Origin of the sequence: Furfurilactobacillus milii (genome assembly GCF_009864005.1) — a bacterium.
GTDB lineage: Bacteria > Bacillota > Bacilli > Lactobacillales > Lactobacillaceae > Furfurilactobacillus > Furfurilactobacillus rossiae_B.
The window spans coordinates 1-57,671 of record NZ_WEZQ01000009.1 but is presented as its reverse complement, the minus strand read 5'-3'; the positions used below and the strand labels follow the sequence as shown (position 1 = coordinate 57,671).

The following is a 57,671-nucleotide window of genomic DNA, read 5'->3' as shown; positions in this document are numbered from 1 at the left end:
GCAACCCCGTAAGGCTCCCTGGTGAATGTCCCGCCAACAACTTTAAAGCCAGGGTTTTGAACGGCCATCCCATAAAGGATCCCGTTATCAGTAGTTAAGGCAACCCCTTGACCAGCTTTCAGAGACGTCAATGCTTGGGCATAATCTTGAAGTTCCAAGACACGAGCCTTAGGCGCAAACTTCTTAATGTTTTGAACTGAGTTCGCACCGACAACCCCCAGAACGGTTGTCCCAGATTTGTTTAAATCACTGACGTTTTTGATTTTACTGCCGTTTGGAACTAGTAGCGACTGACCGGCATCAAAGTACGAATTCGAAAAGCTAACAACTTTTTCACGTTGTGGCGTAATCGTCATCGTGGCGATAATGGCATCAATATTCCCATTTTTCAACAATGGAATACGTGACTGTGACGTCACTTGAATAAACTTAGCTTTCCCCTTTTTGCCGAGGATGTGCCGGGTAATGTGCTTAGCCATGTCCACATCAAACCCTTTGATTTGATTATCACGAACATCCATCAAACCAAACAGTTTGGTATCGGCCTTAACACCCCATGTAATTGTGTTTGCCTTGCGATCATTTTGCAGAACGTCTTGTTGCGACAGTGATTTTCCACAACCACTCAATGTCAGCATCAACGCGCCCAACGCCACTAATAAGGTCGCAAGTCTGAATTGTTTCTTCATGACAGTGCCTCCATAATTGTGTGCCGAAAACTCGGAATCTGGGCTTCGGCAACACTTTCTAAACGTGCACCCAACTCCTGAATCCTGTGCACAACCCGAAAGCTGAAACTGCCCTAGCAAAGACCGCTAGTTCAATTTCACCATTCACGTTGTTGCTCGGATTCACCCGGAGTTAGGCAACACTCTTTCCAAATTAGTGGTTAATGATCTTGCTCAGGAACTGACGGGCACGTTCCTCTTTTGGATGATCGAAGAATTCCTTCGTTGCATCATCTTCAAGAATTTGGCCGTCCGCCATAAAGATAACCCGGTTAGCAACTTCACGGGCAAAGCCCATTTCGTGAGTCACAACCAGCATTGTCATACTTGAGTCGTTAGCAATTGTCTTCATAACACCCAGCACATCGTCAATCATTTCTGGGTCCAACGCAGATGTTGGCTCGTCAAAAATCAATGCCTTTGGCTGCATAGCTAGTGAACGCGCAATGGCCACACGCTGTGCCTGCCCACCAGAAATTTCGGATGGCATGTTGTTAGCTTTGTCTGCCAAACCAACTTGGTCTAACAGTTGCATGGCTAACTTCTTGTTTTCATCTTCTTTTCTATGTAGCACGATTCGAGGTGCCAACATGATGTTTTCCAACACAGACTTGTTTTCATACAAGTTGAAGTGCTGGAACACCATTCCAACATTCTTCCGAATCCGGTTCATATCCGTCTTCGGATTAGCCAGATCCTGCCCATTGACAATTAACTGGCCACTCTGGATCCGCTCCAAACCATTAATTGTTCGGGATAATGTACTCTTCCCTGAACCTGACGGCCCGATGAGCACAACCGTTTCTCCTGCTTCCATCGTTAAATTAATGTCTTTTAACGCATGAAAGTCACCGTAATACTTCTGTACGTCGTGAAATTCAATCATTGACATAATCGGTTCCTCACCCTCAAATAATCTCAACCTAAACTGTTGAATTACAAGTTGTGTAATTCTCAAGGTCATTAACTAAGTTTAGACCCTAATAAGAGGGCGTGTCAAAGCTACTGTGCTCCGACACGCCCGTTTTCACGATATTTTCTTATTGATAATCTAATCTCTCAAAATTATCGATTTTCTCGACGATTTTGAGGCGTTTTATTTGACAAACTGTTGTTAACTGAATCTACATTTTCAGCAGATTTTGCAAAAGAACGCTTTGGTTCCTCAGTAAACGTCTGACTTTCAGAAAAGGCAGACGAATTCTGACTAGTCGCATTGGAGGCCGCATTCTTTTCACTGAAAGCAACCTCAACTTTAACCGTGTATGGCAAACGTCGCTCAATGACACCGGAGCGTCCGGCTGATTTAGCCACCCCGCCTTGCAAAACAGCGGTGGCTAAAAATAGTTTGAACTGCTCATGTGCTTGCTTAATGTCCGACAAGCCGACCCGTGTTACCCGACCGACCGGCAATGCCGTCATCTGATTCATCCCCGCATAGACTACAAAATGACCATCCTGTTGTCGCAGATCAAAATAAGGTAACGGTGTTCCCTCACCGATTGCAAACACTGGCTTATTGGTCTCCTTAGCCTGGTTCAAAACTTCTTGGTCACTATGGCCTTCATAATCTTGAGGTAACAGGTTGGCCGCCTGTAACTGTGCGGCAATCTGAGCCAAGTTCTTGTGGTTGGTACCATTCAACTCAACCTTAGCCGGAATGACCTGCTTTTCATCATATAACCCCGTGGCCGGAGCAAAATGATCGTATCGATCGTGATCATTGAAACGACTTTCCTGTTCTTTTAAACGTTCATCGCCCAGTAAGGCCGCAATCCTTTCAGACGGGTCGAGTACAAACCGACGTTTGAGAAAATAAAAGAAGAAGTTGACCAGTGTAAAGTACATCAGGGCAAAGAAGACCAAGATGAGCAATGCGCCACGCAAGTATCCCTGGTTTTGAATAAACCGAATCCCAATGTAGAGCAAATACCAATCGCCAAAAAAGCCCAAGATGGTGTAAATGCGTCCCTTTAACGTTGTGTTGACATTAAAATAACCAAGAAAATGGTTTGCCATGTCGAGCAAACTAAGCATGTTGTCACCTACTTACTTTTTCATGAGAGTTGCTAAATCAAAAATAACCGTCTATTGACTGCTTGATGTAGTGGTTGCGGTAGACGAGCCTGTATTAGCACCCGTATTGCCTGTTGTAGCACTATTATTGTTCGTAGAATTGGCAGTTGTAGAAGAACTGGCTGCACTTGATTCAGTGACCGATGAGCTACTTTGACGGGTCGTGGTTCCACCATCACTGTTGTCAGTCGTACTATTGCTCTTCGTCGTTGTGCTTGGCGTCGACTCATCAGTGGTTTGACTGCTAGATTTTTCGTCAGCAGTGCTGTCAGTCTTAGAACTTTCACTATTTGAACTTGAATTACTATCTTTTTTAGAATCATCCGACGATTGGATTGAACTGCCGGATGAATTGGTTACCGTTCTTGTGACCGGCGCCCCTTCAGACGTGTTCGTCACTTTGTTAACCACAATATTAGTTGCGGACAGCGCCAAAATAATCGACACAACAGCAACGGGGGTCACAAACGGCGGAATTCGATGATCCATAGCTAACTCCTTATTTATAAAACTTACTCATTGAAACGAAATCTTTTTGTTCATTGGCTGCTAGACCAATTCAACCATATAGTATAGACAAAACCCGTCAGCGTTAAACGTCGGCGGGTTCGATTTACATGGAACTTAAGATTTTCGTTTTGTTTGCTTCGGACCAATATCACTCTACACCAGCAGCAACACAGTCCGCACACAAGCCATACATTTCAAAACGATGGCCCTCAATTTGTGCCCCCGGCAACTGGTTGGCAAAAAAGTCCATTGGACACATGGTCAATTCCGTCACTTTTCCGCAATTACGACAGATGAAGTGATGATGGTGCATATTAGCGAAGTCGCACTGAAATTTGATACGCGCTTGGTCACCGTTCACCTGTTGTTCAACCAAGCCGAGGTCTTCAAATTCCTTGACGTTCCGGTAAATGGTCGCATGGCTCATCCCTGGATAAAAGTCCCGCATGTACGCATCCAAACTCGTCACATCTGTATAATGATCTGGACGTTGACACAAAAACGACAACATCGTTCGCCGTTGTTTAGTGATTTTTAGATGATGTTTCTGCAAAACTTCAACCGCAGTATTTACATCTTCTGCCATGGTAAGACCTCCAGTACATTGATGACATTTTCAATCTGTATTGTTTTTAAAAAGTAACGATTACCATTAAGTAGTGTAACAGAAAATCAGTCAAAACAATAGTTTCTAGTTCAAGGTTTCAGTAACCAAGGTATCGATTTTTTTCTTTGTTGAATCTAGGTCATCATTTACAATGACATGCGCTACATCCTTCAATTCCGCCGGTAAGGTCAGGTCGCGCCGATACTCAGGACTATCCAGCCGTTCCTGTAGCATCACCGTGTCATCCCCACGTTTGGTCATTCGATCAATCAAATCTTCATTCTGACTAACAGTCAAGAAAATAATGATCGCCTCATCACCGAGCTCTTTTGCATAAGTAATGGCACCCTTCGTGTCTAAGACGATCGTGATGTAAGGATTTTTCTCAAACCCAGCATCGATCCCCTCATGGGAAGAGCCGTAGCGGTAACCTGAATAAGCAACTTGCTCTAAATAGTGGTTTTTATCAAACGATGCATCATCTTCAAAATAATAATCGACACCGTTCATTTCGCCCTTTCGGGGTGGTCGTGTTGTATGTGTGATTACCTTAGGCATATGATAATAATCACGCAAATAATCACTGACGGTGGTTTTGCCAGTGCCGGTTGCTCCGGTAATGACAAAGACACGTTTCTTCATGGTTTTCCTCCGTTCAATTTCTCACAGATGTTAAGTTTACACCATCAGCGCAGAGTTTAAAAATGCTCCGTAATCGAAACATTAGATTCATCCTTCGTTTTGCTTTAAAAATTAACGGTTGACGATGTCTAAAAAAATCGTTATAGTTATGGTCATCAAATGAGAAAATTTCTCATACTTCAAGGAGAACGTTTATGACACAATCACTAACTCACAACACATACGCATTCGCGTTTAGTCTGTTTGGCTAGTGCTTGCATCGACTGTTGGATGCAAGCACGGTAAACTTCCGGTTTGCATCCATTCGGCTAACGTTTATTTAAAATGAACTCATACCGTTTGGATGATTGTACAACCTTCGTCTAAACGGTTTTTTAGTGTCAATCTATTTGAGGTTGATTACTGATTTAACTGGTATTTTCGGCGAGGGGCTGAAAATACCAGTTTTTTTATTAAAAAGGAGAAACGCCATGTCCATATTAGACAAAATGTTGAAAAAAGAATCACTGGATAACTATATTGATGCCGACAGTCGGCTAATTAAATCCATGTCAGCGTGGGATCTTGTCGCACTTGGCATTGGTGCCGTGATTGGTACCGGGATCTTCATTCTGCCCGGAACGGTCGCCGCAACTAAATCTGGTCCAGCCATTATCTTATCTTTCGTGGTCGCCGCCATCGTTTGTGGCCTAGCCGCCATGTGTTACGCTGAATTTTCATCCGCCCTGCCAATCGCTGGCTCCGCCTATTCTTACGGTAATGTCGTCTATGGTCAGTTTATCGGCTGGATTCTCGGCTGGGCGCTAGTCTTAGAGTACATGCTGTCTGTGGCAGCCGTGTCTACTGGGTGGGCAGCTTACTTCAACTCGTTGATTTCAGGTTTTGGCATCCACATGCCCACTGCATTGTCTGGTGCGTTTGATCCGGCACACGGCACTTACATTAACCTGGTTGCCGTCCTCATTGTTCTGTTCGTTGCCTGGCTACTCAGCAATGGCATGAAAACCTCGACACGCGTTCAAAACATTATGGTAGCCGTTAAAATTGTCATCATCCTAATCTTCGTACTAGTTGGCCTATTTTATGTAAAACCAGCTAACTGGCACCCATTCTTTCCTTATAAAGGCGGTGTACTAGCGGGAGCCTCAGCAGTATTCTTCGCTTTCTTAGGTTTTGACGTGGTCGCTGCCTCTGCTGCCGAAGTTAAGAATCCCAAACGAAACATGCCAATTGGAATTATCGGAACTTTGATTGTCGCTTCTATCCTGTATATTGCTGTCTCCGTTGTCTTAACTGGCCTAGTTTCTTACAAACGTTTAAACGTTGCGGATCCAGTTGCGTTTGCTCTGCAACAGGTTGGTCAAAACTGGGGTGCTGCCCTCGTTTCAATCGGTGCACTTGCCGGTATGTTCACAATGATGCTGGCCATGATCTACTCTTCTTCACGGCTCGTTTACTCCATTGGCCGTGATGGCCTTCTGCCCAAATGGCTGGGCAACGTTAACAAAAAAAGTGGTAATCCAACTGCCAGTTTGACAACCGTCACCGTGCTTATCGCAATCATGGCTGGTTTAGTACCACTAGAACAGCTGACAAACTTGGTTAATATCGGAACGCTGATTGCTTTCACCTTTGTCTCATTCGGTGTCCTCCCACTTCGTCGCCGAAAAGATATTAATCACACAGACGGCTTCCGTGTTCCATGGTATCCTGTCCTACCAATTATTTCCGGCTTGGCCTGCATGTTGTTGCTATTCCGGTTGCCACTGGAAACCTGGGTTGCTTCCTTGATTTGGTTTGCATTCGGAATGCTCATTTACTTCGGATACGGGATTCGTCACAGCAAATTAGTGAACAACTAACATAGTCTCAACAGCTTAATGCCGTTACGCTGACCGGAAACGCCGTTCCATGAGGACCGGTCTCAACCCGCACAAGTCACGGTTTTCGTCCTTGATTATGAGCCGAAAACCACGTCTCATAAGTCATCCCGCAACACTAAGCGGCCAAATGCTCGCCGCCAAGTGTTGCCGACACGGAACTCTGTTTCCCGTCAGCTCCACTACTTTCACAAATCAGTAAACCATTGTAAAGACCATTTGCCATTGACTGATATCTACTTAAACTGGCTACTATGTGAGCTGGAGGGCGGCAACATTGATACCGAACCGTCCCACGGCGAGTGTGTCAATGTTGACAACCGTAAGCGCCAGCCATTCTCCAAATGTACTCGCCGTTGATGATCAAACCAGCGAATTACAAAATAAATAAACAGCAATTTATTTATTTATAAAGGCCGATGTAAAGCTATTTGTCAAACGTTTTTCACATGATTTTGTCATGAATTGAACGCAGACTTCACCATAGAAGCCTGTGTTTTTGTTTGTCAAAAAAACAAATGAAAGCGGATTTGATGATTATCCTCTCATTAATATCACCTTGTGCCCTCATTTGAAGCGTCTTAAGTTGCTAACTATACTGGTATTACAAAAAAGTTGATTATTTTGCACCTCAATTACGTAGCAACACTAATTAACGGCCAAAATAATGATTTCTAATGGTTAAAGAACCATCACAGCAAGCCAAACGGAGGATTTATCGATTATGCATAAGGTAACCTTATTCTTCTTTTCAACCCTCGCAGTACTGACACTTACCACTGCCACGGTAAGCGCGGATCGTGGAGCAGACAACAGCCATGGCCCAGGTACTGCCGCAAATAACATCACTAATGTCACAACAGTTGGTCAAGGATTTATTGCTGATGGCACTAGCAACGCCTCAGCTCACTCCACTGCACAATTTGAAGTGAAGCCTGGCGATTTAACACTTGACCACGTGCCCAACCTAAATTTGTCAACCGCCAAAGTCGCAGACATTATCAACGGTGATGTTACTGTTAACTACAGCGATAACACTGTGAACAGCGCCAACAATTTTGATGGTAACAACGATGGTAAACTCGATATCGCCGACTACACTGGCACGAACAATGGCTGGAAGCTGATGACCTCACTAGGCCAATTCAAAAACACTAAAAGTTCCGACACCATTGCAAATGCAAAACTGGCACTGAATGCAACCAGTTCAAAAAGCGATAGCGACGTTGCCAAGCCAAATGCGATCACGCTTACTGCTTCATCAACAAACGATAATGGCACTGGCACTCAAGAAACCGCCATTTGGACGGCTGACAAGGGCACCGGTCAAGGCTTCAACGAGGCCCTTTACGCAGACACTAAGAGTGCTAGCCTCACCATCAGCAAGCAAACCAATGTCGCAACGGGTGTTTATCAAGGCACTTTATACTGGAATTTGGTTAACGTTCCTACTGCTAACGCGCCAAAAGCCTAACCTTTTTATTTACACTACCTCTTAAACAACTCACCGTGCCCGTTTTGTCCTCAGACAAAACGGGTTTCAGTGCAATGCCAACTATATTAAAGGAGTGTTTGTATGTCCGGTTTATCCCCTAATCGAACACATTATTTCGAATTATTACTTGCCTCATTATTCGCCGTCCTCTTACTATCGCTGGCGTCAGTTAATGCAGCATCTACTGGCAATGGCGCTGGTTTTACCGTCCGTGCTGAAATTCCTGATAACCAAATCGATAAAAGTGTCAGCTACTTCGATCTAAAGGTTCACCCGACCTTAGAACAACGATTGACACTAATTGTCGCTAATACCTCATCGCAAGCACGCACGTTGAGCGTGACACCGACAAATGCATGGACCGGCGATAACGGTCAGATTAGCTACAGTCCTAACAAAAAGCGGCAGCCCGCAGGACATAATACATTTACGGATTTAGTCAGCGCTGGTGTCAATGTGGCTCTTAACCCCCATGAAGCTAAACCCGTTACGTTTGTCCTTAAAACACCAACCAAACAACTCAAGGGTCAAATTGTCGGCGCCTTTTACGTAACCGATAAGCATGCACAACACCCTTCCAATGGTAAAAACTTTCGCATTAATAACCGGTACGCAATGACGTTGGGAGTCAATTTACAGGAAACGGACTCATTGACGCTAGCACCAGATTTAAAGTTGAATCAAATTAAAACAAGTACCAACCATTATCAATCGCAGGTGACCGCCAGTGTGGCTAATACACAACCAGTGATGTTTGGTGAAATGACCATCACTGGACAAGTGTACCATCGCGGCGATTCGCATCTACTGTACGAAACTACCAAGAAGCATTACGAAATGGCGCCGTTAACAAGTTTTAATTTTGGTGTTCCGGTTACAAAGCACCGGTTAAAACCAGGTCACTACACGTTTAAGCTCACCGCTAAATCAGGCAAACACATTTGGCATTTAAACCGCCACTTCACAATCACCCGCCAAACAGCGCGTCAAGTCAATCGGCATGTGACCGTTCACCACAACTGGACTTGGCTATACATTTTGCTTAGCGTACTGGGCGCGCTTATTCTCATAATTGTTGGCTATCTTGCGGGCAGTCGTCGCCATTCAAAAAAGTAAGGATAAGGACTGTAAATCAACATGAAGTTTAAACGCGTGTGGTTGAGTATCATCATGTTCATATTAGTGTCACTATTGTTACCCATTACTGGTCATGCAGACGACAACATTGTCCCCAAGGGCACACCGAGTGCGGATCCATTTTCAGTTGGTAGATTGGTGTTTGTCGGTGGCTTCACGCAACAGCCGCTCAGTCTGAACACCGTATCAGACAAAGACTACCAACTTTCATTTACAGCCATTAAATCTCTTTTTGACCCTTGGACAGATAACATAACAGCATCTTGGTATATTAGTGAGGATGGTCAAAATTGGAAAAAAGCCCAGGACGATGGCAATGCATTGTCAGGCAGCTTTAAAACTCATCAACACGTTGATCACGTCTCTACATTTTATTATCAAATTTCAGTGTCAATTCATGGGTTTTTGACTTCTTCCGTTTACTGGTCCAAAGTTGCCAAAGTAACGATTTCCCCGCAAGACGTACACGCCACTGCCTTATCCATCGCAGGTGAAAGCGATACGCTCCCAAATGCTAATTCAGAAAACATTCTGGCAACGCTAACGCCAGCTAATGCAACGGATTCAATTAAGTGGTCTGTTGACAATTCACAGTTAGCCACTATCGACGCCACCTCTGGCAAGCTAACCGCAACCTCAGATTTGAATCAATATGGCAAGGTAACGGTTACAGCCACCACTTCAAACGGCATTACCGCTAGTACTGTTGTTTACGTCGGCGCATTACAGGACAAACTTGTTAATGAGGGAACTGACGCTTCTTTCATCATCAAGGGATTTCCTAAATCAGCCTATGTCGTCGGATGGCATCAAATACCGCCTCATGGCTCAGACAAGCCCGCCACTAACGGACCGAACGTAAGTATTTCTGCATCCCCAGACGGCATGCAAAATGGTATGTTAACGGTCAAAAACACTAGTGCTTCACAGACTCAAACACAGTATTACGCAGTTATCGGATTCAATGGGGCTGATCAGCAAACGAATACAAACAAAGCACGTCTGTTTGTGAATCCCGGTGGTCAATTAACGCTAGATGCCATCCCTAACTTCACATTTAGCAAAGCCGATGGTACGCCACTCACCGTTAATAACATTACCCATGGTGTGTCATTAGCATCAATTAGTAACACCCCAGGTAGTACATCGCTAACCTATGATGGCAATGATCAACAATTACTATCGATTTATGATCCTCGTGTACACAGCTCCGGTTGGTCACTCACAGCCGCGATGGCTGCCTTTACGAACACTGCGACTCATCAGCCAATAGGTGACAAAGGTGGCATTAGTTTGAATTTGATTAACGATCAAAACAAATCGTTGGCTACTTTAAAAGATGACGACCAACCAGTTTCAGTCATCAACGCAACAACTCCGAACACTAATGTTCACAGCCTTTTATCTGGCAGTACACTGACAATTGACCCCACCCACGCGGCTAACAGCGGTCACTACTCTGCCACCATTTCTTGGACACTAGCAGATGTCCCGACTGCTAATGCTGCTAAATAAATAGTGCCTCGCAAAAAAACAGGCTTGTGGAAAAATTCCACAAGCCTGTTTCACTTACTTTCTAAACATCTTAAATTGCAAGAATAAATCGTTATACGTACCCGTTTCCTTTACACCGAGGTCTTGGTATACCTGTGTATCTTTGATGACACTAGCACTTGGATAAAACTCCTTGTCCTGGCGAACATCTGCAGGCAATAACTGTTCCGCTGGTGCATTAGGCGTTGAGTAGCCCACGTACTCTGCATTCTGTTTGGCGTTTTCCGGACGGTTCATAAAATTAATGAAAGCGTAAGCGGCCTTCAAATGTTTGGCCGTCTTCGGGATAACCAGGTTATCGATCCACAGATTGGTACTTGGCTTCGGAATGACGTAATGAAGATGACTATTATTACTGATCATCTCAGCCGCATTACCAGAGTATGTTACGGCAACCGCTGACTCATTTTGCTCCATGTACATCATGATTTCATCATCGAGCACAGCCTTAACATTAGGCGTCAACTTTGTGAGCTTCTGCTCCGCTTCATCCAACTGAGTTTGGTCATGCGTATTCGCCGAGTGGCCTTGCGACATCAATGCCAATCCTAAAATATCACGCGAAGAATCGACTAACATGATGTTGTCCTTAAACTGTGGCTTCCACAAATCGTCCCAGGTCGTCAATTCACCTTTTTTAACAAACTTATCATTGTAAACAATCCCCAATGTACCCCAGAAATAAGGCACAGAATACTCATTGTGAGGGTCAAAAGCCAAGTTTTTAAATTGGGGCGAAATGTTGTTCATCCCCGTTAATCGGCTTTTATCCAATGGCCTGAGTAAATGGTCAGCCTTCATTCGCTGAACCATGTACTCACTGGGAACTGTCAGATCATATGACGTGCCACCCTGTTTGATTTTTGTGTACATGGATTCATTACTATCAAACGTTTGGTAGGAGACATGATAACCTGTTTCGTGTTCAAACTTCGTTATCAACGCTGGATCGATGTAGTCGCCCCAGTTGTACAGGTTTAGCACGTTGTTGCCAGAACCAACGACGCCTTCAACACGCTGTAAATGATGCGCAGTCAGACCAAGTCCCAAACTGACTGCTAAGATAACAACAACCAAACTAACTAATCGCTTCATTTGATCACCGCCTCAACTTGTTGACGGTTTTTGGTTTTGCGCCCCTGATTATACTGTTCCAGGAAATAGTACCCCGCAATCAGTAGCAGTGAAACTAGGAACCACAGCGTTGACAACGCGTTGATTTCCAAATCGACCCCTTGCCGAGCACGTGAGTAAATTTCCACAGACAACGTTGAGAAGCCATTTCCAGTGACAAAGAACGTAACCGCGAAGTCATCCAGCGAATACGTGACGGCCATAAAGAAACCGGAAAAGATACCCGGCATGATTGCCGGCAAAATCACCCGCGTCAACGTTTGCCACGGATTGGCACCCAGATCAGCGGCGGCGTCGATCATAGATGCATTCATTTCATTCAACCTGGGCAAAACCAGCAACACAACGATTGGAATCGAAAAAGCAATGTGACTCAGTAGCACTGAGATAAAACCCAGTCGCAACCCTAACATTGTGAAGAAAATCAGGAAACTGGCCCCGATAATAACGTCGGGAGAAACCATCAAAATGTTATTCAATGACAGCACGGTCTGTCGGATCGCACGATGGCGTGTTTCGTACACACCTAACGCCCCTGCCGTGCCGATGATTGTCGCAAACAGGGATGACAACAACGCCACAATGAGTGTGTCTAGCACAATCTGAATCAATCGTGGGTCATGAAATAATGTTTGATAATGGGCAAACGTGAAGCCATGAAAATTGCTCATCGTATTGCCCTTACTAAAGGAATACATGACTAAAAATAAAATTGGCGCATATAAAATGATAAACACAATAATGAGGTAGGCTTTGGACCAGCCGGACAGTTTACTTTGCATGACGTGTCCTCCCCTTTTCCTTGCGTTCCCCGGTTAATAGCATCGTAATCACCATTGCCACAATCAAGATGACACCGATTGTCGAACCCATCCCCCAGTTTTGTGTAACCAAGAAGTGTTGTTCAATGGCAGTCCCCAAGGTAATCACACGGTTACCACCGATTAGGCGCGTAATCATGAAGAGTGATAGTGATGGAATAAAAACGGACTGAACCCCGGATTTTACGCCATCCAGTGTTAATGGAAAGATTACCCGGCTAAACGTTTGCCAGCCACTAGCCCCTAAATCACGGCTAGCATTGACATAGGACGGGCTCAATTCCGCAATAGCATTATAAATGGGCAGAATCATAAACGGAATTTCGATGTAAGTTGCAACGAATAGAAAACTTGCATCGGTAAACAGCAGTTGTTTAGGTCCGATACCGATAAATGTCAAAAAGCTGTCCACTGAGCCGCTACGTGATAGTAATCCAATAAAGGCATACGTCTTTAACAATAAGTTAATCCATGTTGGCAAAATAATCAGCAGTAACCATAATTGCTTATGCTTTAATTGATTCAATAGATACGCCGTTGGATAACTGATCAGCAGCGTAATTGCTGTGATCAAAAACGCATACCAGACAGAATTAAACGTCATTTTCAGGTAAACGCCTGAATGAAAATACGTCGCGTAGTTGCTTAGGGTGAAGTGCCCTGCGATATTAAAGAATGATTGATAAACAATCAGTACGACTGGTGCAATGACAAACAGTGCAATCCACAAGCCGTACGGAATGTAGTAGAACAGTTTGCCTTGTTTCACCGATCAGATTCCTCCCCTTCATATGTTTCCAAACGGGCATCAAAATCTTCTTCAGATTCGTTAAACCGCATCACATGGATATCCTCAGGATCGAAGAACACACCAACCTGGGCGCCCACTTCCGTGCGGTGAATGGAGCGAATCCGCCAACTGTTACCGGTGTCATCGTGGCCCGTGATTTCAAAGAACACACCACGAAACAACTGCGTATCCACAGTCATTGTCAACGACCCCTTGTCCACCGTTGTGATATCCAAGTCTTCTGGTCGGATAACCACTTCAACCGGTTCGTTTGGCCGCATCCCAGCGTCCACACATTTAAATTCATGCCCAGCAAACGAAACTAGATAATCAGCAACCATATGACCGCGCACGATATTACTCTCACCGATGAAGTCAGCCACAAAATGGTTGATTGGTTCATCATAAATATCGACCGGTGAACCAGTTTGCAACACTTGTCCAGCGTTCATGACGAAAATTTCATCACTCATGGCCAGTGCTTCTTCCTGATCATGAGTCACAAAAATAAACGTAATCCCTAATCGTTGCTGCAATGCTCTCAATTCGTACTGCATTTCTTTACGCAGCTTCATATCCAGCGCAGACAGTGGTTCATCTAGTAATAGCACGTCAGGCTCATTCACGATGGCGCGTGCAATCGCAACCCGTTGTTGTTGACCGCCAGAAATTTCATTAATTTCGCGGTCTTCATAGCCAGACAATTGAACCATCTTTAACGCATCCAGAACACGGGTACGAATATCCTTTTTGCTGACCTTACGTAGTGTCAGTGGAAACGCAACGTTATCAAACACATTCATATGCGGAAACAACGCGTAATCCTGAAAGACAGTGTTTACCTTCCGTTTGTTAGCTGGCACGTTATTTATCCGTTTGCCATCAAACATCACGTCGCCCTCAGAGGCATCCGTGAATCCTGCAATAATACGTAAAATTGTGGTCTTCCCACATCCAGACGGGCCCAACAAAGTGTAGAACTTACCCTGTTCTATTTGAAAGTTGATACCCTTGAGTACCTCGGTCTCACCGTAACGCTTTACGATGTCCTTAAACTCAATAATGGTTTTCGTCAATCTAACGTCCCTCCATCACCATTAAATCTGCATTCTCATGCGGTTTACATTGGTTTCAATAGTAACCGAAATAGCACCAAATAACTAGCAAATTTACCTAGCTTGTGGAAGTGTCACTTGGTTGTAATAAACTACTTATTTTTTATTGTGTTTGTTCGGATTGCTTACGATTTGTTTCTTCGTTTGGTCTTCGTTAGGTGGATAAAAGTCCGCTAACGGTTGGCTGCTTTTGAAACCTCCTGCGGGGACCGGTTCGAGCCTGAAAACCACAGTCTTTCACCTCGCCTTAAAGCCGGCACACCCCGCCGTCTGTAAGATCGTCCCGTGTTGTAGACTCGGACAGTTCACCGAATCTACAACACTCTCACAGTCGTTTTCAACGCTGCCGCCCTCTCGCTCACATTCACGTTGCTAGCAGTCGAATCAAACGTTGAAACTCATTCCAACCAATCGATCCGTTTCTGATTGTTAAATGGTAGCTAACGCAAATTTTTTCCACTATCCTCAACGTCTTGACAGATAGTTAAACAGTTTGTTCCCTACTACTGCCAAATTACTGTCACTATGTCAGCTGAAGGGCGTCAACAGTGATACCGAGCCGTGAAAGTGGTGTAAATTCGGGCTGGTTTTGCCGAATTTACACCACGGACGGCCGCAAAGACTCGCGGTTCTCACGAGGCTTGGCGGCGAGGTGAAGGACTTCGAACTTCAGAAGGCCTGAACCGGTCCCATGGCGAGTGTGTCAGTGTTGACAACCGTAAGCGGCCATCGATACAAAACAAAAAGTGCAACAACGATTCGTAACCGTCATTGCACTTTATAAATCTGCGATTACTTGATTGTCACGTCACGGAAGAACAACCCTGTTCCGTTTGGATCAATGGCTAGTCCCTTAACGCTCGGACGTTGCATATAAACGTAGGCGCCTTGGAAAACCGGTGCAGTAAACGCGTCCTTCTTAACAATTTGATATTCAGCATCCTTCAAGGCCGCCCAACGCTTGGTTGGGTTTGTTGCATACGTCGAGTTGGCGTCTGCTACATCCTTCAAATACGTTGGATTCTTGTAGTCTGTGTTCAAGTGGTAAGCCCCACCATCCGTGATGAATTGGTAAGGATCTTGATAATCCGGACTCCAAATACCGTAGATAATATCAAACTGATAATTGTGACCAAAATTCAAGCGTTGTTTCAATGGTACTTCGCGGACTGAAATTTTCAATCCTGGCAGGTTCTTTTGATATGAGCTTTGCATGAATTCAGCGACAGCCTTCGCCTCTGGTGTATCCGCCGATAAGAATTCCAGCGTCAGGCTCTTTTTACCAAGCTCTTTCAGCCCTTCCTTGAATTCCTTTTGCGCGTATGCACGATCATACGGAACTAAATTGCCACTGTACTTCCGGAAATCTTCACCAGTGACCGAATTTTTAACAAAGTTTGCTGGCACAATCCCGTTTAGCGGCGTTGACCCATCCTGCAAAACATTCTTTGTTAACTGTGTCTTATTGAAGCCAGTGGCAAGGGCGCGGCGAATGTGAACATTGCCCGTCGCTTCCCGCTTAGTATTGAAGTTTAAGTAGCCAATTGCTGGAATCTTGCGAACGTGATAACCGCTCCGCCCCTTATACTGCTTGACATACTCATTATCCAAATCAATAAAGTCTAATTTACCGGACTGGTATAGGTTTGCCGCTGTACTTTCAGACTTAACGGTAGTCAGCGAAATTTTATTGATATGAACCGACTTAGCGTCCCAATATTTTGAATTCTTCACGAAGGCCCACTTATCGTTCGTTCCTGTCCACTCAGTTACCTTAAATGGACCATTGTAAATGGCATGAGCGGCGCTCGTACCGTAGGCCTGGCCCTGCTTCTTCACATAAGCTTCATCCTGTGGTGCATACGGTGCAGTGGCTAATAACTCGTTCAAATAAGTGATTGGATTGGCTAATGTAACTTGTAGCGTCGTCTTGTTTAAGGCTTTTACGCCTAAATCAGTGATTGGTTTCTTACCCAAACGGACGTCCTGACCATTCTGCAATGGGTCAATGTTTTGCGAATTTGGAGAGCCCGTCGTCGGATCAGCAAGCTTTCGCCATGCGTAAACGTAGTTTTGTGCCGTCACAGGATCGCCGTTTGTCCATTTGTTTGTCTGCAGTTTAAATGTATATACCTTTTGATCTTTGGACACGGTGACGGACTTTGCTCCAGCCAATACTGGCTTGCCCTTTTGATTGAGCCTGTAAAGCCCTTCAATTGCGTTTTGGATGGCTTCACCAGAACTAATGTCGGAGTAACGGCTACTGTTCAACGTCGCTAAGGCGTCAACGGTACCTACGCGAAAATTATTTTTATTAGCGGTGGTCTTTTTATTCCCACAGGCAGCTAACGTAATGGCCGTAACTGTTGCAACTGAAACTAACGCAACCGTTCGAAGATAATGTTTAAAGTATTTCACTTTTATCGCCCCGTTTAATTTAAATTTGACTCCCAATGTATGCTTACTTATTCCATAGCCCGCAAATCCAACATCGCACGTTTGCCACCAACCTTAGCTTATTGACAAAAAAGCGGACCTAACCAACATTGTGGTCAGGTCCGCTGTTATCATCAAAGATTATTGATAACTAGACTTGTTGACTAACCACACGTTGATCCACGACAAAACAAACACACTGTTCTTGTGTGCAACAAACGTGTTCGACTGTTTTTGTCGTGAATGACATGTGATAGCCTCCATCCGTTATTCCTTCTTGATAAACTTACTGAAAATAAGTAGCCTTGTCAACTAAACTTTCTCTTCTAAAGTTTCTCATGCCTTTGCCATTATCACGTGAAAGAAAGCGTTATAATTATTTTTAAATTGTGTTTGAATTTGCAAATCAAGTGACGCACTCTAAATCGGTTTGCAGACATAAAGGAGTTTATTATGAAAAATAATCAGTTTGCCCGTCTGGATACCGATTTAACAACGGCAATCAGTGAAATGCAGACAATCAACTTTTACGATGCCAGCGTTGCTAATGCAACAAACGGGGTCTTCACATACCGTTTGTTACTGCGCAAGGCCTTTTTGGACGCCACTACTGGCAGCAATTTTGACATCAAACTGGCCAACTACCTGGCGACCCCAGCGACTAACCTAGCCGACTGGTTGGATTTAGAACAACCTGTGACTGCGCCAATTTTCTATCGTGTGGCCTTGCAATTGTTAGACTTCCTGGAAACCGTCGACTACGACTTAACCGATCCATTGGCTGCCATGACTAAGATTCAACTGCCGGTTTACCGCACGGATCATGACGAATGGTCTAAGGATGATGTGTTGGCTGCGTGGTACCTTTTGTTAACTACGCACACTAAAAACGGGCAAACATATTTAGACAAACTAGCCGTTAATGGCTACTTCACTAATTTATACTCCCTCCCTGCCAGCAAAAAGCCGTTATTCTTTAACGGGAAAGCACAGCCTGTGTTTGATCAAAACAATCTGATTCGTGAAGTGGTCTATGTCGAAAGTGACGTTGATTCCGATCATGACGGCAAGCTCGATTTATTAAAGGCAGAGATTATCCGACCGCGTGAAACAAACGATGGTTTGAAAGTTCCAGCGCTCTACACGTCGAGCCCCTATAATCAAGGGATTAACGATGAAGCCGGCGAGGCACAAACGCACAATGTCAACGTGCCACTCACAACCAAAGAACCCAATCATACTAACTACGCTGACATTGAATACCACGAAACTGACCAAACTTTACCGGACAAACGCACCGTTGCCGGGGAAACTACAGCGACAGAAGAAACATTTGGTCGCGAAGCAAGTTACACATTAAACGACTACTTCCTGGCCCGGGGCTTTGCAGCCGTTTATGCTGCTGGCATTGGCACAGTGGATTCCGATGGCGTTCAAACGTGTGGTTCCGTCGAACAAACAAAATCGACCGTTGCCATCATTGAATGGCTTAATGGATCTCGGCGTGCCTTCACCAACCGTACCGATAATATTGCCATCAAAGCTTGGTGGTGCAATGGCAATATTGCCATGACAGGTCGCTCCTACCTGGGCACACTAGCTACTGCAGCTGCTACGACCGGTGTCGACGGTTTGAAGACCATTATCTCAGAAGCTGCCATCTCCTCTTGGTACGATTATTATCGTGACAACGGGTTAGTGATTGCACCTGGTGGCTTCCCTGGTGAGGACGCGGACGTTCTGGCCGTTGAAACATTCAGTCGAATGATGAAACCCGCTGATTACCATGGCATCAAACCATTCTTCGATGCACAAATGAAGTTAATGCAAGAACAAATGGACCGTGAGAGCGGCAATTACAATACATTCTGGGATGAACGAAACTATCGCAAAAACATTAAAAATATTAAAGCCGATATCGTAATGGTTCACGGTTTAAACGACTGGAACGTTAAACCACGCAACGTGGAACGTTTGTGGGATGGATTACGTGACTTACCCGTCACCAAAAAAATTATTCTTCACCAAGGTCAGCACATTTATATCAACGCTTTCCGGTCCATCGACTATACCGACATGATGAACCTCTGGCTCAGTCATGAACTCTACGGCGTTGATAATGGCGCTAAAGAACAATTACCAAACGTTGTTATTCAAGACAATGTCACACCAGAAACCTGGACGGCATACAAAGACTGGTCAGAACCAACGTTGCCAAAAACACGTTACTATTTTGCAAACGACGAACTGGTCGCAACGCCTGCTAATCACGGGGCCAAATCATTTAGCGATCAGCTTCCCCAAGAAACGTTTGACCGCTACGCCGCGCATAATGACGTTTGGGAACAAGAACTCTTAACTGCTGATAAAAATGCCTTGAGTAATAATCGACTATTGATGAAATCTGCTCAGTTCGATGATACGAAAATCATTGATGGGAAAGTTATCGTCCACGCCGCAGTCGCTGTTAATCAACCGTTAGGCATGCTGAGTTTTCAGCTGGTTGACTACGGTGAAGCCAAACGCTTCAATGTTTCGCCAACGACGATTGATGCACACGGTCTGGACCTGGGCTACCACTGGCGTGAAGATAGTTTGCGAGAATTCATGTTGGCCAGTCACAAGACTGCATTTAAGATGATTACCAAGGGCCACATTAACCTGCAAAACCGTGAGCATCCTTGGCAAAACGATGAACTAAAGCCAAATCAATTCTACGAGATCAGCGTTGAACTCCAGCCAACGTTCCATCGACTGTTAGCTGGTCATCAACTGGGATTGGTTGTTTATGCAACCGACTTTGGGATGACGGTTCGTGGCAATCAAGATTTGCAATACTCCATTAGTTTGGACCACAGTTTTGTGGATGTTCCGTTCAAGGACTAATTCAGTACGGTATATGTGATTGCGTGATTGCGTGATTGCGTTACGCAGTCTAGCGACGCCGTTCCATGGGACCGGTCTCAGCCTTCCAAACCCGGAGTCTTCAACCTCGATTCAGAGCCGCATAACCCGCTCGTCTCTGAAGTCGTCCCGTCATACTAGCTGGCTTCCACAAGCTAGTATGACTTTCACGCGGCTCTGTCGCCAGACCACTTCACTCACTTCAGTGGTCTGTGGACAAAAAGCATTCGCAAAAAATAAACGCTACTATGAATAAAATGCATCATCAAAACGATCACACCTGAAGCGAAAATCTTCAAGTGTGATCGTTTTTCTCTTATATGAATCTAAAGCCCATGTTACAGCTGCCGTAATTAAAAACTAGATTATCGGAGTCAACCCAAGTCGCTTCAAGTCCACTGTTTTCACTTTCGTTTTTCGCAACAATAACCATGCAAAGATAAAGAATGCCGCCGCAATAATCACCAAAGGTAGCACTGGCATCTCCAGTTGCATGCCCTGACTTGGACCTGCTATGCCCGGAAAGTCTTGTAACGCATGCGTTACGATGACAAACCAGAGATTTCCTGTTCTCAGGTATATTGCCGCCAGAAGGGCGCCTATAGCTGTCGCAGAAATCATTTGTTCTGATGTTGCTAACAATGATTGTTGCGTTAAATTGAAAAGGTGCGTTGAACCAAATAATATACTGCTAACCATTACGCCAAAAAAGATTTGATGTTTTCCAGAAAACGCCCTGATGGCTAATGGCAATATCATACCGCGAAAAACGTATTCTTCAGTGAGGCCGACAAACATCGCTAAAACAAAGGCACTTAAGATGGCCGTGACGCGGCCATCTCTGATTGCAATAACGACCACAACGATTGCCAGCAAAGCGCGAAAAATGCCATACCAGTTGATCCACATTAATTTATGCGCCGAAAGAGTCGATGTCAGTCCAATCGGTTGATTTAGCCACCCTAGATTCAGTAACAACGGACCAGCTAAAAGGATAACTTCCCACATCGTTGCTCCCACAATCGAATGTGGGCTTGCCGCAAATTTTGAAATTCCCAACACCAACCAAACAACTAAAACTGGCGCTAACAATTGAACCCATTTATTTTTAAGCATTGTGAACATCTCCTCACTAAATACTTTTTTCTTATCGTGAGACTAGTATATGTTTGAACACCAAAAAAGCCCAGTAATCCGTGTTCATTACTGGGCTAAGAATCCTAGACACCTGCCATATCAGCGTTTATCAGGATCAATGGAGATTCTTTAATTGGTTTAACGCGATGCTCTGGATGAAGTTTGACGACGATGACTCCCCATTACTGCAATAGCAAACGCGCCAATCGTAATCACGACTAAGAGCGATTCAAGTAAAAAGAACGTTTTCGTCCCCACTGCGTCATGTGTAATTGCACTCAGTACCTTAATGCCATATGGCGCGAGCAAGGCGCCTGAATTAGTGCCAACCAGCAATACGGCGGCAGTCAACGTTTCGGAGTTTGGCGATGAAACCGTTGAGACACTGTTAAACATATGCGCGGCAATTAATGGATATGCAATTCCAAACACCCAAGCGCCTGCCAACGTTAGCCATAATGCGTGTGAAATTGCCATGACCAGCACGCCGATGCTCAAACAGGCTAACCCAATCGGTAAAATATAACGACTCAGCGCTTTGTAAATCTGCCCGTATGAAATGGCAGCGAGTACACCAATAATCGTCATGGAGCCAGTGATAATTCCTGCCTGACCAGCAGTGCCATAACCGACACCGGTGACAATAAACGGTAAGTGAACAAGAATGGCAATGTGGATCATCACCAAAAAGAAGAAAAAGATGGCTAGACCAACGACTTTTCGGTTAATGTGTTGATGAATCTTGTCACCTTGTTGTTTAGCTGAAACTGCCTGTGGGTTTTGTGGTTCAGGAACCACTACGTAGAAGAATATCGCAACGATAAAGGCCGCTGCATAAACCCAAAAAGTTGCGTGCCAACTAATCGAAATTAAATAACTGGCGATAAAAATCAACAATGATTGACCCATGTTTTCAAACGCACTGCGAAAGCCCATCAAATTGGCCTTTGTTTTGCCATCGTACATAAACCCAATCATGCTAACAGCCAGTGAATTGAACATCCCCAAGCCAACGCCTAACACTAAACGTGATCCAAAAATCACGGGATAACTATTGGAAAACGCTGGCACAATCCCCGCCGTACCAGCAATAATCAGGCCGATCAAAGTCGTATTCTTGTTGCCAATTTTGGCGGCAATCGACCCACTCAGTAATACCATAATCATGACAGAAAACGCTGGCAACGTCGCTAGTAATTCGATTGACGCCTGACTGACGTTGGGGAACGTCCTTTCCATAGCTGGCAAACTAACCGAAATCACATATGCAGATGTTAAGACTAACGAAATCGACAATAAGGCAAATTTGGCTACCCACGATTGTTTTCGAATCATCAATACCGCCCCCTCGGGTTAAAACAATGCTCAAACGGACATTTGATCCCTCCAGTAATTTCTTAATTGACTCATTTATTTAGCATGTACGACGTATAGATCCGCATGAAAATCGAAAGTTTGGTCACGATTATTACCGCGTTCTGCAAACAGTTCTGGAATAAAAATCCCAGCGTTCATCAATTGGCGACCTGAAAACTCACCATCAACGCCGTCTACTGTATATTGAAAATCAGGATTCAAGCCAGCAAACTTCAAACGACGATAGGCTGGATTAGGCTCTGCCAAAACTTGATAACGTCCTGCAATAGCCGTCTTTTGATCGTCACTGACGACCATCCAAGATGTCACGTTACCGTCGCCATCATACGGACTTTGTAGGCGAATAAATGTGCCTTGCTGGAAGAGCAGCCGGTACTGTTTATAAAACTTGATTTGATCAACCACAGTTGCCTTTTCAGCTGGGCTCATTTTACTAATATCCAGTTCATAGCCAAGTACACCAAAGTAAGCAACATCTGCCCGGGTTGCCAGTGTAGTCACGCGGCGATCCTGATGGTTTGGTACAGCAGAAACGTGGGCCCCCATTGTACTCAACGGATAAATCATTGAAGTCCCCCACTGAATTTTGAGCCGTTCAATGGCATCCGTATCATCACTCGTCCACGTTTGTGGCGCATAGTACAACATACCAGCGTCAAAACGGCCACCACCAGACGAACAGGATTCAAACAGAACATCAGGAAATGCCGACGTCAACCGTTCATACAACTGGTAAACGCCAAGAATGTAGCGGTGTGGAAGTTCTTCCTGTTGATCCGCTGAGAGTGCCAAACTAAACATTTCAGTAATGTGACGGTTCATATCCCACTTAATATAGTCGAGGTGCGTCTCACGAATTGCCGCTGCCATTTGGTCAAACAAATAATCGATTACTTCCTGACGAGAAAAGTCGAGCACAAACTGGTTGCGGGCCGGTGTCATTCGCCGATCCGGTACATGAATGGTCCAATCTGGATGAGCCGCGTATAGCTTACTTTCCTTAGAAATCATTTCCGGTTCAAACCATAGACCAAATTGAAGGCCCAAATCGTGAATTTTATTGGCTAACCCACTCAATCCGTTTGGTAGCTTGGCCAAGTTGACCTGCCAGTCACCTAAGGAAGTCTTGTCATCGTTTCGTTTGCCAAACCAACCATCATCGAGCACAAACAGTTCAATGCCCAGCGACTTCGCTGATTTCGCAATGGCTAATAGTTTTTGCTCATTGAAATCAAAATAGGTTGCCTCCCAATTGTTAATGAGAATTGGCCGTGGTTCTTTGACCCACCGCTTTGAGATCAAATGGTTGGTTAAGAAACGTTGAAATTGATGGCTCATGCCGTTAAAACCATCACTGGCAAATGTCATCATTACCTCAGGCGTTTGAAATTGCGTGTGTGATTTGAGTTGCCAACCGAATTCAAACGGATTAATGCCCATCGTCATCCGCGTGACGTTATAGGAATCGACTTCGACCTGCGCTAAGAAATTACCACTATAAACCAAATTAAAGCCATAAACGTCGCCGTTTTGATTCGTGGTCTGTTTACGGGCAAGTGCTAAAAACGGACTTTGTTGCGCACTGCTGGCATCTCGAGTACTACTGATTGCTTGTACACCACGCGTTAGGGTCCTCCGATACAAATGCCGTTCCCGCGCCCACGCACCAGACAATTGGATCATGTCATACTGATCATCAGAGAAATCAACGCTCGCGCTTAATGCCGCGTTGAGTTTGACCGTCGATGTCCCCTTGTTTTCAAATGTCGTGCTTCGCACAATCACGTCCTCGTCTTCGAACACACTGTAATTCAGGGTCATTTGTAAGCCGCTCTGTTGTTCAAGTAAATGAATTCGCAACGTTTGAACGTGCTTGTCATCGACGTCAGCACTGGCAGACGGCAAGGCGCCTAATTTTGGTTTCCCATCAATAATTTCATAATCTTGGTAGGTAAATTCAGAAATGCGGGCGCCATTATCGTAGGTGACCTGATAGGCAGGATACCGAAAATCGCCGTGACCGTAGCTTGGATATTCTTGTTTAATCATACTCAACGTAACTTCAGGCTGTTCCGCCGTCAGTGTCGGTGTGATGGAACGAAATTCACGATGGCGAAAATCTGCAAAGTTCACCTTAGCACCCAGTCTTGGGCCGTAATAATACTGGCCCATTTCACCGTTTTCCAACACACCCATCAAATAGCTGGTATGTGCTGTTTGCAAATTAAAATCGTGTCCTGTTACCGTGATGCTCATTGACAACAACCTCCTATAATTCAATCAAATATTAACAATCTTATGCTTTTAATTTTACACGTTTTGTAATCGCTTACAAAGACGCTTATTTTAAATTCATTTTATTAAGCCGAATGTGACGTGAAGGCCGTTCAATAAGTTACTTTACCATGATCACAGGCACGGATCTTTATGGTCATCGACAATGAAACGAGTGGCATTTGGCGTGAAAACGAATCAACCTCGTTCTATACAAAAAAACGTGGCATAAACGCCACGCTTTCTATAAAACGATCGTTATTTTGTTACGATTCTGCATCTAGGACGATCAGACAGTTTTATACAGTATCAACCCGGCATCACGCGCCTTCTGTTCTAGTGCGGTTGCTAATGCCTGCCACTCGTCCATGGATAAATAGGCCCCATCGACATTAACTGCGTGGCCGTCAACAATGGTCGGAATCATTTCTGGATACACATCTATAAGGGTAGCTAAATCCGCTTTTGATAACGCCATCAACGTTTGGTAATACGCTGTCGCTAATACATATGCGTTTGTCGTGCGCCACTTATCGCCAGGCAGTTCACCTTCACCAGCGTGACGTGCATTGCGAATTTGATACCATAACCGACTGTGTTTTGGCATCCTCATCACCTCAATCAGTTAAATCCGAGTCCTAAAATGGTAAGACACCATCAGCACCAATAAGTTTACCGTCCCAGTCGGATTCTTTATGTTGATCGATTTTCTGAATCAAATCAACGGCTGTCGCAACCGGCGCACCCTTTCGTGCTGGGTTGCTGGCAATTGGTCCTGGCGTCACCGCACGAAAATGAACTTCACCTTGAAGTTCGTTTTGTAGCAAGACCGTCATTGCATTAACACCCATTCGGGAGATCCGTTGACCTAATCCGGTTGTTGGCGTGCTGGCAGCAAAATTAGCAAACGTTGCCAGTTCGTCAGACATACTGATAACCATCCCATCATCGGCAGCCTGTAGCCATGGCAGCATCTGTTGCGTAACCAAATAGGTTCCCAGAACGTTCACATCGAATGTTTGATGAAGGCTTTCTGAATCTTCGTGACTCGCCTGAATGTCGTGATCATCAAACACGCCAGCGTTGTTAATCAACAAATCCAGTTTGCCAAATTGCTCCCCAATCCACTGACCCGCTTGCATAACACTGCCATGATCCATCAAATCAATCTGCAATAACCGTGCCTGACCGCCATCGGCTCGTAATTCATCGACAACATCCAACCCACGATTTAGGTCACGGGTTCCCACCAGAACCAAGTCACCATCTTCAACATACTTTTGTGCCAGTGCCAGCCCAATGCCACGGGTCGCACCAGTAATCAAGACGCTTTTACTCATTTAAGTTTGCTCCCAATCATTCTCACTTTATTGTTCCAAACTAATTGATTTCATTATGCCACTATCCAACAAACGCTGCCCACACAACCAATACGAGCTCTAGCAATCCGCGCAAAACGTGTGCCCGCCAGTTAATCGTGTCATGTTGCTTGCGATCCACCAGATAATAGACCACCGATACCACAACACACCCCACAAACAGCAGTGCGGCGCCTAACAGGCGATTGTCACTAAATAAAACCTGACACAAGATGAAAATACCGCCGACTAACAACCATAATTGGTATTCACGTGACGGACGGGTCCTTTTACGTTGTGCCGCGATAATAATCCAAATACCGTATATTGCCACGGCAAACGTTGTGATGAAGCTCAAAACTTTCATTAACATAGTTTTCCTCGTTCATTGTGTGCCAGGCACACTTTTATTTGTCAGCTAATAAGGTCGAACGATAACGACCAACAGTCGCTAATCGCAGTCCTTGGTTCTTAGCTAATAACCAACTGCGCACATTTCCGATGGATTGGTTACTAACCGTCGTTGCTGTGGCAAAATGTGGCAGTGCCAACGCGTTTAGACCATCCCCTGGATAACCCAGCTTGCTAACCAAAATTTCTTGATAATCCATCGTGCTGGGATGTGCATTGATGTAATCCACCGCTTGATTATATGCCCGCATGAATCCCTGAACAGCAGCCGCATGGTTCTTTAACATGCTATTACCAAACACAATTCCAGTATCCGCCTGATCGGCAGTCGTCTGGGCCAGCGTTCGTGCTCCTTGTCGTCGCAGCAAGCTTGCATTGGGATCTGTTAAGCTAACGGCACTCGCCGTATGGTTATTAGCGGCGGTCATCAGTTCAGTTTCACTACCAGTCGTTTTTAACGTGACGTTTTTGTCCGTTAACTTAGCATCCGCCAGAAGCAGATCCGTCGCATAAGCTTGCGTTGAATTGGCTAATGTCCCGACCGTTTTATTTTTCAGTTGCTTCAACTTGGTCACGTTATCATCCGTCGTCATCAACGCCGTGTAATTCGTGGCGTTACCGACTACCTGACTCGTCGGGTGTGTACCACTAGTCATCATTAGCTCTGGCAAGCCACTAATGGCGCCTTCAAACTGATGCGTACTGATACCGCTGACCCGATCGTCGGCTGCCGCAACATTAGTCAAGGTCACGCGCAATTTGGCCTGCGTGAAATAACCGCGCTCTTCAGCCACATAGAGTGGCAAGGCGTCCACCGATTGACCAACAGCAAAATTAATGTTGGTTGGTTTTGTCGCTGGTGCACTGACCCTTTGTGTTGAACGGCCACATGCCGAAACGATTACAAGTAACGTAGCCAGAACAGCTAAAGTGACTACGGGCGACCACGATCTATGTCGGCGCTTAGGCATGATCATCACGATCCTCAGAAGCCGCGTTTGATGGCACCCCAGTTTCACTCGTGGCTGTGGACTCAGTGGAAGCAACGGTCGATGATTGTGGATAAAAAACTTCAACTTGCGCCGCACTTGTGGCGGATTGTGGATAAAACACCTCTACTGACGCCTGTGAAGGAGCCGCCGAACCGCTAACCGTTTGGTCACTTTCAGGAACATTATCGGTACTAGCAGTGTTCACTGCTGGGCGCCCATCTGCGGCTGGATATTTCGTTTGACCATCCTTAGCCGGCAGTAGTGACAACAAAAGCAAAATCAAACTACCAACAGAGCCTGCTAAGTATAAAAACACCCACCAAGCACTTAATTCTTGATCGTGTAAACGTCGAGCCGTTAGTGAAACGATTGGAAATACAATCAAGAAACCGACTACTAGACCAACTGGAATAATGAAAAGACCCAATCCGTTCAGCACACTTGGATCAAATGTCGGTGCTTGCATGCTTGGATTTAATTGCAGCGTATTCCCACGGTTTAATTGTAATGAAACAAAAATGCGCACAGCGAGAATTAAAAAGATGGTCAGAGAAAGCAAGGCGCCCGCAATCAAACTGAAAATACTCCATGTCACTCTCGCCCATAGATAGTTGCCTCGTGACACTGTGTCGTGAAAATTAAACATATTACGCCATGTGTACCCAAAAGCATTACTCAAAATGCCACTTACATGCCCGCGATGGTTAACCTCTAAACTTGCTGGGCCATTATCGACACTCATCATGTTGTACCATGGCGCGCGTGGGTCTTTTTCAACTTCTGGCAGTGCGTGCAAAACAATCATGTGCACACCAGGAACCAGCATCAACCACTGATAGTGACCAGACAAACTTAAACTATGTAGCCGACGAACCGACATACTGAGGTATTGTAAAAACTGAGCCAGAAAGAAAAAGTTTTCCAACCAGTGGGCCGGCAACGCAATTCCGTCGCTTAATCCTGTTGCGCCTGATAGGATTGTACTAACTACGATACTGACAACCGCCATGCCAATAATGGCGGCCCAGAAATCACGTCGTCGCGTCTTCCCGCGATAATTAAAAATTTGTTGCCAACTGGCAATATAATTCGCCCAAATATTCATGTCAGTTTATCCTCTCTTAACCGTGCACTTACTTAGTTATTTGCAAGTTCACTCTCTTAATAAACATTTGCCTATTGCCTTAACGTTCGTAAATCACGAAACTATCGGCATTACCCTTAAGTTTAACCAAAAATAGGCCCGTTTGCACAAATATTCGCCGATTTCACGTCCATTTATTAGTAAATTGATGAACACCATCAGAAACGTGATAAACTAGTAACATTACATGAAGGAGGCTGACCCCATGAAACAAGGAACCACCATCATGACACTCGACAACGGGTATCACTTATGGACTAACACTCAAGGCACGGGCGACATTCACTTACTATGTCTGCACGGTGGCCCTGGTGGCACACACGAATACTGGGAAGACTTTGCTGAAGAACTTGGCAAACAAGGCTTGAACGTGACCGTTCACATGTACGATCAACTAGGTTCATTTTACTCAGACCAACCCGACTACTCAGACAAGGCAACTGCTGACAAGTACCTCACTTATGAATACTTCTTGGATGAAGTTGAAGAAGTGCGCCAAAAGCTTGGCATCGACAATTTCTACCTTATCGGTCAAAGCTGGGGCGGCCTGTTAGTTCAAGAATACGCTGCTAAATACGGCGACCACTTGAAAGGCGCGATTGTTTCATCAATGGTTGATGAAATTGATGAATACGTCACCCACATTAACAAGGTTCGTGAAGAAGCATTACCTGCAGAAGAAGTTAAGTTCATGCAGTCTTGCGAAGCTAAAAATGATTATGACAACGATCGCTACCAAGCAGATGTTGATGTCTTAAACCGCGGCTATGTTGACCGCAAACAGCCACCGGCAATTGCGCATTTAATTTCAACGATGGCAACGCCCGTTTATAACGCCTTCCAAGGTGACAACGAATTCGTTATTACCGGTAAATTGAAGGACTGGCATTTCCGTGATCACCTTAAGGACATCAAAGTCCCAACGCTATTAACGTTTGGTGAACACGAAACCATGCCATTAGACACAGCGCGGACCATGCAAAAGCTGATCCCTCACGCTCGTCTTGAAACAACACCAGATGGTGGTCACCACCACATGATCGATAACGCTCCTGTTTACTTCGATCACTTGGCCAAGTTCATCAAGGATGTTGAAAGCGGCAACTTTAACGACTAATTTTTAAATTCAATAGTCACAAATAAGCAGGCGACAAATCCCCTATATCAGGGACTTGTCGCCTGTTTGCTTGTTTAGATGATAGACCGTGGCCATTGACTCACGCTTGCGGTCGTCCAAATTGAATTCCACCGTGGGACCAGTTCACGCCTCCTAAAGTTCGGAGTCGTTCACTTCGCCGTGAAGCCGAAAACCACGTCTTCACGACCGTCCCGTGGTGTAAATTGGGCTTAAAAACGCCCAATTTACACCACCTTCACGGCTGGCATTCAATTTTGACGCCCTCCAGCTCACATTAGTTTTAAATATTGAACACTCAATCTAATCATTACACTAGTCAGTGATTTGGCATTTGAGTGAAGGCGACCAGCAACAGAGTTCCGTGTCAACACAACTTAATGGCATGGTTTTCGCCATTTAGTTGTGTGGGACGAGCTTTGAGACCTTTTGGGCTCAAAGTCGATGTTGAAGACCGCGATTTTCAGCGGGCTGAAACGTTCCCCACGGAACGGCGTTGCTGAGCGCCGTAACGGAATATACCGCACATGTGCTAGCACTGCTGGTTGAATGACCACCACAATCGGTAACAAGAAACATCACTAATGAACATGAGGAACGTTTTCGAATTTGTTCAGCGTCATCTGTTGCGTACACGTTTCCTCAATGAAATGACGATCGTGATCAATCAAAACCATCGTGGGCCGTACCTGCTGAATCAAGGTTTGCAACTGTTCGCGAGCATCAATATCCAAATAGTTAGTCGGCTCATCCCAAATCAACATTTCATGTGGCTCGCTCAAACTCACAGCCAACGCGGCTTTCTTCATTTCGCCCATGCTCCATTCGCTGGTCGGCGCCTTTAATCTTGGGCGTGAAACGCCTAACTGATGCATTAAATTCCAAACGGTCGTTTCATCGTGATGGTCACGCCATCGTTCAAACGAACCGTCCGTGATAAAATCCGTAAACTGCTGTGACAGGTAACCGATGTCTTGGGGCAAATCATTCATCAAATAACCTTCGTAATTCAACTTTTCCTGTCCGCGAAGTAAGTTCAAAAGGCTCGTTTTACCCACACCGTTAGAACCAATGATTGCTAAGCGGTCGCCTCTGTGAAAATCCAACGAAACGGGCTGAAATAGCGGCTCATTTTGCCGTTTAACGCTGAAGACCCGCAAACTGAATAACAACTGTCCGCCTGAGGTTTGCTGAACATTGGTTCGCAATCTGTCCACCTGATCGACATCGTTCATTAAACCTTTCCGTTGTTCAATTGCGGTATCTGTTCGGTGTTCAAAGACCTTTGCGCGGGACATTAACTTCTTAGCCATCCGCCGACTGGAAGCATCATTTGACTCACGTTCACGCTTTTCAGCCCACTCACGCTGAATATTAGCACGACTCGACAACTGCTTGATGCGATGCTGTAAATGCTCGTTTTGCGTGGCCGCTGCATTGTCACGTCGCTCTTTATCAGTCTGCCAGTTTTCGACATTGCCAGCCACTAAATTTACTGAACTCCGATTTAATGACATAACGTGGTCCACGAACAGATTCAAAAAGCTTTCATCATGACTGACACAAATGAAACCTTGTTTTTGTCTCAGATAAGCGCCGACGACCTGACGACCTTCAATATCCAAATGATTCGTCGGTTCGTCAATTAACGGAAAGTCGTTTTCATTAACAAATCCACGAGCCAGTAGCACCCGTGTTTGTTCGCCACCACTGAGTGTGTCAAACAGACGTTGCTCATAGCTTTCATCTAGTCCAATCCGATCCAACTCCATGCTGGCCCGCCATTCTTCAGCACCAGTTGATGTCAAGATTGCCATGACTGTTTGCGACCGATTGATCGCTGCATCGGGAAAATAATTGAACGTCACCGGACTTTTAATCAAGCCATGACCGGACAACTGACCTCGCAATAAATTCATGAAGGTCGTTTTGCCACGACCGTTACGGCCAATCAAACCTAATCGCCAAGTTGTATCGAGATTGAGCGATAACTTATCAAATACCGGCGCATCAGCGCCAGGATAACGGAACGTTAATTGGTCAATTTGAATGGTACTCATTCGACCACCTGCTTTTATATCTATTTAGTTTTCGTTTTAGATAGTGAGGTTGAATGCACACTATCCTCGAAGGATTAACGTATGGGTTCTACCAAACGCGCTTCCACGAAATAAAGTTATTCATTATTAAAATACCAATATTATCACCACGCTTATACTCTCATTACTTTTTAATTTACCATACATCCCGCTCAGAGTGGTAACATTAAGCGAGTTATTCAAATGCTGTAGGAGGTATTATATGCTTGCCATTACGATTGCCATCGCTATTGGAATCGCTTTGCCGATGGAAACCGCCATTAATTCACGTTTACAAGGGACACTTAAATCGCCCTACTTTGCTTCATTGATGTCATTTTTCATGGGAACCGTCCTTTTAACTGCACTTTTGCTTGCGACTGGACGCAGTTTATTAATTCCCGGAACTTTCTTTACTAGCCATCCCTGGTGGATCTGGCTTGGTGGTGTGCTCGCTGTCGTTTATCTCACCGGGAATATTTTGTTATTTCCTAAACTAGGTGGTATTCAAACGGTCTTAATGCCCATTTTAGGGGAAATCCTAATGGGGTTGCTAATTGATAACTTTGGTTGGTTTGCCAGTGCTCAACATTCAATCACATGGTTGCGTGCTTTCGGCGCGATCCTAATGATTGTCGGTATCGTTTTTGCGGTCGTACTGCCAGAACGTGCTCGTAAAAATACGTTCCAAGGTTCAGCGGAAGCTAATGAAACTCATCACGTCCCCCACCGCGGCTTTTGGCAATTGTTGGGTATCCTGTTTGGTGCGTTTGCCGCGGGACAAACTGCGATTAACGGTCACTTGGGACACTTATTGAAATCGCCCATTCAGGGTGCCTACGTCAGCTTTTTGGTTGGCACCCTCATTTTATTGATCGTCGTGCTGATTCAAAATCACGGCTTGCGGTTCCCAGTCGGTGCCATTTCACACAATCCGTGGTGGATCTGGTTTGGCGGGTTCATTGGTGCGTTGTTTGTACTTGGTAATGTTTATCTAGTACCTATCATCGGAACTGGCTTAACCGTTGTGATCGTATTGTTTGGTCAGATTATTGGAGGCCTCATTGTCGATCAGTTCGGCTGGTTCGGTGCCAAACGAAATCCTATCGTTCCCCTGAAAATCATTGGTCTGTTAATCATGATCGTCGGCGTGTTATTGATCAAACTGTTCTAAACATAACTTGTAGCGAATAAAACTTTTTCAAAAATCGTTGACAATTTTCGACTAAGATATCATAATAAACACATTAAAATTTGATGAATGAAATACGCGTTGAAAAGAAAAGTAACCTGCGAAAAGATCGTTAAGCGAGCGCCGATTGGTGAAAGGGCGTCGATCAACCACAAGTGAACATCATCTTTGAGCGTTGACTACGACAACAGTAGTCAATGGGTGCTCCCATTACAGAGCTAGAGTATCTGGCGTTAGGCCACGTACTTGAAGAGGCAGGCTCTCGTGAGAGGTCTGCGAACAAAGGTGGTAACACGTGTAAACGTCCTTAGCTGAAGCAATTCGGCTAAGGACGTTTTTTTATCAAAGAAATTTTGGTCGAGACAACAAAAAGGAAAAGAGGCAATTATATGGAATTACAGGAACACAAATTAACCAAACGCGAATATGCACTCGTTAGCTCAATGCTGTTTGCACTCTTCTTTGGTGCCGGCAACCTTATTTTTCCGTTGCACCTAGGTCAATTATCTGGTGCTCATTGGCTGAGTGCAGCACTAGGCTTTTTAGTAACGGCGGTATTGCTTCCCTTACTCTCTGTGCTTGCAATTAGCATCACTCGTGCTGGTGGTGTTTATGATGTAGGCCGCCCACTCGGCGTTTGGTTTGCCCTCACCTTTATGGTTCTGATTCACGGTACCATCGGCCCGCTGTTTGGTACTCCCCGGACAGCGACTGTATCCTATACTGTCGGCGTTGCGCCCTTGGTTCCTGCGCATTTTCAAACGTTAGGACTCGTCATTTTCTCAGCTGTCTTCTTTGGCCTCGCGTATTTCTTTTCCGTTGAACAAAGCAAAATTGTCGCCAACATCGGTAAATTGCTAAACCCAATTTTTCTAATTTTGCTAACACTTGTCTTCTTCCTCGCCTTTTTGAAACCACTTGGCAATCCTGTCCACCAGGCCGTCACAACAGCCTACCAGCATGATGCCTTTTTCAACGGTTTCCTTCAGGGATATAACACGATGGACGCCTTGGCGGGGCTTGCCTTCGGGGTAACCGTCGTCACTGCAATTCGCTCCCTTGGCAAACGAAATCCTAACGCCATCGCATTAGTTACGGCCCGTGCTGGTTTCTTCTCAATGGGTTTCGAAGCCATCATTTACTTATTACTAATCGTGATTGGTGCCATGTCATTGGGCCAATTCAAACTAGCCGCTAATGGTGGGGTTACGTTTGATCAGCTGGTCAACCACTATCTCGGTGTCGCCGGCCAAGCTATTTTAGCCGTTCTGATCACGGTTACTTGTCTCACAACTGCCATCGGCTTAGTTGCTGCGTTTGCTCAAGATTTCCACAAACATTTCCCAAGCGTCAGCTACCGCGTTTGGTTACGGTTCACGACTATCGCATCCTTCTTAACGGCTAACATCGGCCTTAACCTAATCATTTCATGGTCCACGCCAATGTTGATGTTCTTATACCCGCTTGCGATGGTACTGATTCTGTTATCCATCACTTCACCCCTATTCAAACGAGATCCAGTCGTGTACGCTTTCGTCGTGCTGTTCACTTGTGTTCCCGCTGTTTTCGACATGATTGCCGCGTTTCCGCCAGTCGTTAGTCAAAGTGCGTTTGGTAAGGCCATGACCAGTTTCCAAATGAGCTACCTCCCATTCGCCAAGTACGGTATGGACTGGGTCGTTCCTGCTTTGGTCGGCGCGGTTATCGGCCTAACTTGGCATTTCGTTAAACTTGCGCGGGAACACACCACGGCCTCGGTTTCGGACAACTAAAAATTGCTGGCCAGTCATCTGATTAAAAACGTGATTTACACATTGATAACAATGTTGCTAACGTAAATCAAAATAAACAAGCAGGCGATAAATCCCAATATAACGGGATTTATCGCCTGCTTTTTCTCATAAACATGTATGAGAAACAATGAACTAGTTTTTGTATTCTTAAAAGCGTGGTCGACTCGATTCATCGAGAATCTGGATGAAAGGGGGATGCAACCATGCTTCAATTATTTTTAGCACCACTGATTGTGGGCATGCTTTTAAAGATGTTTGACCACTGGTTGGATGATCGCCACAATCGGCCGTAGTTGACCATAATTCAACCTAAAGTGTCCCGTCTAATTACATATTATTCGAAAAAAGACCCCTTACTAGTCACACCTAGTAAGGGGTCGGATGCTTCCATGCTTCGCTTCGACAATAATATACCACATAGTTGCTACATCGACAAACGATAAGCAGACCATATCTCATCAATTTTTATCAGTCACACCTCATCCAGTTATCAGTGCAACTATACTGGAAAAAACGCCCTCATTTAATGGACTGCATTCAACCGTTCGTCCAACATTCTGGCCAGTCTTTGCAACTGTTTATAACTGACCTGAAAAAAATCTGGGTTTCCGGATGCCAGTGCAGTAATCGTATACGGCGGCAAATTCAGCATTTTATTCAAATCAGCCGGCGTTAATCGCAAAGACAGCATATCATGCGTAATCCGTCTTTGAATCATTCTCATCGCCATGGAGGTACCCAAACTGCCCCCGAAGATATTTAATACCCGCACCATTTTAATCCGAGTGAAGAGACGATCTAGTTTCATGACATCCACCTGATTAATACTTTTTGCCGTCATTATACGCGCAAATAACAAAAATTGGTGCCATCATCAACTCCTAATCAACGGGTAACGACAACTTTTCCCATCATGTGACCTGATTCTACTAGCGTATGAGCCTGACGTAATGTTGCTGCATCAAATGGTGATAACTGTTTGGTCAACGTGCTTTTCAATGTCCCATCGTCAAACATCTTCGCGGCTCGTTCTAAAATATCATGTTGCGTTTGCATATCTGCGGTGTGGAAAAATGATTTTGTGTACATCCACTCCCAGGCAAAGTGGCCCCGTTTTTGAGTCAAACGTTTGAGATCCACTGGTCGATGATTTTCAGTAATTGAGGCAATCCAGCCGCTTGGTTCAATCAGCTCAGCCATTTCATTCCAATGAGCGTCCAAATTATTCAGTTCCAAAATATAGTCTACATAGTGATACCCAAGATTACGCACTTGCTTAACCAGATCTTCACGGTGGTTAACTGTTTCATCCGCGCCGTGAGCTAGCGTCCAGTCAATTGTTTCTGGCCTCGAAGCGGTCGCAATCACGTGCAAACCGGCCCAATGTGCGAGTTGGGTCGCAATGGACCCAACCCCACCGGCACCATTGATGATCAATAAATTGTGTTTCGCATTGTTTTCTTTGTCATCTGGGTCAATTGGCAATTGTTCAAACAGTGCTTCCCACGCGGCCAGCGTCGTTAATGGCATTGCCGCTGCTTCTGCATCACTTAAATGCTGTGGTGCGTGACCAACAATGCGTTCGTCCACGAGCTGGTAATCACTATCGCTACCCGCCCGTTTAAACGAACCTGCGTAATAAACCCGGTCACCGACGTTAAACAACTGTACCTGTCCACCAACAGCAACGACCTCGCCAACTGCATCCCAGCCAATCACACGGGGCTGACTCAAGTGGCCACGTCCACCACGACGCACACCGATGTCTACCGGATTAACCGAAACCGCGCTAACATGCACTAATAAATCGTGACCCTTGGCAACAGGGACTGCTTCTGTAAAGTCCTGTAAGCTGTGCTCATCCGTAATTGGCAAATGATCAGTAAAACCAATTGCATTCATTGTTTCAGCCATTTTGATGACTCCCTCTCCTATGACAACTACTCTAACAACAACTCCATTCTAATATCGTCAGAAAACTTCACAATCGTGAAATTTTAATCACTTAGTTACATTTTTTTCACTAGCAATCTAAGTAAACGCTGATTTGTTGTTAATCTTAACGTGACTGCGGTATTCTGACACTAATACATACTTTATTGATATGAATTTAGCGACTTGGAGGTAGTTATGGTACGTCACACATACGATTGTCAGGCTGGCTGTCCAGTTGAAAGCACGCTACAGATTATTTCGGGTAAATGGAAAAGTGTCATTTTATTTCACCTGATCAAAAACGGCACCGAACGCTTTGGGGACCTGCAGCGCCAAATGAAAGATTGCTCTCATCGAATGCTGGCACTGCAACTAAAAGAACTTGAAAACGATGGCGTACTAATTAAAACCATCTACCCCGTCATACCGCCCAAAACCGAATATCGTCTAACCTCATTCGGTGAAACCCTTGTTCCTGTGATCATCGCCATGGAAAAATGGGGGCGTTACTATAACAGTACTCATCATGAGGATGAATCGTCACAGGCCTAAACAGACATCTATTTAACATAAAAACAGGCCACAAGCACATCAGCTTGCAACCTGGTTTTTATCATTGCGGAATCACATTTTTGATTGTGGACCGTTTTGATTTTCTTAACATGAATGCGCCAACAATCAAAAATAACAAAATAGGACCAACTTCTGTCAAACTAACAACTCTGCTAGTCTCTTGGACACTACCATTGTAAAACGCCGGAACGAAATCGTTGAGACCATGCAATATGATTGGGAATAATAAACTTCCCGTCCTCAGGTAAATTGCTGACAGCATTATTCCAATAGTAATCGCAGACAACATTTGAACAATCGTTGCCATCACTGGTTGCTGTAAAGCATTAACACTGTGGGCAAGTCCAAACAACACACTAGATACTAGGACACCAGTCCATAATTGATTGCGGCCGTGTCCTAGCCTGCTAGCTAATGGTAAAAGCAACCCACGGAAGACATATTCCTCGGTTGTTCCAACAAAAAGCAACATGGTAATGCCCAGTGCTAAATTGCCGGAGCCAGTGAACAATAGCAAAATGACTTGACCAAGCAAAACAACAGTAATCCAGTTAAGCGGAATGAGCCGCCATGAGCGTTCAGTTGGCTTTAAATAAACCGTTTGATGTAGCCAAAACCGATTTAGTAAAAAAAGAACGGCAAACATCACAATTTCATACACTATGATGCCAGTTTCGCGACTCACACCACTGTGTGTCGTCCAAGCACCGCCACCAAGTGCGATGATAATCACAACCAACCAAGTACCAAATACTTTTACCCACCGATTGTCCATAATGAAGCCTCCTAAAAGTTTATCTATTGAGCAGCCTCGCTTGCGTCAGCCTCATATTCCTGAATAACATTGAGGAATGCATCCCCATACTTATCCAATTTATTTTGTCCAACACCCTTGATTGACAACATATCCAATGTGCTTTGAGGTAATTCCTCACAAAAAGCCTGAAGCGTCTTATCAGAAAAAATAACGTATGGTGGCACATGCTGTTGCTCGGCAAAATTCAATCGTAGTTGACGTAATGACTCAAACAAACCATCGTCCACTGAAACTGTCCGTTTGGCCTTCACAGCACCACGACGAAGCACTTTTGCCTTACCTTTCAGCACACTGCCGCCCATCTCGCTCACGTGCAGTGTTGGGTACTCACCACCAACTTGCTGCAAATAACCACTACTGGTCAAAAAATCGATCAGGTCGCTGACTTCTTTTTGTGGGCGACCTTTCATCAAACCATATGTCGATAACTGGTCAAAGTGCTCATCACGAATCCGTTTGACGTGCGAACCTGTCAACACTTGCGCAATTAGTGACTTACCATAGCGTTGGCGCATTCGCAAAACACAGGATAAAACCTTCTGGGCATCGACAGTTACATTAACCTGATCCCGCTCATCCAAACAATTACCACAATGACCACAAGCAGGTGAAGCTTCACCAAAGTATTTCAAAATAAACTGCTGTAAACAGCCTTCAGTGTTCGCATACTTCGACATTTCCTGAAGCTTTAAATACTCGCGCGTTTTAAAAGCTGGTTCCATATCGGACTGATCAATAAAAAAGTGCTGAATCTGTAAGTCCGATGGCTGATACATCAGGATTGCCTCGCTGGGTAACCCGTCACGTCCAGCACGCCCTGCTTCTTGATAATAGGCCTCTAAATTACCTGGCACTTGATAATGAATAACGAACCGAACGTTACTTTTATCGATGCCCATTCCAAATGCATTCGTGGCTACCATAACTTGAACACGGTCATATAAAAAGTCTTCCTGGTTTTTATTACGGACGTCTTCACTGAGACCAGCATGGTACATCTCTGCTTTAATGCCCTTCTTCTGTAATAAACCTGTTAAACGTTCAACCTCCTTACGGGTGCTGGCATAAATAATTCCGGCGGCATTAGCGTTGACTTTCAAATATTCTAACAGAAAAGCTTCTTTGTTTTGGTTCTTGACGACTTGAAAAGACAAATTATCTCGAGCAAATCCTGTGCTAACTTCATTTGCAGGGTCAATATTGAGTCGCTGCATAATATCACTGGCCACTTTGCTCGTCGCCGTCGCGGTTAATGCAACAACCACTGGATGGGATGGAAACTGGTGAACAGTATTCATCAAGTTTAGATAACTAGGCCTAAAATCGTGCCCCCACTGCGAAATACAGTGGGCCTCGTCAATCGCCAATTGAGAAATATTCAGATCGCTCAACTCGCTCAAGAAGCGTTCGTCGTCCAACCGTTCAGGTGCCAAGTAAATCAGTTTGACCTGATCCATCGCTGCTTGTTGCAAACGATATTCAATTTCTTGATAATCCAATGTACTGTTGATAAAAGTTGCCGGAATCCCATTTTCAGATAACGCATCAACTTGATCCTTCATCAGCGAGATCAAGGGCGACACCACCACTGTCAAACCGGGCAACATTAACGCAGGAATCTGGTAACATAAAGATTTCCCACCACCGGTAGGCATAACAGCAAGGACATTTTTGTGATCCATAATTTTATTAATGATTTCATCTTGACCTGGCCGAAAACTATCATAGCCAAATTTGTCCTTTAGTACTTTAAGTGCTGTTTCAGTCATGTGCTCCTCATTTCTTAGTGACTGGGTAGCCGGCGCCTTGCCATGCAAGCGTGCCACCGTTGACATTAACTCCAGTGATGCCATGTCGTTTCATCTGTTCAATCGCTAGTGATGACCGCCGTCCAGACCGACAAATCACTGTATACGTCGAATTTTTTGATAACGTTGGCAACCACTGATCAATTGTACTTAGTGGCAGGTTTACCGTTCGATCAACGTGGCCTTCTGCGTATTCATCGGTTTCCCGAACATCGATTAAGTGTTCAATATCCGATAACATTGCGTTCAATGTCTGAACCGTTATTTCAATCATATTTTCCCTCTTTTAATGGCAATGTTAACCATTAGTGCGTTATCAATTATACAGGCTTAGGACCAAACTACAATATCAGACACATGAGATAACATACGCGTTTTATCTTCAAAAGTAACGCTCAAAGCATTTAAAAAGGCGAAAACCCATAATCGGATTTTCACCTTTCTTATTGCAACCCATTTCTACAGGTTGTCGCCCGGTTCAAACGTCACCGGTGACAATTCCAAAGCTTCTTTCACTAAATGATCCATTAACATTTTCGTCCGTTTGGTAATCTCAGCGGCCGTAACGTCGTTTTGCTTCGTTAAGTAAGCTGTCGTATCGGCCTGTGACCCTGCTTCTGCATCCGCCGCGATCACGCGTGAACGTGCATAAGCCTGACAAGCATCACGATATTCGTTAACCTCAACAATAAAGTCGTGGTAGTGTGGTTCAACTAACACACCGAGCGATTTGTATAACCAGTAAGCGTTATCCAGCGAAACGGCTTCAGTTGTGTTCTTGTAGTTAGTCGGTGTGTCATTGATGTTCGTAAAGAATGGTACGTACGGACTATAGGCAAAGAATCCCATCGCCATCCATTCAACTGCGGCATGCGCTGCATCAACGTTTGGCCGAATTTGTAGGATGTGTGAAATCTGGTTACGATCCAATGCGATTGAACGGAATGTTTTCTTTTGAGCAGGTGTGCCATCGCCAAAGGGATCAAACGGTGTTTCCTGATAGTGAGACGTCAGGAAATATTCGACGTCTTCCACCGCTAGTTTGCGGTTAGCATGTTGAATAAACGGAATCTGTTGACTGGTAGGTTCTTGTTCCAAATCCGGTGTAAATAATTTTTCACCATACCACGCACGCGGCGTGTTGTAATGCGCGTCACTTTCGGTGTGAGTGCCAAAAATCTCACGGAAATTAAACGTGCCTGGTGTTGGGTTCAACTGATTATCAGTCACAAACTCCTGCAAGTCTTTAGCCCACATAAAGTTGTCAGTGTCATTAAAATCAATTGTTTGAATGTTGATTTGGTTTGGTGCAACGGCGTAAGCATCGTCTGGCAAACGAACGGCCGCCCAGTGATGGCCACCAGCCGTTTCCATGTACCACACTTCATCCTTATCAGAGAAAGCAATCCCGTTACTTTCACCAGTTCCGTAATCTTCGATGAAGTCGCCGAGGCGTTGAACCCCTTCACGCGCGGAGTTAATGTATGGCAACACTAATGTCACCATCGCTTCTTCATCGACACCATTATGAACCAGGGGATCGAAACCAAGCACCCGTGGATTGGTAAACGTGGTTTCAGTGGCACTCATCGCAACGTTTTTTTCGTTAATTCCGGCCTCTTCATACAAACCGTCATCCGTTGGCACACTGGGCTCAGCCGTATACCGCAAAGCATCAGCTGGCAGATCGATTTTAACCCCAGTTGTGACGGACGTGTACGTGTCCGGTTGACCGTGACGAGCCGCATGAACGATGAACTTCTTGGGTCCAATGGCACCATAGCCGTCTTCGTTCCGTGCAATGATTGTCGAGCCGTCCATGGTTGCCTTCTTACCAACTAAAATGGCCGTGCATGAAGAATGATTCGTTTTCATCAAAAAGCCTTCTTTATTTATATTGTAATTCCAGTGTATAAGTCTGATGGATAAATTCCTAGTCCTTGGTGGCAATTAAAAGTGTTGTGTGTACATTCGCGTTTCGATGATTTCATCACATAATGGTTGTAATTGTTCCCGCTCACTAACTTGCGCTTCAAACGTCATGTCCTCAACGCAGGCAGTTTTGTTGAAGTGCTTCGATAATGCTAATGGCAGCTCTCTGCCACCAATTTTGCACCGTAAATATGTTGCATTAGTATCCAGTTTGAACCCGTTGTGTTGATAAAAACGGTTAGCCGGCACATCCTCCCGCGTCCACAGTTCGCAGTAATGAATATCTTGATCCAGCAGTCGTTTGCGCATTGCTTGCCATAAGTCCTTGGCAACACCTTGTCGACGATATTCTGGCAAAACCGCCAAATTCCAAATCATTGCACCGGATTCTTGTTTGTCCGTCATGCTCTGACTGTCGATTTCCGCATCAATCAGGCCGATAATTTTATCCTTTTCAATAGCTACTAACTCAACACTTGGTCGCGCAAACGTTTGGCGGTGCTGTTGGACGTCTTGAAAATAGCTAGAATCCATGAAGGATAAGACACGGCATTGAAGCCATGACTGCTCGTCTGTAGAATGGTAATCGCGAATTTGCATGAGAAAATCCTTTTTAAATCGTATTTTTAAACTGAAAACTAGATGAGCAATCTGATCTTGTACCTTGTGGTTGGTCGTCTGTCGTTGCAATTTAGTCAGCTTGGTTTTGTCTTTTACTTTTATATAGCCGAAACGCGTTCACACCCCACGAGCCTGTGCATAACCAAAATGAGGCACAGCACAAGCAAAGTTCGCTTGCACAGTGCCTCATTTCCGTTATTGCTCGGCTCGCAACCGGGGTGTTCACGCTCTTTAAACTACCAAATATGCACTCTCTTGTCTGGTGCCAACCACATGCCGTCGCCTTCCTTGACATCGAAAGCGGTGTAGAAGTCGTCTAAGTTCTGTGCCTGAACATTGGCACGCAACTTGTGTGGTGCGTGGACGTCGATGCTCAACAACATTTGTTCATATTCTTGACTGGCCTTCATGCACCAAACCTTAGCCCAGTTGGTGAAGAATTCCTTGCCAGAGAAGCTGTCATCTTCTTTAGCCGCTTCCAACGCACAGCTCAGACCACCTTGGTCCGCAACGTTTTCAGAAACAACCAATTTACCGTTAACTTTTTGACCTGCAAAATCAAGACCGTTAAATTCGTCGATCATCGCTTGTGTCAACCCTTGGAAGTGCTTCAAATCGGCTTCTGTCCACCAATTGTGCATGTTCCCGTACTCGTCGAATTGAGCACCGTTATTATCAAAGGCATGTGAAATTTCATGTGCCATAACAGCACCGATCCCACCAAAGTTTTCAGAACTCGTTTGCTTCAAGCTGTAGAAAGGTGCCTGCAGAATGGCAGCTGGGAACACGATGATGTTGTTCGATGGGTCGTAATAGGCGTTAACCATTGCCGGATCCATGTAGTTCCACATGGTCCGGTCAACTGGCTTATCGATATCATCAAAGTTAGCCTGAGCCGCAATCTTCGCAAAGTTCAAGGCATTGCTGAACAAGGAACCACCGTCTGCTTCCGTCTTGACCACAAACTGTGCAAACACAGGATCGATTTTGTCAGGGAAACCAACGTTTGGAATCAACGTGTTCAGCTTCAAAATAGCTTTGTCGCGCGTATCCTTGCTTAACCAATCGTTGTTAGCCAAACGGTTTTTATAGACGTCAATCATCCGGTGAACCATGTCCATGACATCATTCTTTGCCTTAGTACCGAAGTACTTGCGGGCATAGTAATCACCAACGACCATGTTGAATTGACTGTAGGCTAAGCGGTAAGCACCCTTTTGTTTGTCAGGTGCTTCCTTAGTTCCCGTCAGCGCACGGTTGTATTCACCGGCAATTACACGAGCATCGTTGGTTAAGTAGCCAGCCCAGTTGCGGACCACCTTAACTAAGTACCAGCTCTTTACTTCATCAAAGTTATCAGCTGTTACCAGACTGTCAAACGCTTCATAGAACTTTGGATCAGCGACAATAACGCGATTAACCCGGTTATCAAGCGCTTCATCCACGTAAGCCTTTAAGTCCAGCACAGAACTGTGTTTGCCAAACTCTGATAAGTCTTGCGGGTTATACAGCTTCGGATAATCAGCCTTTTCTTCGCTACTCTTTTCGTGTTGAGCAAACTTCGCATCCAAAGCAACGGCTTGATCCAACGTTGTTTTGATCTCGTCATCACTAAAACCGGTAGCCCTGAACAGTTTTGTCATCATGCCACGGAACGCAGCCATTAGCTTAGGTGCAGCTTCATTGCCCTCCGCATAATAGGTTGTATCTGGCAGGATCAAACTTGGTGCGTCAACGTTTACAACACGATGTTTGGTATCCTTCATATCAGGTTCAACGTCGATTGGAACTAAGGCGCCACTCCCCTGCTTAATGAAAGTCACTAACTGCTTTTGTAAGTCTTCAAAACTAGTTAAATCCTGAACCTGTTTTACCAGTGGCTTTAATGGCTCGAAACCAGCCTTATCACGGGCTGCATAATCACTAGCTTGATGGTAGAAAGCAATGAAGTTAGCCAGTAAAACGTTGTTTGGTTCAACTTTGCCATCCAGCATGTCGCCAAAGTCACTCATCAATGTCTTTTCAATATTTTCAACTAAGTCCGCAAAACCACCAGTAGTAGGTTTGTCAGCTGGAATTTTGGCCGTCTTTAGCCAGTCACCATTAACGCCTAAATACAAATCATCTTTAACATCTGCAGTACCCTCGTCTGCGCTAGTGGCGCCGCCGACTAATGCTGCAATGTGATTGTTAACTGTCATATATACTGCCTCGTTTCATATTAATTAGAAAATGGTTAAAACTCTCATTTAGTATAGCAATTCTCTCACCTAAACAAAAGGGATTCAGGAAACTCAGCCGTAAATGTTTGTAATCTTCGTTTATTGTCGCTACACTGCTGTTATTGAAATTATTCCAGTTACAATTTAAGGAGGATTTTTATGAGCTCTGTATTTCTTGTTGGTGCGCACGGTCATATTGGGCAACAGATTGTTGCCGATTTAGCGGAGAAAAGTATCACAGTCTTTGCTGGCATTCGTGACCTTGCACAGGCTGACGTATTCCCAGACAGTCAGTTTGTCCACCCGACCGAGTTTGATCTCAACGCACTACCAGATAAAATGGCTAAGCAGTTCAAGGCCACTGGCGTTGACACCATCGTCTTCTCTGCAGGTTCAGGCGGCAAAACTGGTGACGATCAAACCCTGATTGTTGATCTGGACGGTGCTGTGAAAACGATGGAAGCCGCTGAGCAAGCTGGCATCAAACGTTATATCATGGTCAGCTCTATCTTCAGCAATCACCGTGAAGCGTGGGACGCAAGTGGCATCAAGCCTTACATGATTGCCAAACATTACGCAGATGAGATGCTGAAACAAACCAGTCTCGACTACACCATCATTCGCCCTGGATATTTAACTAATGACGCCGGTACCGGTGAAATTACCATTAACCCAGCTGACGAAAAAGGCGTTAAAATTCCCCGTGCGGACGTCGCTGCAACCATTACCGAGTTGATCGACGCTCCCGACACAATTCGTCAGTCCTATACGATTGGCTCCGGTGACACACCAATTGATCAAGCATTCTAAAACATTCATATGCGATAACAAAACGACGCGCTGACCCCTTATTGGAGTTGACGCGTCGTTTGCGGTAAACTGACGGTAATTTTTATAAAGGAGTGCGATGAACATGAAACAAAACATGTTTAAGCATCTGATCCGATTAACGCATCATTGACACATTTATCAACGTTTCTTAAATCTCAAACGACTATTAATCGTCAGCACTTTTCTAACAGACTTTTCAAACGCCACCCTTATTTTTCTATTTACCTTAATTATTGGTCAGCAAAAATCTGCCTACTGGCTAAGCCTTCTCTGGGCCAGTTATTACGGTGGCAGTTTTGTTAGCCACTTAGTGATGGTGAGTTATGTAGATCGCCTACCAAGCCGATGTCTAATGCTGGGGTCAGAGGTTTCTCGCTGGCTGATTATCACTACGTTACTCGTTAATGGCAATTTCAATCGACCATTGTATCCTGTTATCATTGTCTGTCTCCTAGGCATTGTCGAGCCAATTTTCCACCCAGCAGAAGTCCGTTTGCTAACGGAAGTCTTTAGCCAAACGGAAATGGTTCAAATTAACGCAATGCTCGAGCTGTCAGACCAGTCCACCACGATTATCGGACCCTTCTTAGCCACGTTATTCACAACTTGGTTTAACGCTCAGTTTACGCTGACCGTAATGTCAGTTATCCTGTTTAGCTCTGTCATCATCGTATTAATGATGCCGGCGAGCACAACCAGCGAAAAAAGTATCTCAGTTGGCTCACTCCGAACCACCCTCAGCACGTTTATTCATTCATCAGCCTTACGCCACAGCGCCAGCCTTATGTTTTTACTGAATACGTTATTTATCGGGACTGTAATGCCCGTCTTGCTTAAGTTCACCCAACGATTTGGTCCACATGCTAATTTTAATTACACGTTGTTGACCGTCAGTCAGTCAATCGGACTCATCCTAATGGCTACGCACCTCGCCCGCAAGCCTGGACATCAGTCTAATCTGTTAAAACGCAATTTATGGACTGTGTTTTTCATCGCAGGATTATTGGCTTTAATTAGCCTGACCACTAAGCTTTATTTGCTAATTCTATGGTTTCTGCTAATCGGACTGCTTTCCGCCATCTTTGACGTTGAAAACAATCTGCTATTCCAAAATGCCAGTCCTCACAGTGAAATTGGCCGCATGTATGTTTTCAAAGGTTTGATAAACGTGGGCAGTGTGACATTAGGAACCATATTAGCTAGCGTTGTCCTAAACTGGCTATCGGTTCAACAATTGTATTTTGTTTGCGCTGCCTTTTTATTACTGATTAGTTTGTCCTTACTGCTACACCATACATTCAAGTAAGATACTTTTTAACCGCCTGATGTCGGTTATCAGCAACATCTTGATAGCCTAATTCCTCGAACATCGAAATTCGGTGTTCGATTTTTTGTTTGTTTTGACCGATGTCTGTTTCCGCACGAATGGCAATTAACTCAAGAAAAATTTCTGCATCAATCTGAAACGACAAACTGTGTGCAGCTTTTCCGTAAAACAAGGACTGGTTCGCATACTGCTTCGATAACCGGTCATCCCCATGGTCAAGCGCAATTTCCATTAAATTGTGAAAAAACAGCGCCACTTTAATCTTAAAATCGTGGAAGTGAACACGGCGTCCCTTCGTTACAAACTGATGGGCCAACATTTTGGCAACGTCATACTGGGCCAGAAAAATTGAGTTTGCCAGCAACCGAATTTCGTATTCGTGCCAATTTTGACATCCCAGTAAGTAATCAAAAATTGGTTGATAATCGTTTAAATTCACCGTCTGTGGGTGCAGTTCAAAGTTAACTAACCCAAGCATGTTTAATCGCTTCATGCGTAAACGCAGATCGGACTTAGCCACATCATCCGTAAACACCTCGGTGAGGTAACGTTCCAGCTCAGGTAACTTCTGCTCCGTCGATAAATGATTCGTGTGCTGAATGTAGGCTCTTCCCGGTTCGTCAGAAACGGCGCCAATCTCCGTTTGAAACTCGGTCAACGTGATATTTAAGCGCCGAAGCAGTCGCAACATTGTGTCATATGCTGGGTAATAATCACCATGTTCCAATTCAGATAGATGAGAACGTGACATAATACCTGTTGCCACTTCTCTTTGAGTCAGGTTCTTGTCAATACGTAACTGGCGAAGCACTTCACCGACTGTCATTGTGCGGCCTCCTTCATCCCTAACTAACACTTCAAATTATACGCAATGTCGAAATCAGAGACAAAAAATCTTCAATTTCTTTTCGCCAGCTACACTGAGAATTATTAATTCGAGGAGGCGAACAGAAATCATGAAGTCTTTAATTCAAACGGAGCCAATCACTCAGACACATCATTTTAGCTGGCCGTTGTTAACCAGTGCCGTCATTTCTAAGCTCGGCAGTATTCTTTATACATTTGCGCTAAATTGGTATCTAATCAAACTTACTGGCAACGCGAGTGCCCTCGGCACAATCAACGCCGTCGCTGGGGTCGCGATGGTGGCAGGCAATCTCTTTTCCGGTCCTGTCGTCGATCAACACAATCGCCAGCGTTTATTGATCTGCTCAGACCTACTCTCGGCGGTGGCCTGCATCACGGTTGCCCTGTTTATCAATACTCAACGGCCACAAATCGTCCTGCTCACTGTCATGTCGGGCATTTTGGCCTTCGTTTTCGCATTTAATTCGCCATCCGTTAAGGCCATCACCCCAGAAATCATTGACAAAGATCACCTACCGCGCTTTAACGCGACCACAAACAGTACGTCTTACTTAATTAAACTCGTTGGGCCAGCCTTAGGCGGTCTGCTAATCGGTTTTAGTTTCATGAACCTCCGCGCCTTTATGTGGCTAAATGGTTGGTCATTTGTGTTCGCGGCAGTACTGGATGCTACATTGAGATACCGGTTTGCCCCAATTCACGAAAAACAAAATTTCATTAACAGTTTGATCACCGGTTTCACCTACCTTAGGCAAACGCCAGCATTGCTGGATATCATAATTATCTGTGCATGGGTCAACTTCTTCTATGCCGGCCTAGATATTCTCCTGCCTTACTTGATCCATCATGTCTATCAACTACCTGCGATCAATTACAGCTGGCTTTTATTTGCTCAGGCGGCCGGCGGCATTTTATGCGGCTTGTGGGTCGGTAAACGAAATCGTGAAGCTAACTTGCAGCAGATGTTTGCCGACCTCGTTGGTGGCAGTGCGATTCTCGGACTTGCTGGATTTTGGCCCAATTATTGGTTCCTGTTAGTGATCACATTTGTCTGTGAATTCATCATGGCCCGGTTCAATATTAATTTTTTTGCCTTTGTTCAAACGCATACTAGCCGTGAATTTCTTGGCCGCGTTTTCAGCGCTGTCTTTTTAACCGTTTCATGTTTGGCACCACTTGGGAGTCTCCTCTTCGGTCAGATTATTAATCAAATCGGTAATTTCACCTTTTTAATTATCAGTTTAGGCACGATTGTTACGTCGCTGATAACTCACTTGATTTTCAGAATAAAGGAAACAAAATGAACGAAAACTATATACAGGGTTTACGTAAAGTGATTGGCCACCAACCACTCATTCTAGTCTTCGCTGGTGGCATCCTTAGAAATACTGACGGGGCCATCTTATTGCAACAACGATCAGACTCACGACTGTGGGGGTTCCCCGGCGGCATGCTTCAGTACGGCGAATCGACTCGCCACGCGGTCATTCGGGAATTCCAAGAGGAAACTGGTCTCCTAACTAAAGTAACAGGACTGTTAGGCACCACTTCCGATTTCATCGCCCACTATCCCAATGGTGATGTGGCTCAGACAGTTGGCATCATTTTCGAAATGCAGCTAGTATCCGGTCAGCTTAATGCAGCCAACGATGAGACCAGCTCACTACGTTGGTTTTCGCTAAAAGATCATCCCCAATTGTTCAACAGTCAAGCTGAAATAATTTGGAAACACCTTCAACAATTCGACATTCCGTTTTATGATTAACGTGACTGGTCGGCACATTAAATTTCCGTCATCTATCTAATCGAAAAGGAGTGTTTGACATGGCAAATTATATTAAAGAAATTCGCTCGCTTACAGGTCATCGCCCATTAATTTTGAACTCTTCAACGGGGTGTTTACTAAACGATCAACAACAAATTTTACTCCAAGAACGCGCAGATACTGGCGGCTGGTGTCTACCAGGCGGTTACTTGGAATTCGGCGAGTCGTACAAGGAAGCAATGGTGCGTGAATTTAAAGAAGACACCGGGCTATCGGTTACAGTAAACCAAACACTCGGTGTCTTCGATAAATATTTCTATACATATCCTAACGGCGATGAAACGCAAATCATTTCTACTTTGTTTGTTGTTAAAAAGGCTGGTGGTCACCTGTTGGATCAGGTAACCAACGAAACTACCGCCGTGCGCTTTTTCGATTTGGATAGCGCACCAGCATTGTTTTTCAAACAAAGTCAGGACATGCTCGATTGTCTAAAACAGTGGATTGCCAAGCAATAATTAGCCTTTGTTAGCTTTAAGGACATTGAAATCAGCATTCAGTAAAGTTCGCAACGCTTGCTCACCACCGGCACCCAACAATTCAATATACTGATCATTCAAAGTCGACCACATTTGCTTCAAGTCCGTTTGCAAATTCAGGCCGGCTTTCTGCTTGCTGCAATAATCATATCGATGACAGCACTCAAAGGCGTCGTAACAGGATCAATCGTTTTGGCAGCCACCCGTTGTGCATACGTCGTAATCGTGACAAATCCCATGGTCAAAATAACGTCAGGGTCCATCTCACGTAGTTCGCCGTCTTCAACGCCCTGCTTTAGCTCTTTGAAGATCTGGTCAAAGTTTAGTTCGGCTTCTTCCTGTGATAGATCTAACGTTGCGAGCACAGGCGACGCATTAAACTGTTGAATAAGCGCCATGTCATCAGGATCCTCGATAGCAAACTGATAAAGTGCCCGTGCAAACAACGTTAGGTTTTCAATAGCACTGCCCTTTGGTGAATAATGAGACATTAAATAGTCACCAATGATCTGTTTACGGCTTAAAAAGGTTTGCTTAACGATATCTGCCTTGTCCTTAAAGTAGATATAAATATTAGATTGCGAAATGCCTGCCGCTTTCGCTACTTTGGTTAGTGTCACGCCGCTTATACCCTCTGAAATAATCATTTTTGTCGTCACGTCGAGGATATGCTGTCGACGGTTTTCATCTTTTTCTCTCATGTTGCCACTATAAAGGAATTTAGAATCCTGGTCAAGATAAAAAGTCTTTTTAGATAAACGATTGACAAAGAATAAAAATTCTTTTATATTAAAACACGTTCAATTAAATCCAGTTACTCATTTATTTTTTTGCTTAATAAAAGAATTTATATTCCTTAAAGGAGATTATTAACATGACTAAACCCGTTGTGATCATTACTGGTGCATCCTCAGGCATGGGTGAATCGGCGGCCAAACAATTTTCTGAAGCTGGTTATACCGTTTACGCCGGCGCCCGCCGCATTGAAAAAATGGCGCACTTGTCCAAATTAGGTATCCACACCTTTCGTTTGGACGTCACCGACCCCCAATCTAACCAGGCTTTTGTCGATCAGGTACTAAAAGACGCTGGTCGGATTGACATCCTAATTAATAACGCTGGCTATGGCTCTTTTGGCGCGCTGGAAGACGTCTCCCCTGCAGAAGCCAAGCAACAATTCGATGTGAATGTTTTTGGCGCCATGAACCTGACCCAACTGGTATTGCCAACGATGCGCGCTCAACATTCTGGCCGGATCATCAACAACTCCTCCATTGTTGGTCAAATTTATGCACCACTTGGTGGCTGGTACTTTGCTTCCAAACACGCTTTTGAGGCGCTCAGTGATTCACTCCGTTTAGAGGTCAAACAGTTCGGCATCGACGTTGTCATCACCGAACCCGGTGGTACCAATACTAACTGGCTGAAAATTTCCGCGGATCACCTCGTCGCGGCTACACCTGCTAACTCAGCATATCGTAAGATGGTCGATGCGTTTACCAATTCCACCCCGACCGGGCTAGAAACGGCGGATCAAATCGGCGCTTTAATGCTCAAAGTTGCTCAAATCAAACATCCTAAAACGCGTTATCAAGCCATAATGCACGACAAGTGGATGGTCATTGCCGCCCGGAAGCTTTCTTACCGAATGTTTGACCGCATGGTAAGTGGCGGACTATAAAACATGCGTTAAAGTGTTGATGTTAAAGGATTTATAACTTAAACAAAACACCATGAAACCCTAACGAAAACGGTACAGAAACCTCATCAAAATTGAGCCATAAAAAAAAGCAGTCGTCTTATCTTTGATAAGGTGACGATTGCTCTTTTGTCGTTTCCACCACTGCTTTTGCGGATCGCAGGGGATGTCATTACCATGATGTTCTCTTAACATTGCGTTATATCATGTCCGTTAAAATTTTAAACCCTAAGGCCCATCTACAGTGAAACGGGACAGCCACACATCGTGACTGCCCCGCTTTTTACTCGCTTAATATTTTATAATTTATAAATCCAAATTATCATCATTTTCCCTCTGTAAACAACGGTGAAACTTTTTCAAAAGTTAATACCGATTCTCCATCGTAAACGTGACCAAATTTGCATCAGCCGCATTACGAAAACCAACTGCGGTATAAAACCCAACAGTCTTCGGCTCGTTTTCAGTCAGCAAATGGACCTGCCCGATATTCTTCAGTCGCGCCATCGCTGTCATCATCAACTGTCGGCCGATCCCCTGTCGTTGGTATTCGGGCAGTATCAAAATATCTTGAATAAAGGCAATCGACACCTCATCGGTCACATACCGCAGCAACCCCACGAGCTTTTCGCCATCAAACGCCGCAAGGTTGACTGAATGCGCAATCGCAGTCATCAGTGCTTGCGGATTTTGCGTATAAGCAATCCACCCGTTCGCTTTATACAGCGTTAAAACAGCCTGTTCGTCCATCGTCGAAACGGTTTTAATATTAATCATTTAATTGTCCTCCACTTTACTTAACATCTCAGCAAAGTGCAGTCTTACGTTTGTCACACCCCATAGATGGTGACCTCCGAAATTCTTATTAATTTCAATATCGCGCAATCAGTTTATGCATGTCCGCTAATTTAATGAATTAGGCAGCGCTAATAATGTCGCTAATCCCAGACTTAGCGCCGTTTGTCGAGCCGAACGGCCCCAATCACGTTTATCATAGGCATTTGCGTGCGCTAACGAATCAGCCGTAAAGAAAAACTGACCAAAATCGACACCACGAAACTGGGCGCAAGCGGCCAACGCAGCACATTCCATTTCCACCGTTTGGTAACCTGCGGCGCGATATCGGTCGACCAACTTTTCAGTTTCCCGGAAATAACCGTCTGTCGTCCACGTGTTCACGCGGGTAATCGTCTCATGGTGCTGGCTGATAGTTGTCTCAATCGCCTGCTGCATCGCTGGGTTCAGCGTTACCGTCGTTTCTGCCGGTAGATAATGGTAGGAAGTGCCTTCATCGCGCAACGCATTCATTGGCAACAAGAAGGCGCCCTCTGCATGATCGGTTAACACACCACAACTGCCCATACTGATAATTTGTTTAACACCGTGCCCAATCAAATAATCCAAAATCTGCGTCGCAGCGGGAGCTCCAAGTGGCGCCTGCATCACTGTCAATGGTTGACCCTCAACCTCAATGCGTAAAATCGGGAATTCTCTGGTAATACAGCTAAACGTCCCCACCTCAACCGGATGATATGGCTGTAAAAACGTTACCAAGTCTGCGGTTTCGACAAATGCAAATAGACACTTCGTTTCCGCAATGATTTCAGGGTCTTCATGCGGATCGGTGACGCCCACCTGGTTTGTATCAAAGTTAAATAATGGTGATTCTGTCATCGTCCTCATCCCCTCATCAAATTTTAATGTCAAAATTACACTTAACTTGATTATTCGTCTACCTCGTTGCAACATTTTGATTGCAAGTTTGCAAACGGTCAGTAAACTAAAGGCAGAGTGTAAAGGTTCAACAGGCACTCACCAATCGGTGATTTGAAAAGAGACGGAGGTACAACATGGATTATCGAATTGCAGTGTTATCGGACAGTCATGGCAATGCATCGGCGTTGAGCGCTGCCCTCAGTGACGCAAAAAAGCACGGTGTCGATGAAGTGTGGTCACTGGGCGATATTGCGCTTGGCGGTGCGACATCAGCAGAATGCTATGACTTATTGGAACAGGTTGGCGCCACCCAATACCTCATGGGCAACTGGGAAAGTGACTACAACTTTATCATGGGCAAACCGAAAAAAGGTGTGAACTTTGATGACCCCACCGATGTTTACTTCACCATTTTGGCCCAGTATGAGCACGCTCGTTACACACCTCAACGAGAAGCCCAATTACGAAGCCTGCCCATGACCGGCCGAAAAGTTATTGATAATCTTGTTTTCACGATGTCACATAATCTTCCGACTAAGAATCATGGCCACTCGCTATTTCCCACTGAGACCCAAACAAACTTTGACGTTCTCACCGAAAATAACCATGACGCAGATGTGGCCCTTTACGCGCACACACATACACCCGTTTGGCGATATACATCTAACGGTCAGATGGTGTTGAATCCCGGTTCCATCGGCCAAATCTGGTTTACCCGCGATAAACTGTTAGCCAATCGTGCAGCCAGTTACCTATTACTCACAATTTCAGAAAAAGGCATTGAAGATGTTGATTTTCGCCGTGTCCCGTATGATATGGACGGCGAACTGCAGCGTGCCAAAGACTTGCACTTTCCATACGTCGATTTATATCAAAAACTGATGTTTACCGGGCACGCCTCAACGCATGATGCCGCTACCCTAACTAAAGTCAATGCGGAACATCACTATCGTGAGCAAGCCATTGAATTTCTAAACAGTTTACCGACTCCTGAAAACCAGGACAATGCTGATGATATGCCAGGTAAAGGTGACCATTAAACAGATTTAAAACTTTTTTTGATGAAAGGCGGCCACAATTATGAACGATGAAGAACTAATTCAACTTGGCTTATCCGGCAAAGCACCGTTAAAAGTAATTCTGGGCGGTTGGACCGAAACAAATCCAGACGGTCAAAAGGTCGGCGTGGTAGGTTTGCTTTATGTCACGACAGACGTTCAACAAGCCCAACAGCAGCTCGCTCACCTTCGTAAACAGAAGCCAGGTCATTACTATATGGTTTACAGTGTGCCCTATGATACGGATTTATCGACCCTGTCCCATTGGCCAACCCTAGAAATTGACCCAGAAGATCTCGCCTAGCTTGGGTTACAGCTGACGTTTCATGATCAGGTCCCGCTGGACAGAGGAGCCAAGTTGGAATACGTGGTCGCCGACTGGTTGGAACCCGATTTTATGATAGAATTTGCGAGCTGCATCATTGTGTTCCCAAACACCCAGCCAGAGCGCACTTTTGTGCAAATCCTCGGCAGTACTAATCGCTTGATTGAATAATTGTGTGCCCAATCCTTGACGCTTAAACGTTGGCAGGATGTAAATTCGTTGTATTTCTAGCGCATCTACCCCCATTTTCTCCGTTTGTGCCTCGCCAACATTTAATTTGAGATAACCCGCAACCGCCTGATCCACTTTAATAAAGTAGAACCACGATTCCGGATTATTGATTTCTGTCAACAATTGATCAATCGAGTAAGCACAGTCAAGATAGTTTTGCAAATCCGTCGCACTATTTTCAGAGCCAAACGTATCCTGAAATGTTGCACAACTGACCTCACGCAGCGTTGTTACGTCTTGTGGTGTGACTGCTGTTATTTGTACTGTCATAAATCCTCCATGATTGTTAGTAATCTCGTGGGACACCCGCTTTGACGGACTTCCAGTCTTCGTTAACGTTAACGGTCATCCGTTCTAAAAGAGCCACCAACTGTTGGGCCTCTGCCTTTGAAAATCCTTGCAGGGCCTTGTCAGTCGAATACGCATTTTCCCGTTTGAGTCGTGGATAAACGGCCGTCCCTTTTTCCGTTGGGTAAAGTTCATAGTTTTTAAGGTTCGTTTCGCTGTGTTGGCGCGTAATGAAGCCGTGGTTAACTAACTTTTTTATCGCCTGTGACACCGTTGTGCGATCCACCATTACGAGTTCCGCCAACCGCCCCTGAATGATGCCAGGATTTTCGCAGATTCTCACAAGATACAGATACTGGCCTTTGGTAAGATCGATGTTCTGGAAATCAATATTAGAAATCGCATCTAGTGCACGTGAAATTTTACCGATAGACCGTAGTACATCCTCCATATTTTTCTCCTGTTAACTAGTTTGTTATGAAGATTATACAGTATTTTGTTGTGATTAAAACAAAAATCGACGTAATATTTTCTTTTTTGCTGGCCTATAAGAAAAAATATGGTAAACAAACGCTTCCAGATTGGAGCCATTAAATGTCATTACCAGAATCAACACAGCAGTTAATTACTCATTTTTGCCAAACATATTGTCCTAATGAAACTGAAATTGTCCTAACCGGATCAACTGCGCGTGGTGAAATGAGCAAACATAGCGACATTGACCTACTTGTATTTAATCCAAATCATAACGAAACACAAATTGATATCCCGTTTCAAGACCATCGTTTTCAAGTTAGCTACTTCAACGAAAACGACTCGTCGCTACCTCAATCACCAAACGAGGCTTTTGATAAACGCTATTGGCTTGAAAATGTCATTATTCACGACAGAAATCTTCGCCTCATTAATTATCAAGAATCGGTTAACAAACGAATTAATCAATTTTCTAAGAACGATTATTCGCATGCGTTTATAAATACCGACCACCGATTACTCAATGTTTTGGCACAGCAATCTGCAAAATCTTTTTCTGCCTATCAAACGGAATTATGGTTGATTGGACAGTTAAATATGCAGTTTGCATTCATTAATGGTCATAAGCTGGGTAACCAGGCCGTTTTTGACACGGCCACCCATAATCCAGAACTGAATCGGTTAAACCAGCTTCTGGGCGCCACTAACGAAAAATGTTCTAGCCGGCTACTACTTGACGATTTTCAAATGTTACAGCATACTTGTGGACCAAGATTGACACAACAATACAACGCCAAGACTCAGTTAACACTGTTAGCAGGAAAACTGAACCGTTATGAGGCTCAGCAAAACTTTGCGCTGATGCGTTACACAATGTGTGGTGAGATTTTATTTCTCTTTTTTGATTGTCTAAATGATGGTCAGACACTCGATGTCTTTTTAAATCAATTTTCTCAGCAATATTTAGCGTTGCTCAATCGAAATCATTTTCAGGCACCTACCAGTGAGCAACTGCAAACTTTTGACCAAGACTACAATAAAGCACTCACATCCATCCTTTAACAATTCCCCCAAAACAAACGGTCAGCTGGCTCAAATATTCGAGCCAGCTGACCGTTTGTTTTATGCACTTTAATTAGTTAAATCAGTCAATGCGTGTGACTTACCTTCTAACTTAAAAGTATTGATAACACTTGCCCGCTCACATATGCGCGAATCAAATGCCCTTAATCGTGGCACAACACGTCGTCAAAGCAGGACGCTTTCTTATCATCGACAACAAGCTTATTCTATTATTAGAATAAATAAACAAGGGAGATGTAGACCATGCTAAAACTTTTACAATACCTCGTATACCCTAAAAAATCCTCATAGACACAAATGCTAAACAATCGTCTATTAAATGGACTATTGTGGGCCTCAGTGTTAAGTCTTCCCTTCACACTAGTCAGTTTGGCACTGGATTGGTCGTCTGGTAATCTCAGCCACGGCACCAGTCTCTTAGCTTTATTAACTATTTTAATCTATATGTTTGGCGGGGTTTCAATTGGAAAGCTCATTCGCAGCCAAGATCCAAATGGCACGCTTAAAAATCAAAACACGACACGCCGTTGGCTCATTCTAAGATCGGCGTTTGCCGGGATTGATTTAGCCATCTTCTTTTTCTTATTCACTCTAATTCTTAATCCAATAACTGGCGACACCAGCGTTAGTCACTTGCCCTTCAACACACTGACAGATCTAGGTACTGGCCTAGTGGTTGCACTCTTGGCGTATGCTGTTTCCGCATCTATTGCAAGTGACAAACGCGGTCATAATTAAACTTTTAAGGTAGATTGCAAATTTGATCCGAATTTTTTGACAAATTAGTCAGCATCACTTGGTAAGGTGTTTGCCAGTTAAGTACTTTAAGGGGGCGTTGGT

General features: G+C 44.6%; 54 protein-coding genes and 1 other annotated feature (1 of these 55 running past the window's edge). Of the genes, 20 read left to right on the top strand and 34 right to left on the bottom strand.

Translation table 11 applies throughout. The annotated features are described in order from the left end of the window. From GB993_RS06290 to GB993_RS06265, 6 genes are all read right to left on the bottom strand, one after another. On the bottom strand, nucleotides 1–689 hold the 5' portion of the coding sequence (locus GB993_RS06290) for a glutamate ABC transporter substrate-binding protein (RefSeq protein ID WP_161003541.1). 142 nt of this gene lie to the left of the window's left edge; the window shows 689 of its 831 coding nt (coding positions 1–689); its start codon is at nucleotides 687–689; the stop codon falls past the left edge of the window. Nucleotides 690–882: 193 nt separating this feature from the next. Further along, on the bottom strand, nucleotides 883–1,620 hold the full coding sequence (locus GB993_RS06285; protein ID WP_017261427.1) for an amino acid ABC transporter ATP-binding protein: 738 nt from the start codon (nucleotides 1,618–1,620) through the stop codon (nucleotides 883–885). Between the two features lie 173 nt (nucleotides 1,621–1,793). Next, entirely contained in the window at nucleotides 1,794–2,765 is a 972-nt protein-coding gene (locus GB993_RS06280) for a DUF6681 family protein (protein ID WP_161003540.1), read from the bottom strand. Between the two features lie 51 nt (nucleotides 2,766–2,816). After that, entirely contained in the window at nucleotides 2,817–3,293 is a 477-nt protein-coding gene (locus GB993_RS06275; RefSeq protein ID WP_161002405.1) for a hypothetical protein, read from the bottom strand. Nucleotides 3,294–3,462: 169 nt separating this feature from the next. Next, on the bottom strand, nucleotides 3,463–3,900 hold the full coding sequence (locus tag GB993_RS06270) for a Fur family transcriptional regulator (RefSeq protein WP_161002404.1): 438 nt from the start codon (nucleotides 3,898–3,900) through the stop codon (nucleotides 3,463–3,465). Between the two features lie 105 nt (nucleotides 3,901–4,005). Beyond that, complete coding sequence (locus GB993_RS06265) at nucleotides 4,006–4,563, bottom strand: guanylate kinase (RefSeq protein ID WP_161003539.1); 558 nt, start codon at nucleotides 4,561–4,563, stop codon at nucleotides 4,006–4,008. Between the two features lie 470 nt (nucleotides 4,564–5,033). Here GB993_RS06265 and GB993_RS06260 point away from each other — a divergent pair, with 470 nt between their 5' ends. The 4 genes from GB993_RS06260 (at nucleotide 5,034) to GB993_RS06245 (ending at nucleotide 10,590) form a co-directional block, all read left to right on the top strand. Continuing rightward, the gene (locus GB993_RS06260; RefSeq protein ID WP_161003538.1) at nucleotides 5,034–6,425 is read left to right on the top strand and encodes an APC family permease; all 1,392 of its coding nucleotides are present in this window, start codon (nucleotides 5,034–5,036) and stop codon (nucleotides 6,423–6,425) included. 742 nt (nucleotides 6,426–7,167) lie between these two features. Then, nucleotides 7,168–7,917: a WxL domain-containing protein gene (locus GB993_RS06255; protein ID WP_161003537.1), complete on the top strand. Its 750-nt coding sequence runs from the start codon at nucleotides 7,168–7,170 to the stop codon at nucleotides 7,915–7,917. Nucleotides 7,918–8,019: 102 nt separating this feature from the next. Beyond that, a complete protein-coding gene (locus GB993_RS06250; protein ID WP_161003536.1) occupies nucleotides 8,020–9,054 on the top strand; it encodes a WxLIP family cell surface protein in 1,035 nt (344 codons plus the stop codon). A gap of 21 nt (nucleotides 9,055–9,075) precedes the next feature. Then, entirely contained in the window at nucleotides 9,076–10,590 is a 1,515-nt protein-coding gene (locus GB993_RS06245; RefSeq protein ID WP_161003535.1) for a WxL domain-containing protein, read from the top strand. 54 nt (nucleotides 10,591–10,644) lie between these two features. Here GB993_RS06245 and GB993_RS06240 read toward each other — a convergent pair whose 3' ends face one another. The 5 genes from GB993_RS06240 to GB993_RS06220 all read right to left on the bottom strand — a co-directional run bounded on the left by GB993_RS06240 (nucleotide 10,645) and on the right by GB993_RS06220 (nucleotide 16,907). Then, nucleotides 10,645–11,724, bottom strand: coding sequence for an ABC transporter substrate-binding protein (locus tag GB993_RS06240; RefSeq protein WP_161003534.1), 1,080 nt, complete (start codon nucleotides 11,722–11,724; stop codon nucleotides 10,645–10,647). After that, nucleotides 11,721–12,545 (bottom strand): ABC transporter permease, encoded by an 825-nt coding sequence (locus GB993_RS06235; protein WP_161003533.1) that lies wholly within the window; start codon nucleotides 12,543–12,545, stop codon nucleotides 11,721–11,723. Before GB993_RS06235 ends, GB993_RS06240 begins: the two co-directional genes overlap by 4 nt. Then, nucleotides 12,535–13,353, bottom strand: a complete 819-nt coding sequence (locus GB993_RS06230) for an ABC transporter permease subunit (RefSeq protein WP_161003532.1) — start codon at nucleotides 13,351–13,353, stop codon at nucleotides 12,535–12,537. The genes GB993_RS06235 and GB993_RS06230 overlap by 11 nt, the downstream gene beginning before the upstream one ends. Then, entirely contained in the window at nucleotides 13,350–14,450 is a 1,101-nt protein-coding gene (locus tag GB993_RS06225) for an ABC transporter ATP-binding protein (RefSeq protein ID WP_161003531.1), read from the bottom strand. Before GB993_RS06225 ends, GB993_RS06230 begins: the two co-directional genes overlap by 4 nt. Before the next feature lie 831 nt (nucleotides 14,451–15,281). After that, complete coding sequence (locus tag GB993_RS06220) at nucleotides 15,282–16,907, bottom strand: ABC transporter substrate-binding protein (protein ID WP_161003530.1); 1,626 nt, start codon at nucleotides 16,905–16,907, stop codon at nucleotides 15,282–15,284. A gap of 471 nt (nucleotides 16,908–17,378) precedes the next feature. On the opposite strand from GB993_RS06220, the gene GB993_RS06215 reads away from it, so the two are divergent. Further along, on the top strand, nucleotides 17,379–19,811 hold the full coding sequence (locus tag GB993_RS06215; RefSeq protein ID WP_161003529.1) for a Xaa-Pro dipeptidyl-peptidase: 2,433 nt from the start codon (nucleotides 17,379–17,381) through the stop codon (nucleotides 19,809–19,811). 378 nt (nucleotides 19,812–20,189) lie between these two features. On the opposite strand, the gene GB993_RS06210 is transcribed toward GB993_RS06215, so the two are convergent. The 8 genes from GB993_RS06210 to GB993_RS06175 form a co-directional block, all read right to left on the bottom strand. After that, nucleotides 20,190–20,945, bottom strand: a complete 756-nt coding sequence (locus tag GB993_RS06210; protein ID WP_161003528.1) for a CPBP family intramembrane glutamic endopeptidase — start codon at nucleotides 20,943–20,945, stop codon at nucleotides 20,190–20,192. Between the two features lie 159 nt (nucleotides 20,946–21,104). Then, nucleotides 21,105–22,301 (bottom strand): MFS transporter, encoded by a 1,197-nt coding sequence (locus GB993_RS06205; protein ID WP_161003527.1) that lies wholly within the window; start codon nucleotides 22,299–22,301, stop codon nucleotides 21,105–21,107. Between the two features lie 75 nt (nucleotides 22,302–22,376). Next, a complete protein-coding gene (locus GB993_RS06200) occupies nucleotides 22,377–24,599 on the bottom strand; it encodes an alpha-galactosidase (RefSeq protein WP_161003526.1) in 2,223 nt (740 codons plus the stop codon). A gap of 307 nt (nucleotides 24,600–24,906) precedes the next feature. After that, nucleotides 24,907–25,224, bottom strand: a complete 318-nt coding sequence (locus tag GB993_RS06195) for a hypothetical protein (protein ID WP_161003525.1) — start codon at nucleotides 25,222–25,224, stop codon at nucleotides 24,907–24,909. Nucleotides 25,225–25,255: 31 nt separating this feature from the next. Further along, nucleotides 25,256–25,957 (bottom strand): SDR family NAD(P)-dependent oxidoreductase, encoded by a 702-nt coding sequence (locus GB993_RS06190; protein WP_161003524.1) that lies wholly within the window; start codon nucleotides 25,955–25,957, stop codon nucleotides 25,256–25,258. Nucleotides 25,958–26,018: 61 nt separating this feature from the next. Next, entirely contained in the window at nucleotides 26,019–26,348 is a 330-nt protein-coding gene (locus GB993_RS06185; protein WP_161003523.1) for a hypothetical protein, read from the bottom strand. Nucleotides 26,349–26,382: 34 nt separating this feature from the next. Continuing rightward, nucleotides 26,383–27,357: an ABC transporter substrate-binding protein gene (locus GB993_RS06180; protein ID WP_161003522.1), complete on the bottom strand. Its 975-nt coding sequence runs from the start codon at nucleotides 27,355–27,357 to the stop codon at nucleotides 26,383–26,385. Beyond that, nucleotides 27,350–28,483 (bottom strand): DUF805 domain-containing protein, encoded by a 1,134-nt coding sequence (locus GB993_RS06175; RefSeq protein WP_161003521.1) that lies wholly within the window; start codon nucleotides 28,481–28,483, stop codon nucleotides 27,350–27,352. Before GB993_RS06175 ends, GB993_RS06180 begins: the two co-directional genes overlap by 8 nt. Nucleotides 28,484–28,727: 244 nt before the next feature. Between GB993_RS06175 and GB993_RS06170 the strand changes: the two genes are divergently transcribed. Next, nucleotides 28,728–29,639, top strand: a complete 912-nt coding sequence (locus GB993_RS06170; RefSeq protein ID WP_161003520.1) for a proline-specific peptidase family protein — start codon at nucleotides 28,728–28,730, stop codon at nucleotides 29,637–29,639. 599 nt (nucleotides 29,640–30,238) lie between these two features. Here GB993_RS06170 and GB993_RS06165 read toward each other — a convergent pair. Next, nucleotides 30,239–31,717, bottom strand: a complete 1,479-nt coding sequence (locus GB993_RS06165) for an ATP-binding cassette domain-containing protein (protein ID WP_161003519.1) — start codon at nucleotides 31,715–31,717, stop codon at nucleotides 30,239–30,241. Nucleotides 31,718–31,958: 241 nt separating this feature from the next. Here GB993_RS06165 and GB993_RS06160 point away from each other — a divergent pair, with 241 nt between their 5' ends. From GB993_RS06160 to GB993_RS06150, 3 genes are all read left to right on the top strand, one after another. Further along, entirely contained in the window at nucleotides 31,959–32,909 is a 951-nt protein-coding gene (locus GB993_RS06160) for a DMT family transporter (RefSeq protein WP_161003518.1), read from the top strand. 90 nt (nucleotides 32,910–32,999) lie between these two features. Further along, nucleotides 33,000–33,239: a binding site (T-box leader), on the top strand. Nucleotides 33,240–33,316: 77 nt separating this feature from the next. After that, nucleotides 33,317–34,699 (top strand): branched-chain amino acid transport system II carrier protein, encoded by a 1,383-nt coding sequence (gene brnQ / locus GB993_RS06155; RefSeq protein WP_161003517.1) that lies wholly within the window; start codon nucleotides 33,317–33,319, stop codon nucleotides 34,697–34,699. A gap of 224 nt (nucleotides 34,700–34,923) precedes the next feature. Continuing rightward, nucleotides 34,924–35,013: a type I toxin-antitoxin system Fst family toxin gene (locus GB993_RS06150; protein ID WP_017260460.1), complete on the top strand. Its 90-nt coding sequence runs from the start codon at nucleotides 34,924–34,926 to the stop codon at nucleotides 35,011–35,013. 230 nt (nucleotides 35,014–35,243) lie between these two features. Here GB993_RS06150 and GB993_RS06145 read toward each other — a convergent pair whose 3' ends face one another. Beyond that, nucleotides 35,244–35,528 carry a hypothetical protein gene (locus GB993_RS06145; protein ID WP_161003516.1) on the bottom strand — a complete coding sequence of 95 codons (285 nt, stop codon included), beginning with the start codon at nucleotides 35,526–35,528 and terminating at the stop codon, nucleotides 35,244–35,246. Between the two features lie 77 nt (nucleotides 35,529–35,605). Further along, on the bottom strand, nucleotides 35,606–36,622 hold the full coding sequence (locus GB993_RS06140; RefSeq protein ID WP_161003574.1) for a zinc-binding alcohol dehydrogenase family protein: 1,017 nt from the start codon (nucleotides 36,620–36,622) through the stop codon (nucleotides 35,606–35,608). A 228-nt stretch (nucleotides 36,623–36,850) separates the two neighbouring features. Here GB993_RS06140 and GB993_RS06135 point away from each other — a divergent pair, with 228 nt between their 5' ends. Further along, on the top strand, nucleotides 36,851–37,207 hold the full coding sequence (locus GB993_RS06135; protein ID WP_161003515.1) for a winged helix-turn-helix transcriptional regulator: 357 nt from the start codon (nucleotides 36,851–36,853) through the stop codon (nucleotides 37,205–37,207). A gap of 61 nt (nucleotides 37,208–37,268) precedes the next feature. Here the strand turns inward: GB993_RS06135 and GB993_RS06130 are convergent, their stop codons facing one another. The 6 genes from GB993_RS06130 to GB993_RS06105 all read right to left on the bottom strand — a co-directional run bounded on the left by GB993_RS06130 (nucleotide 37,269) and on the right by GB993_RS06105 (nucleotide 44,607). Further along, nucleotides 37,269–38,003, bottom strand: coding sequence for a CPBP family intramembrane glutamic endopeptidase (locus GB993_RS06130; RefSeq protein WP_161003514.1), 735 nt, complete (start codon nucleotides 38,001–38,003; stop codon nucleotides 37,269–37,271). Nucleotides 38,004–38,026: 23 nt separating this feature from the next. Beyond that, nucleotides 38,027–39,814 (bottom strand): DNA helicase RecQ, encoded by a 1,788-nt coding sequence (gene recQ / locus GB993_RS06125; RefSeq protein WP_161003513.1) that lies wholly within the window; start codon nucleotides 39,812–39,814, stop codon nucleotides 38,027–38,029. Nucleotides 39,815–39,821: 7 nt separating this feature from the next. Then, the gene (locus tag GB993_RS06120; RefSeq protein ID WP_161003512.1) at nucleotides 39,822–40,127 is read right to left on the bottom strand and encodes a rhodanese-like domain-containing protein; all 306 of its coding nucleotides are present in this window, start codon (nucleotides 40,125–40,127) and stop codon (nucleotides 39,822–39,824) included. Between the two features lie 185 nt (nucleotides 40,128–40,312). Next, on the bottom strand, nucleotides 40,313–41,728 hold the full coding sequence (locus GB993_RS06115) for a C69 family dipeptidase (RefSeq protein WP_161003511.1): 1,416 nt from the start codon (nucleotides 41,726–41,728) through the stop codon (nucleotides 40,313–40,315). 75 nt (nucleotides 41,729–41,803) lie between these two features. Beyond that, nucleotides 41,804–42,385 carry a GNAT family N-acetyltransferase gene (locus GB993_RS06110; protein ID WP_161003510.1) on the bottom strand — a complete coding sequence of 194 codons (582 nt, stop codon included), beginning with the start codon at nucleotides 42,383–42,385 and terminating at the stop codon, nucleotides 41,804–41,806. Between the two features lie 257 nt (nucleotides 42,386–42,642). Next, nucleotides 42,643–44,607 (bottom strand): M13 family metallopeptidase, encoded by a 1,965-nt coding sequence (locus tag GB993_RS06105; protein WP_186337674.1) that lies wholly within the window; start codon nucleotides 44,605–44,607, stop codon nucleotides 42,643–42,645. A gap of 180 nt (nucleotides 44,608–44,787) precedes the next feature. On the opposite strand from GB993_RS06105, the gene GB993_RS06100 reads away from it, so the two are divergent. Then, nucleotides 44,788–45,438 (top strand): SDR family oxidoreductase, encoded by a 651-nt coding sequence (locus GB993_RS06100; RefSeq protein WP_161003509.1) that lies wholly within the window; start codon nucleotides 44,788–44,790, stop codon nucleotides 45,436–45,438. Nucleotides 45,439–45,592: 154 nt separating this feature from the next. Further along, nucleotides 45,593–46,765, top strand: coding sequence for an MFS transporter (locus GB993_RS06095; RefSeq protein ID WP_161003572.1), 1,173 nt, complete (start codon nucleotides 45,593–45,595; stop codon nucleotides 46,763–46,765). Here the strand turns inward: GB993_RS06095 and GB993_RS06090 are convergent. Further along, nucleotides 46,758–47,612, bottom strand: a complete 855-nt coding sequence (locus GB993_RS06090) for a helix-turn-helix domain-containing protein (RefSeq protein WP_161003508.1) — start codon at nucleotides 47,610–47,612, stop codon at nucleotides 46,758–46,760. The two genes, GB993_RS06095 and GB993_RS06090, sit on opposite strands and share 8 nt — an antisense overlap. Nucleotides 47,613–47,742: 130 nt before the next feature. On the opposite strand from GB993_RS06090, the gene GB993_RS06085 reads away from it, so the two are divergent. The 3 genes from GB993_RS06085 to GB993_RS06075 are packed head-to-tail and all read left to right on the top strand — an operon-like array spanning nucleotide 47,743 to nucleotide 49,936. After that, nucleotides 47,743–48,957 (top strand): MFS transporter, encoded by a 1,215-nt coding sequence (locus GB993_RS06085; protein WP_161003507.1) that lies wholly within the window; start codon nucleotides 47,743–47,745, stop codon nucleotides 48,955–48,957. After that, on the top strand, nucleotides 48,954–49,418 hold the full coding sequence (locus tag GB993_RS06080) for an NUDIX hydrolase (RefSeq protein ID WP_161003506.1): 465 nt from the start codon (nucleotides 48,954–48,956) through the stop codon (nucleotides 49,416–49,418). The genes GB993_RS06085 and GB993_RS06080 overlap by 4 nt, the downstream gene beginning before the upstream one ends. A gap of 59 nt (nucleotides 49,419–49,477) precedes the next feature. After that, the gene (locus GB993_RS06075) at nucleotides 49,478–49,936 is read left to right on the top strand and encodes an NUDIX hydrolase (RefSeq protein ID WP_161003505.1); all 459 of its coding nucleotides are present in this window, start codon (nucleotides 49,478–49,480) and stop codon (nucleotides 49,934–49,936) included. Nucleotides 49,937–50,073: 137 nt separating this feature from the next. On the opposite strand, the gene GB993_RS06070 is transcribed toward GB993_RS06075, so the two are convergent. Beyond that, a complete protein-coding gene (locus GB993_RS06070; protein WP_161003504.1) occupies nucleotides 50,074–50,658 on the bottom strand; it encodes a TetR/AcrR family transcriptional regulator in 585 nt (194 codons plus the stop codon). A 173-nt stretch (nucleotides 50,659–50,831) separates the two neighbouring features. Here GB993_RS06070 and GB993_RS06065 point away from each other — a divergent pair, with 173 nt between their 5' ends. Beyond that, complete coding sequence (locus tag GB993_RS06065; RefSeq protein WP_161003503.1) at nucleotides 50,832–51,638, top strand: oxidoreductase; 807 nt, start codon at nucleotides 50,832–50,834, stop codon at nucleotides 51,636–51,638. Nucleotides 51,639–52,022: 384 nt separating this feature from the next. Here the strand turns inward: GB993_RS06065 and GB993_RS06060 are convergent, their stop codons facing one another. Together GB993_RS06060 and GB993_RS06055 are read right to left on the bottom strand one after the other, a co-directional pair. Next, nucleotides 52,023–52,433: a GNAT family N-acetyltransferase gene (locus tag GB993_RS06060; protein WP_161003502.1), complete on the bottom strand. Its 411-nt coding sequence runs from the start codon at nucleotides 52,431–52,433 to the stop codon at nucleotides 52,023–52,025. Between the two features lie 126 nt (nucleotides 52,434–52,559). Then, complete coding sequence (locus GB993_RS06055) at nucleotides 52,560–53,330, bottom strand: nucleoside phosphorylase (RefSeq protein WP_161003501.1); 771 nt, start codon at nucleotides 53,328–53,330, stop codon at nucleotides 52,560–52,562. Nucleotides 53,331–53,506: 176 nt separating this feature from the next. On the opposite strand from GB993_RS06055, the gene GB993_RS06050 reads away from it, so the two are divergent. Both GB993_RS06050 and GB993_RS06045 read left to right on the top strand, forming a co-directional pair. Then, nucleotides 53,507–54,412, top strand: coding sequence for a metallophosphoesterase family protein (locus GB993_RS06050; protein ID WP_161003500.1), 906 nt, complete (start codon nucleotides 53,507–53,509; stop codon nucleotides 54,410–54,412). Nucleotides 54,413–54,452: 40 nt separating this feature from the next. Continuing rightward, nucleotides 54,453–54,734, top strand: coding sequence for a hypothetical protein (locus GB993_RS06045; RefSeq protein WP_161003499.1), 282 nt, complete (start codon nucleotides 54,453–54,455; stop codon nucleotides 54,732–54,734). Between the two features lie 6 nt (nucleotides 54,735–54,740). On the opposite strand, the gene GB993_RS06040 is transcribed toward GB993_RS06045, so the two are convergent. Both GB993_RS06040 and GB993_RS06035 read right to left on the bottom strand, forming a co-directional pair. Then, complete coding sequence (locus tag GB993_RS06040) at nucleotides 54,741–55,256, bottom strand: GNAT family N-acetyltransferase (RefSeq protein ID WP_161003498.1); 516 nt, start codon at nucleotides 55,254–55,256, stop codon at nucleotides 54,741–54,743. A 16-nt stretch (nucleotides 55,257–55,272) separates the two neighbouring features. Then, entirely contained in the window at nucleotides 55,273–55,725 is a 453-nt protein-coding gene (locus GB993_RS06035) for a MarR family winged helix-turn-helix transcriptional regulator (protein WP_161003497.1), read from the bottom strand. Between the two features lie 143 nt (nucleotides 55,726–55,868). Here GB993_RS06035 and GB993_RS06030 point away from each other — a divergent pair, with 143 nt between their 5' ends. Together GB993_RS06030 and GB993_RS06025 are read left to right on the top strand one after the other, a co-directional pair. Next, entirely contained in the window at nucleotides 55,869–56,810 is a 942-nt protein-coding gene (locus GB993_RS06030) for a nucleotidyltransferase domain-containing protein (RefSeq protein WP_161003496.1), read from the top strand. A gap of 318 nt (nucleotides 56,811–57,128) precedes the next feature. Beyond that, nucleotides 57,129–57,569, top strand: a complete 441-nt coding sequence (locus GB993_RS06025; protein ID WP_161003495.1) for a hypothetical protein — start codon at nucleotides 57,129–57,131, stop codon at nucleotides 57,567–57,569. The last annotated feature ends 102 nt before the right edge of the window (nucleotides 57,570–57,671 follow it).

Bases quoted from the DNA above. Each gene is read 5' to 3' on its own strand.
- GB993_RS06285 (WP_017261427.1), bottom strand. From the start codon at position 1,620: ATGTCAATGATTGAATTTCACGACGTACAGAAGTATTACGGTGACTTT.
- GB993_RS06280 (WP_161003540.1), bottom strand. From the start codon at position 2,765: ATGCTTAGTTTGCTCGACATGGCAAACCATTTTCTTGGTTATTTTAAT.
- GB993_RS06275 (WP_161002405.1), bottom strand. From the start codon at position 3,293: ATGGATCATCGAATTCCGCCGTTTGTGACCCCCGTTGCTGTTGTGTCG.
- GB993_RS06270 (WP_161002404.1), bottom strand. From the start codon at position 3,900: ATGGCAGAAGATGTAAATACTGCGGTTGAAGTTTTGCAGAAACATCAT.
- GB993_RS06265 (WP_161003539.1), bottom strand. From the start codon at position 4,563: ATGAAGAAACGTGTCTTTGTCATTACCGGAGCAACCGGCACTGGCAAA.
- GB993_RS06260 (WP_161003538.1), top strand. From the start codon at position 5,034: ATGTCCATATTAGACAAAATGTTGAAAAAAGAATCACTGGATAACTAT.
- GB993_RS06255 (WP_161003537.1), top strand. From the start codon at position 7,168: ATGCATAAGGTAACCTTATTCTTCTTTTCAACCCTCGCAGTACTGACA.
- GB993_RS06250 (WP_161003536.1), top strand. From the start codon at position 8,020: ATGTCCGGTTTATCCCCTAATCGAACACATTATTTCGAATTATTACTT.
- GB993_RS06245 (WP_161003535.1), top strand. From the start codon at position 9,076: ATGAAGTTTAAACGCGTGTGGTTGAGTATCATCATGTTCATATTAGTG.
- GB993_RS06240 (WP_161003534.1), bottom strand. From the start codon at position 11,724: ATGAAGCGATTAGTTAGTTTGGTTGTTGTTATCTTAGCAGTCAGTTTG.
- GB993_RS06235 (WP_161003533.1), bottom strand. From the start codon at position 12,545: ATGCAAAGTAAACTGTCCGGCTGGTCCAAAGCCTACCTCATTATTGTG.
- GB993_RS06215 (WP_161003529.1), top strand. From the start codon at position 17,379: ATGAAAAATAATCAGTTTGCCCGTCTGGATACCGATTTAACAACGGCA.
- GB993_RS06210 (WP_161003528.1), bottom strand. From the start codon at position 20,945: ATGCTTAAAAATAAATGGGTTCAATTGTTAGCGCCAGTTTTAGTTGTT.
- GB993_RS06205 (WP_161003527.1), bottom strand. From the start codon at position 22,301: ATGATTCGAAAACAATCGTGGGTAGCCAAATTTGCCTTATTGTCGATT.
- GB993_RS06200 (WP_161003526.1), bottom strand. From the start codon at position 24,599: ATGAGCATCACGGTAACAGGACACGATTTTAATTTGCAAACAGCACAT.
- GB993_RS06195 (WP_161003525.1), bottom strand. From the start codon at position 25,224: ATGCCAAAACACAGTCGGTTATGGTATCAAATTCGCAATGCACGTCAC.
- GB993_RS06190 (WP_161003524.1), bottom strand. From the start codon at position 25,957: ATGAGTAAAAGCGTCTTGATTACTGGTGCGACCCGTGGCATTGGGCTG.
- GB993_RS06185 (WP_161003523.1), bottom strand. From the start codon at position 26,348: ATGTTAATGAAAGTTTTGAGCTTCATCACAACGTTTGCCGTGGCAATA.
- GB993_RS06180 (WP_161003522.1), bottom strand. From the start codon at position 27,357: ATGCCTAAGCGCCGACATAGATCGTGGTCGCCCGTAGTCACTTTAGCT.
- GB993_RS06175 (WP_161003521.1), bottom strand. From the start codon at position 28,483: ATGAATATTTGGGCGAATTATATTGCCAGTTGGCAACAAATTTTTAAT.
- GB993_RS06170 (WP_161003520.1), top strand. From the start codon at position 28,728: ATGAAACAAGGAACCACCATCATGACACTCGACAACGGGTATCACTTA.
- GB993_RS06165 (WP_161003519.1), bottom strand. From the start codon at position 31,717: ATGAGTACCATTCAAATTGACCAATTAACGTTCCGTTATCCTGGCGCT.
- GB993_RS06160 (WP_161003518.1), top strand. From the start codon at position 31,959: ATGCTTGCCATTACGATTGCCATCGCTATTGGAATCGCTTTGCCGATG.
- brnQ (WP_161003517.1), top strand. From the start codon at position 33,317: ATGGAATTACAGGAACACAAATTAACCAAACGCGAATATGCACTCGTT.
- GB993_RS06150 (WP_017260460.1), top strand. From the start codon at position 34,924: ATGCTTCAATTATTTTTAGCACCACTGATTGTGGGCATGCTTTTAAAG.
- GB993_RS06145 (WP_161003516.1), bottom strand. From the start codon at position 35,528: ATGAAACTAGATCGTCTCTTCACTCGGATTAAAATGGTGCGGGTATTA.
- GB993_RS06140 (WP_161003574.1), bottom strand. From the start codon at position 36,622: ATGAATGCAATTGGTTTTACTGATCATTTGCCAATTACGGATGAGCAC.
- GB993_RS06135 (WP_161003515.1), top strand. From the start codon at position 36,851: ATGGTACGTCACACATACGATTGTCAGGCTGGCTGTCCAGTTGAAAGC.
- GB993_RS06130 (WP_161003514.1), bottom strand. From the start codon at position 38,003: ATGGACAATCGGTGGGTAAAAGTATTTGGTACTTGGTTGGTTGTGATT.
- recQ (WP_161003513.1), bottom strand. From the start codon at position 39,814: ATGACTGAAACAGCACTTAAAGTACTAAAGGACAAATTTGGCTATGAT.
- GB993_RS06120 (WP_161003512.1), bottom strand. From the start codon at position 40,127: ATGATTGAAATAACGGTTCAGACATTGAACGCAATGTTATCGGATATT.
- GB993_RS06115 (WP_161003511.1), bottom strand. From the start codon at position 41,728: ATGAAAACGAATCATTCTTCATGCACGGCCATTTTAGTTGGTAAGAAG.
- GB993_RS06110 (WP_161003510.1), bottom strand. From the start codon at position 42,385: ATGCAAATTCGCGATTACCATTCTACAGACGAGCAGTCATGGCTTCAA.
- GB993_RS06105 (WP_186337674.1), bottom strand. From the start codon at position 44,607: ATGACAGTTAACAATCACATTGCAGCATTAGTCGGCGGCGCCACTAGC.
- GB993_RS06100 (WP_161003509.1), top strand. From the start codon at position 44,788: ATGAGCTCTGTATTTCTTGTTGGTGCGCACGGTCATATTGGGCAACAG.
- GB993_RS06090 (WP_161003508.1), bottom strand. From the start codon at position 47,612: ATGACAGTCGGTGAAGTGCTTCGCCAGTTACGTATTGACAAGAACCTG.
- GB993_RS06085 (WP_161003507.1), top strand. From the start codon at position 47,743: ATGAAGTCTTTAATTCAAACGGAGCCAATCACTCAGACACATCATTTT.
- GB993_RS06080 (WP_161003506.1), top strand. From the start codon at position 48,954: ATGAACGAAAACTATATACAGGGTTTACGTAAAGTGATTGGCCACCAA.
- GB993_RS06075 (WP_161003505.1), top strand. From the start codon at position 49,478: ATGGCAAATTATATTAAAGAAATTCGCTCGCTTACAGGTCATCGCCCA.
- GB993_RS06070 (WP_161003504.1), bottom strand. From the start codon at position 50,658: ATGAGAGAAAAAGATGAAAACCGTCGACAGCATATCCTCGACGTGACG.
- GB993_RS06065 (WP_161003503.1), top strand. From the start codon at position 50,832: ATGACTAAACCCGTTGTGATCATTACTGGTGCATCCTCAGGCATGGGT.
- GB993_RS06060 (WP_161003502.1), bottom strand. From the start codon at position 52,433: ATGATTAATATTAAAACCGTTTCGACGATGGACGAACAGGCTGTTTTA.
- GB993_RS06055 (WP_161003501.1), bottom strand. From the start codon at position 53,330: ATGACAGAATCACCATTATTTAACTTTGATACAAACCAGGTGGGCGTC.
- GB993_RS06050 (WP_161003500.1), top strand. From the start codon at position 53,507: ATGGATTATCGAATTGCAGTGTTATCGGACAGTCATGGCAATGCATCG.
- GB993_RS06045 (WP_161003499.1), top strand. From the start codon at position 54,453: ATGAACGATGAAGAACTAATTCAACTTGGCTTATCCGGCAAAGCACCG.
- GB993_RS06040 (WP_161003498.1), bottom strand. From the start codon at position 55,256: ATGACAGTACAAATAACAGCAGTCACACCACAAGACGTAACAACGCTG.
- GB993_RS06035 (WP_161003497.1), bottom strand. From the start codon at position 55,725: ATGGAGGATGTACTACGGTCTATCGGTAAAATTTCACGTGCACTAGAT.
- GB993_RS06030 (WP_161003496.1), top strand. From the start codon at position 55,869: ATGTCATTACCAGAATCAACACAGCAGTTAATTACTCATTTTTGCCAA.
- GB993_RS06025 (WP_161003495.1), top strand. From the start codon at position 57,129: ATGCTAAACAATCGTCTATTAAATGGACTATTGTGGGCCTCAGTGTTA.